This window comes from Microcoleus asticus IPMA8 (genome assembly GCF_013179805.1).
In the GTDB taxonomy this organism is placed as follows: Bacteria; Cyanobacteriota; Cyanobacteriia; order Cyanobacteriales; family Microcoleaceae; genus Microcoleus; species Microcoleus asticus.
In genome coordinates, this window is the sequence record NZ_SRRZ01000012.1 from 1 (window position 1) to 57,671 (window position 57,671).

Here is a 57,671-nt window from a genome sequence, read left to right on the forward strand (position 1 = left end):
AACTCGTAATAAGCGTCACTTTTATCAACGTGGTCTCAGAGCTGCAACCTTGCTCCGGCAAGGTTCCTAGCTATATTTGTCACCCCCCCAGATGGCAAGGCAAAGTTGATGAAGTTATAAATTTATTTAAAGACTTTAAAGCTCAAGCATTTAAAAGGTTTGTAAATTATTTAGAAACCCATCGCTGCCGAATAATAAATTACCAATACTACAAAGAAGAATCCATAAGTTCGATTGGTTCGGGAACTGTTGAATCAACAATAAAACGCATTGGATTAAGGGTGAAAATATCGGGAGCGCAATGGAATATTGAGAACGTTTCCTCTATGCTTGCTCTTCGCTGTGCTTATCTCAACGGTCAACTTTCAATTTGATGTATGTGCCAAAGTGAGATGCACCCGATAGCCAACAAACATGGCTAGGCACAACCTTAACAGTATGCCTAGCCAATTATCGGGAGACCACAAGTTAGCGATCGACAAAGTTTTGCTGCAAATAATTGATCGGAAGATATCAATATTAGCGGAGCACGATGTCCGATCGCAATCTCACTGCCAAATCTTGTTCCGGGCGAATCACGATCACGTCAACGCTGCGCCGCCCCAACAAGACTCCAGCTAAAGCGCCGATCCCAGCACCTCCCAATACTTCTTCAGTGGCGATCGCTTTGTCGCCGGTAATGCCTGCTAGTGCTGCTGCTGCGGCTGCACCCAATGCTGCACCTTGGGCTAATGAACCTGTGCCAGCACCTTTTTGGACTCTTTCGGTTCTGGTAATAACTCCTGAATTTCCGTCAATCCGATAGCGTTGGCGGCGGCTGATAATTAACTCTCTGGCAACAAATTGAGTACCAATTTGATTGCCCCTTCTGACAGGTTGCAATACCCCGACTATCTGGCTGCCGGCGGGGATTAATACTCTGCCTTGACCTGTGCGGATGTCTCGCGCTACTGTTAAAGTTAAAGGTGCAGTTTCTTCGCGCGTGACAATAATTTTGTCTTTTTCATAGCTAACTGGAATTACACTGCCCGAGGGAATTCGGATGCTATCAAATTGGGAAATTCGTTGTTGAGCTTCTGCGGGAGTAGCTACTACCAGCGGCGCGCTGGTTGCAACTGTAATGCCCAGTGCGAGGATTGCTGCTGTTGCTGAACGCAATTTTTGAGAAGTAATCATATAAATTGTCTCCTTGCTTCGGTTTTGGTTTACTTAGGAACGCATTACTGCTAAATTTGTTTCTGGTTTCGCCTTCATCTGATGTTTTAATTATGGCAGGCTGGAATTCTACAAGTTGGGAAGATAAGGTAGATAATCCAGAATTTGAAAATTTGGAAAAATCGAGAAAACCCGCAAGACAGGGGCGATCGGGAAGATAAGGAAGATAGTCAACAGTCAACAGTCAACAGTCAACAGTCAACAGTCAACAGTCAACAATTAATTGTTGAGAGCGTTTAAGGCTAACAATCCAGCACCGAAAGCTGGTTCGTATCGGGGCAAAATTACCTTAGCTGTCGGGGCGATCGCAGTTATTGCCGCTTCAAACCGACCTCGGCAATTGGCCTCGCCACCCCACACACCTCCTACGAGCACAATTTCAAATTCTTCTCTGGGGTTAAATAGCGCTGAAATGGCTATTTTTGTTGAAAAGGTTAATTCTGCCACGGCACTATTGATAATGCCGTCAGCGACGCGATCGCCCTCTGCTGCGACTCGATCGACAATCGGCGCTAAAGCTGCAATTTCTTTCACTCCCCAACCGCGCCGGTAAACGACTTCTACCAATTCTTCTAGGTGATTTAGGCCTAAATGGTTTTGAAAATTTTCTGCAAGTGCTGTAAAGTCTCCGCGTCCGTCATAGAACTTCAAAGCCGCTTGCAAACCTTGAACGGCGATGTCATATCCGCTGCCTTCATCGCCTAAAAGATATCCCCAACCGCCGACTCGTTTCGTTTTCCCTTGACTGTTTTGCCCGAAAACAATCGAACCGGTTCCTGAAATAACGGTGATACCCACTGGATAGCCCGTGCCGCCAACAAGTGCGATCACGCAGTCGCTGCAAATTACTATATTCCTAGGCAAGAACGATCGGGTTACTGGTAAAGTATTCGTCAACTGCAAGTTCTGCACTAGAAATTGCACTATTTCAATATCTTTTTGACGCCCCACGCCTGCTAGTCCCAGACAAATAGCTTCTATGTTGAAATTGCTATTCGCCTCGATTTTAGCGGACAGAACTGCTCGTTCGATCGCCAATTGAATCGATTGTTTGGCTCTCTCAATTCCCAGCGTTTGATAATTTGACTGCCCTGCTTCGCCGCGTCCCAAAACAAGGCTGTTTTCGTCCATTAAGATGCAGATAGTTTTTGTGCCGCCGCCGTCGATGCCCAATACATAACTCATGGATAATTTAGAGAATGAACCGCTGAGCAACCCCGCTCAACGCAGATATCTCTATTCTACGCTTTCTATAATTCGATTAAATCGACAGAGCAATGCTAATAAGAATTAAACCTAATAAAGCTAACCAAACGAGATGGCGCTGACACCAATTTTTGATTGATTGCGGCCAGCCGCCGCTGATGTAACGGCTCGTCTGCGGCACAAGCGGCTCAGCTCGATCGTGATAAAGCGTGCATTCTTTGGCAAAAGGACGTTGCGGGTAGTTGCAAGTGTCATCTTCGTGATAAATACAGGTAGTGCACAGAAATTCTTCGGCTTGCGATCGATAAAGGGGGATACCCGGATGACCGAAAGCCTTGAGAGGGGTTTTGCAGTGCGCGCAGGCGATCGCTCGGGCGTCTACAGGTTGGTGACAGCGGGGGCAATCAGGCATAGATAGGATGTGATTGGGTAATTTTGTCGATAGCTCATTAGGGGGTTTACCGAACGCTGCTCGACACGCTCAACTCGCCATCAGGCGGCTGGATGCTCCAAAATAGAAAGGTAGGTGTGCGCTGATGTAACTTTAAGTGTACAGATAGTTTCGCAGCGACAGCAGGCGACCTGAGCCGATCGAGTATGAAGGGGCAAACAGTAGGAAAAATATATGGATAACAATAGCAACTTACTCAAACAACTGGTAATGCTCGGCATTGGTACTACCTCCCTGGTGGCCGAGAAATTGCAGGAAGTCAGCGAGCAATGGGTCAAAGATGGCAAAATCAATTCCGACCAAGCCAAAACCTTTGTCGATGACATGACTGAGCATCTCAAGTCTGAACAGGGCAATTGGGATGCGCAGTTGCAGCGGCAACTACGGAATATGCTGCAGGATATGGGAGTCCCCCGACAATCCGAAATGGATGAGTTGCGGGGAAGGCTCGATCGTCTCGAACGTCAGATGCGGGATTTAGAAAACCGTAACTGGCGCTGAGTTCGATCGGGTCTGCCGGTTTGCTGCTATCTTGTGATAAGATTGTCACCCGAAGGCAGAAGGCTCAAAAAGGCACTTATGTAGAAGCCACTTATGTATAATTACAAACATTCTGACTTCATACTTTTGCCTTTAAAATTATCTGGAACCGGCCATCTTTTGGTGGAAAAGTTCAGATAAAATTTGCTAGTTATTGTTGTACTAGATGTCTTAGAGATCTGAGATATCGCGGTTAAAATTATCAGGAGGATTAATTTTGCGAGGAGTTCTAGTGAGTTTGGGGGTAATGCTGGTTTGCTTTGTGTTTTTGATAGTCGCTCAAATGGGCGGTTCAGGATCTCAAGCAGTTGCCGCCGAATTGAACAATCTTTTACCCGAGACTGCTATTGAGAAGTTGTCAGCGCCGTCTTTGGAAGAAGATAGCTTGCTAGTAGCTGATGCTACTTTACCGGAGGTACCAGCTACTATCGCTGGCAATAATATGACTGATAATAGTGAGAAAACTGTCACCACAGATTCAGGTCTGAAATATGTTGAATTGAAAGAGGGTAATGGGGCGACTCCAAAAACCGGGCAGACGGTTGTCGTGCACTACACTGGAACTTTGGAGGATGGCACGAAGTTTGACAGTTCGCGCGATCGCAATTCTCCTTTTCAGTTCAAAATTGGCGTGGGTCAAGTAATTAAGGGTTGGGATGAAGGTGTCGGTACGATGAAAGTTGGAGACCGCCGCAAGTTGATTATTCCTCCTGAACTCGGTTACGGCGCTCGCGGTGCGGGCGGGGTGATTCCTCCTAATGCTACGCTGATTTTTGATGTGGAATTGTTGAAAATCGCTGGCTAGGTAGCTCAATCTAATTCAACGTAAAACTTCTTTTACGTTGTTTAGAAACCCGGTTTTTTTTAAGAAACCGGGTTTCTGTGTAAGATCGCGTCTGGTAAATAACTACAATATTTGTAGTGGCAGGTTTCACCAACAATCTTTCATTCACATCGATACGAAAATATCTATAAACCCGCCCCCACTTAATCGACCAAACTTTATAACTGCCAATTCCACGGACATAATATCAGCCGTAGTTGATTTACGATCGCTTCGGAGATGCCAGATTGCGGAAGCAGGTAAATTGGGCGTCAAATAATAGTTTGATGATTCCTGTGGGGCCGTTTCTGTGTTTGGTAATAATTACTTCTGCAATTCCGCGATCGGGCGAATCAGGATTGTAATATTCATCGCGGTACAGCATAATTACTAAATCTGCGTCTTGCTCGATCGAGTTGTGAACTATGATGTCATTAGCGACAAAATTATGCAGTGCAGGCACTGTTAAATCGTAAACCTCAGCTTCGCCATCAACTTCTATTGAGGCGATTTCATCCCAGTAAATATCGCTTTTAGATAAGAGGGCAAGTTCATCAGATTTAACAATTGTAGCTAATCTGAATGCTCGTTCTCGACCAAGGTTGTGTTTGTAAAGGGTTGTACCACAATATAAGTTGCCAAGCTGTGCTTGCATCTGGCGTGTAGTTAAACCAAATTGCTGCATAGCAGGAACAGCATACATTTTCCACACCTCACGCGGTATGACATCTCTATTAGTATTGCTACAACGAATTTCAAGGTATTCTGCAATTTCTGTCAGAGCTTGCTGTTTGTAGTTACCTACTGCACCAATCAAATGAATAAACTTATCTAAATCAGGTCTTCCAGTAACCCAAACTTGATGTTGATCTCGCCCTTTCCCTGGCTGGGGGCTTAAAAATAAGCGGGCATTGATACCAAGTCTGAGTAAAAGCGACTGAACATCTCTTGCCAATTTTTCACTACTGGAAGCATAGTAAATACTAGGGTAATGACATTTACCCCTACCTGTTTTTATGCAACCATCAGTACACCAAAGATGGCGTAAAAATAAAGCTATTGCTTCTTTAGGCTGCTCAAATATTTGATTAGGGACAAACTTCTGGTGAGAACGCAGACCAAAAACACCTAAAGCATCTAGCCATTCAGTTACAGGATTCCTCACATTATGTGTGAGATGATAGGCGGCAGGAAGATAAACTTGATACCAATCACGTTCTTTACAAATACGAGGTATGATTCGCTCTCCAAAGACTTCTATTGCAAGATTTGCAACTGTATTGGCTAAATCTTCCTCTCTAGTAGTGTATTGAATAACGTGTCGAGGTAGAGTACATCCGTCTCCAATCATGTGTCCTAGCAAGGCTATTTCGGCATTGTCCATCGATTGGATGAAGGAACTTGATACGTATCTAGGTAGGGCAATGCGATCGCCTATTTTTAACTCGTCCAATCGCCGCCAGCCGTGAATGGTTAAGAACTTATGATTGCCAGTGGCTCTAATTGCTCGTCCCAAACGAGTTTGCAGTCGTAGTAAAGGCTTCACACCTGTAGCAAAGGCATTGCTAACAACGGCTTTTTCTAACTGCATGGTGGCTTCATTGAGCGCCCAAACTGTGAAGCCAGATTTTCCTACTAATTCACGAATTGGTACGCGCACACCACTATCTGCTAGCATTACCAAACTATCACCTGTTAAGCAGCCACTTTCTCTCAAATCAGACATCATCGGCCGCTTGTTTGTCCTCGCTTCCACACCCCGACTCAACTGAGATAAGGCAATAATCGGCACGTTGAGTTCGCGGGCTAAACCTTTAAGGCTTCTGGTAATTCGAGATAATTCTTGCACGCGGTTGTCGCTGCTTCCTTCCATTAATTGCAGGTAATCTAGCAAGATTAATCCTAGGGCTCCGCCTTGTTCTGCTTGGAGGCGGCGGGCTTTCGATCGTATTTCTGTGACGGTAATACTGGGAGTATCGTCAATAAACAGTGGCAGTTCTGATAAGTTGCCAATGGCTGTACTGATGGGTTCCCATTCGTTTTGACTGATTCTACCCGATCGCAATCGGTTACTTTCTATTTTGGCTTCGCTGGACAGGATACGCTGCACTAGCTGTTCTTTCGACATTTCTAAGCTGAAAACGGCAACCGGCAATTTCTGCTGTCCAGCGGCGATGTGGTGGGCGATGTTGGTACAGAAAGCGGTTTTGCCCATCGCCGGCCTGGCTGCAACGATGATTAAATCCGATCGCTGAAAGCCTCCTGTCATAGCATCTAAGTCATAGAAACCGCAGGGAATACCGGGAAGTGTGAGGCCTTCATTGCGATTTTCTAGGTCTTGAAATGTTTGGTTTAGCGTTTCGCCGATCGACACTAAATCCTGTTGCGGGCGTTCTTGAGTTATGCTGAAAATTTCTTGTTCGGCGCGGTCTAAGACTGTTTCTAGCGGTGTTGCTGTCTCGTAACCTAATTGTACTATGTTGTTGCCAGCTTCGATTAATTTGCGGCGCTGATATTTGTCTTCAATTAAAACGGCATATTGGTCGATGTTGACTGCGGAAACTGTGCGATCGACTAATTGTGCTAATTTAGTTAGTCCTCCTACTTGCTCTAACTGGTTGCGGTCGGTTAGAGAAGTCGTTACCGTCATTAGATCCGTAGGTTGACCCTGTAAAAATAACCCTAATGCCGATCGATAAATGACTTGATGAGCGGCGATCGCAAAAAACTCCGGCCGCAGAAGTTCGGCTATTCGGGAAATAGCTTCGGGGTCAATTAAAATCCCGCCCAAAATTGCTTCTTCTGCCTCTATATTTGTCGGCATCAAATCGCTCATTAGTCAATAGTCCTCAGTCAGTCGATTTTAGATTTTAGATTTTAGATTTTAGGTTTTAGATTTTAGGTTTTAGATTTTAGATTTTAGGTTTTAGATTTTAGATTTTAGATTTTAGGTTTTAGGTTTTAGATTTTATATTTTATATTTTATATTTACTTTAAAGATGAATCTGGGAGCTTGAACAAGAGCCTAAAATTTTAGCTTCGACCATCAGGATCGTCGGGGCTTGTGTCCGTTTTTCCGGCGGGGTCATTAGTTATTATTAGTGTAAGCTTTTGTAGGAGTGCGATCTGTCGCGATCTCGCGTTTATACCAGACTCACGCTCTCTCGATCTCGCACTCCTGAAAAAATGCTTCTTACTCTCTGCAGAGATGCTCCCGTTCTCAATCTGCAAGTTAGCGTTACTGGGTCATTACTTAGCAGTGCTTAGTTGTTAGCTAATTACTAATGACTAACAACTAATGACTGATGACTGATGACTGATAACTCTTAATTACATCGGAACAACTTGAATATCAACTTCGGCGGTAACTTCTGCGTGTAGTCTGATTTCAGCTTTGTATGTACCAGTTTGGCGAATTTCGGGTAGGGTGATGCCGCGCCGATCGACTTCTTGACTGGTAGAGTTGAAAATCAGTTCTGCTACTTCTTGGTTGGTGACAGTACCAAAAATCGCGTCTCCTTCGCCGACTTGCTTGGAGATAATGAAAGGCCCGGCCGATTCGAGGGCGGTTTTGCGGACTTCAGCTTGCTGCTTGAGCTCTAGCTGGCGCAGTCTTTCTTCTTCACGGCGGCGCTCTGCTTGCTTGAGAATGCCCGGAGTGGCTCTAAATCCCATTCCTTGGGGTACTAGGTAGTTGCGGGCGTAGCCTGGGGCTACTTCTACTACGTCGCCAGCTTTGCCGAGTTTGCTGACATCTTTATTTAAAACTAATTGGACGCGCTTGGCCATGATCGTTGCTTGTGGGGTTTTAACTGCAACTTTTTATAATAGCGAAGTTTGAGGGGCGATCGCAAGGGAGAGGGAAGAAGGAAGAAGGAAGAAGGAAGAAGGAAGAAGGAAGACAGGCATAATATCTTTTAAGTGGCAAATTCAGTTGGAAATTCGCCAAACGGGGAGGTGCTGGTCTTGAAGCTTATCTACCAAAGCGTCGAGAGCGATCGCTCTTGACGATCGCTCGCGTTACAGTAGCAACTAGCTCAGTCGGATCGATCGGCTTGGCTAAGTGTTTGTCAAATCCGGCTTGCAAAACTTGGCGCTCGTTCGCTTCTCCAGCATAGGCAGTTAAGGCGATCGCCAACAACTGCCGATACTCAGGTGCAAGTTGAGTGCGGATGCGATCGATCAACATATATCCGTCCATCTGGGGCATTCCGATGTCGCTGACGAGCAAATCCGGTGCAGTTTGTGCGATCGACTGTAGCGCCTCAGCACCAGATGACAGGGAAATCACCTCTGCACCCGCTTCCTCAAGCACGAAAGCGACAAAATCTCGCGAGTCAGGCTCATCATCTACCACCAAAATCCTCAATCCAGCTAGCGGCAAGGATGAGATATCGGGACTAGCAGCCCAATGACGTTCTTCCTCCTCCTGCCTTCTAGAATCATCATTTAATAGCGGTAATCTCACCGTAAACGTCGCTCCTTGGCCTTCTCCGCTGCTTTCTGCAAACACCGTTCCGCCGTGAAGTTCGACGAGTTGGCGGACGATCGCCAATCCCAATCCCAAGCCGCCAAATTTGCGAGTTGTAGCGCTGTCTTCTTGTCGGAAATGGTCGAAAACATAAGGCAAGAAATCGGCAATAATACCTTTACCCGTGTCCGTGACTTGAATTTGAGCTTTGCTTTCGATTTGCGCTAATCGAACTTCAACTTGACCGCCTTCGGGAGTGAATTTCACCGCGTTTGATAACAAATTCCACACAATTTGCTGCAAGCGACTTGTATCGCCGAGAACTTGCCCGATATCGCGATTTAAGATTGTTTGGATTTGAATTTTTTTGGCTTCGGCTGCTAATTGTACGGTTTCCACCGCAGACGGAATAATCGTTGCCAGATTCACCGGAGCAACATTCAATGTGAGTTTCCCTTGCAGAATCCGAGACACGTCAAGCAAGTCTTCGATTAATTGAGATTGCAGTCTGGCGTTGCGCTCGATCGTCTCAAAGGCTTGGGCAGTTTTAGGCGCGTTCAGCTTGCCGCCGAGGAGCAGTTGCGACCAGCCTAAAATCGGATTCAGGGGCGATCGCAACTCGTGAGAAAGCACCGCCAGAAACTCGTCTTTAATGCGGTTAGCTCGCTCGGCTTCCGCGCGAGCAGTTTGTTCTAATTGCAGAACCATATCGCGCTCGGTTTCCACTTGTTTGCGCTCTGTAATGTCGATGACAGAGCCGATATAACCCTCAAATTGTCCGCTTTCGGAAAATCTGGGAGCAGCCGCATCGATCGCCCAAGAATATCCGCCATCCTTGCGCCTGATGCGATATTCCACGCGGAAAGGTTCTTGGCGTTCGTTGGCGGTCAAAAATGCTTTCTTGGCGTATTCTCTGTCTTCTGGATGCAGCGCGTTTACCCAACCCAATCCCAAACCTATTTCCTCAGTTTGACCTGTGAAGTCATACCAGCTTTTGCTCAAGAAAGTGCAATAGCCTGTGGAGTTTGTTACCCATACCATAAAAGGAGTGTTGTTAGCCATATTGCGGAATCGTTCTTCGCTTTCTTGCATCGCTGCTTCAGCTTGTTTGCGTTCTGTGATATCCCGACAGACAATCACTCCGCCTTTGATTTCACTGCTAGCATCAACTACTGGATAACCGCTGATACTGATCCAGCGATCTTCGGAATCTTCGCGGCGGACAAATACCTCTACATCATTGACATATTCACCTTTGATTGCTCTGGCTAGAGGTAGTTCAGCGTCGGGGAAGAGAGTGTTTTTGTCTGTCGTAAAAAGTCCGTAGGTACTCGACCATTCCTCACAAGATTTTTCATTCGATAGCTGACCGAATATCCGCACGGCGGCTCGGTTAAACAGCACAAACTCCCCTTGTTGATTGGCCAAAATCAAACCGTCACCAATGCTGTCAATAATTACTTGCAGTAACTTAGTTTGTTCTTGCATGGCGACTTCTGCTCGTTTGCGATTTGTGATATCGCTGGAGATGCCAATCAGGCCGATGACTTCTCCCGCCTGATTGCGGTAGGGAGCTTTCATTGCCACAAATGTCCGAATGCCATCGGGAGATTCTTCGACGACTTCTGTTTGTCCGGATTCCATAATGCGCCGATCGTTTTCCGTGACTGTGGCTCCAAGTTCTGCTATTGGGTATAAATCGCGATCGCGCCGGCCAATTACTTCAGCAGCAGGTTTACCCAGCACCTTCAAGGTGGCTGGATTTGCATAAATAATCCGTCCTTCTCGATCTTTGACAAAAATTGGCGTGGGCGCTGACTCATTAATTAGATTCAAAATCGCATTTTTTTGCCGCAGTTCTTCTTCAGTGCGTTTGCGATCGCTAATATCGCTCCAATAAGCCGTAAGTCCTTCGGCCGCAGGATAGACGCTCACTTCTATATATCTCTGGAGCGACGGGGAAAACTCTTCAAATTTGACAGAAACTTGTTCGGAAACAACTCGATGCAATTCTTGATATGCCATTGAATTGGATTCTTTCTCGGCGGGGAATAGCTCCCAGATCGATCGACCTAACAAGTCGTTTCTCGATCGAGAAAGCAATTTTTCAGCAGTGGCATTAACGTAGGTATAGCGCCATTGCGAATCGAGCGCCATAAAAGCATCGGTAATACTTTCTAGAATATTGCTGACTTGCTGGGAGGCCGCTTGCAGCGCGAGTTCAGCGTTTTTGCGCTCGGTGATGATTTCGCAAAAAATCATGATGCCGCCAATCTCATTGGTGTTGGTTCGCCAAGGGTGAATTTCCCAGCGCACCCAGTCGATTAAGCCATCAGGGCGGGGAAACTGCTCTTCTTGGCAGGTTTCGACTGCTCCCGCCAGACAGCGCTGGTGGATTTGTTTCAAACGATCGGGCAAATTGGGAAAGATGTCGTAGTGCGATCGGCCTACAATGTTTTGAGTGCCGAGCCCGTAACTTGCCAGCCAGCGGTCGCTCACCAGCATATACCGCATCTGCCGGTCAAACATCGCCACCCCCGCAGGCGAATGTTTGACGAACAGCCGCAGTTGCTCGGACTGTTGCCGCAGCAGATTTTCCGACTGTTTGCGATCGCTGATTTCTTTGAAAAGTAAGGCGACTTTTCGGCTCTGCGGCTCAGGAGTGCGGAACGCCGAAACCTCAAACCAGCGGTTCATGACTTCCGAGCCGTGCTCAAAGCGCAAGGACTCCCCCGTCAGCGCGACTTTGCCGTAAATCTCAAACCAATAATCTTCGAGTTCAGGAAGCATCTGTCGCGCCGTTTTGCCCACAGCTTGTTCGAGTCCGGTTTGTTTCACAAAGGCAGGATTGACTTCCAAAAAGCGGTAATCGATCGGCTTGTCGTTTTCGTCAAACAGCATTTCTATGACGCAAAAGCCTTCGTCTAGGGACTCGAACAAAGTGCGATAGCGTTCCTCGGAACGGCGCAAAGCAGCAAGAGCTCGTTTGCGCTCGCTGATATCCACAAACGCCCCCACACAGCCGCGAACTGCACCTTGTTCGTCAAATAACGGCACCGCATTCACCAACCAATCAAAGGCCGCGCCGTCCTCGCGCGCCATTTGAATTTCCACATCTCGCACTGCGACGCCGGAAGCCGCGGCCAGTTGCATGGGGAGTTGTTCTCCCGGAATTTCCTGTCCGTTGCGGAGTTGTCTAAACGGAAGGACTGCGGCTTGCTCTCCGGTTCCAGAAACATTGGTATCGGGCGGTACTTTCAACATCGACTCGGCAAACCGGTTAGCGCGAATTACTTTACACTGTGGGTCGTCGGCGATCGTAATACCGACGGGTACAGCATCAAGTATCGATTGCAGTTCATTAACTCGCCGCTCTAGTTCTTGGTTGAGCCGTTGAATTTCTTTTTTGGTAGCTTTGCGTTCGGTAATTTCATGCACCGTCACATTCACTCCCAGGACGCGATCGTCCTCGGCCCTCAGCGGATAGAGACTCAACAGCCAATCCTGTTCTAGTTCTGGCTGTGCTGAGTTCGTCCTGCGAACTTCGAGCTGTTGGAGGGGAACTTTAGTTTCAATAGCTTGTCTGTAAAGCGGCTCTAAATCATCTGCCATTTCGGGCAAGATTTCGCGCCATGTTTTGCCGATGTGGGCGGCGGCTGGAACTCGGTTAATTTCTGCTAGGCGATCGTTGAGGCGGACAAACCGCAAGTCGGTATCGATAAAGCAAAGTCCGATCGGCGCACTAGCATAAATCGCCTCGATTTCTGCTAGTTGTTGCTGCACAGTTTGCGCTTGTTGAATAAAAATAGCCCGAGCCGCTTTCTCCTCGGTCACATCTTGAAAATAAACGGCAAGTCCCGATGCGATCGGATAGGCTCGTACCGCATACCAAGCATTGAGCGGCGGATAAAAAGATTCAAAACTAACCGTAACTTGGAAGGTCGCGGCGTGGCGATATTTCTTTTCAAACAAACTGCCCACAGATTCGGGAAACTCTTCCCAAATGCTGTTGCCAATCAACTCTTCCGGGAGTCGATTCAGCCACCGCGCCGCTTGCAAATTGAGGTAGGTAAATCGCCAGTCTCGATCCAAAGCAAAGAATCCATCCGAAATACTTTCGAGGGTGTCTGACAGTTGTTGGGCGGTCGCGTGACAGACTGCTTGTGGCTGAGGTTGAGCGATCTCGGTGAAGGTTGTTACTACCGCATAGGGAGTCGATCGATCTCCCTGAAATAAAGGTTGAGAATTGAGCGTCAACCAAATCAATTCTCCCTGTGACCGATAAAAGCCCATGATGATATTTGAGCACGATCGCCCGGTTTGCAGCGCCACCATCGCCGGATGCTTCTCGCCGGGAAAATCCGAGCCATCTTCACGCACTGTCTGCCACAGACTATTGATTGAAGTGCTGCCCTGCATCTGTTCGGCTGTCATCCCCAACAGCTCCTGGGCGTGAGAATTGCACCCCTGAATGCTACCATCTGCCAATTGCAGAACCATCCCTACATCTGTGGGAAAAGGCGCGGCTGGGTAGAACACTTTGTGAGAATCCGTTGAAACAGAGGGGTCGATTTTCGGTTGAGGTTCAGTGTTGCCTGGATTTTGCATCGGTTTCTAACAACGCTCATTTTACTTTTGGCCAAGCCAATCGCGCTCATCAATGAATAGGGAAATAATTCAGAGGAACTTTTGATTGCATCAGGGTGACAATTCACACCTCAGAGGGATGTCGATCGTCCTGCGGGAATATCTAGATCTAGACAATTTATTTTATCGTAGAGTCCCACGTCTTAACCAGTTGCGAGATTCAGCACAGGCGACGGGCAAATTTCTGGCTGTTTCAAATGCCAGGTCAGTAAGTCTCATCAGTTTTCGGCGTTGCTGCATATTACCGACGGCTGTTGCTCGTTTTGGGGCGCGAACAGATGAAACTTGCGCACAGGTAAATAAGTGGATGAAGCTTGAAAATACATAAGGTCTCTCTCGGAGCGAGTGAAACGAAGCAATCGCTCTTGTTACGCCCTTCTTACATTCTGTTATATTGTAAACTTTATTTCCGCCTACCTACTTAGAAACCCCGTTTCTTCGTGTAAACCCGCTCGTAAATTGAGGCAAGATTATGTTCGTCTCAACGGTAAACTAGCGATCGCATTTACTCCAATACAGGGCCGCCTGCTTGCTCCAGTCCCAGCGTTTGTATCGCGTTTGACCGCGCGCCTTTTACTGCCATTCATTTCACAAACTTAATCCTATGCACATATTCACAGCCGCCGATCGCACCTATATTCTGGGGTTAGCAGCACTTCTCAAGTCTGTAGATCTCAATGTTAGCGAATCTGGGAAGCAGGCGGTAAAAATTAGCATTGTATCTACCAGGATAGATCCACAGCAAAAGAAACAGTTACAGTATTGCTGCAAATACCAGATTGAATGGCAAGAATTGCAATCTAATTACGACCAACTGCTTTCGGTGTCAGGTTCTAAACTTCCTTACGTTAAATTGGAGCCGCGAAAATATACGAAAGAAACAGAAAGGCTGATTTGGCTCGACAGCGACACGATCGTTTTGGGGAGTTTAGAGCCGCTGTGGAACCTAGATTTTCAAACTATGCCGGTAGCAGCTGCAGCTAACGTCTGGGGAAATTGCAACAATTATCAAGATCGAAACCCTTATTTCAATAGTGGCGTTTTAGTTTACAACATGAAGCTTTGGGAGGAAGAAAAACTGTCCGAAAAGTTGCTCCAAAACGCTAGGGTTCACGTTTGGGGCGATCGCGATCAAGGTGCATTAAATTCTGTTTTAGTGGGAAGGTGGAAGCAATTAGGGCAAATATGGAACAACCACGATACTGATGATAAGTCAAGTAAAGTGATGCACTTTATGTCAAGACCGAAACCGTGGGAAAGCTCCGCCCCCAATCAATTATGGCTGGATATGTTGTCTAAGACACCGTTTAAGGACGAACTGGAAAAAATTCCAAATAAGTTTAAGGGGCTGTCGAGCTTTCAGGTAAAATATAGAAGATTAGATCGGTGGTTGAGCGAACCGATACTCAAGTTTAAGAGTTACCTGAAAAAACAAAAACGTTAAGGTCAATCGATTTTAGATTTTAGATTTTAGATTTTAGATTGAAGAGTTGACCCCCGGATAAATTCGGGGGGGCAAGTTTCATCGGATACAGGTTTTTTATTTCTGGACGGATGAATCCGGGGGCTTGTATCCTGGATGCTTGCGCTCAAAATCGATCTTTCATGCCGCGCAATCGAGCGAAGGTTTGCACTGGATCGCGGCTGTTTGTGGCTGATTGGAGGTTGGGACAATCCCAGCGCAAAAATGGGTTTGTGCTTTTTTCGATGCCGATCGATGATGGTATTGTAGGTTGCGATCGACTGCGCGCTTCTTTGACTTCGCCCAAGCGGTGCTGTAAATCTAGATTGTCGCCATCCACGCTCAAGGCAAATTGTAGGTTGTTCAGCGTGTATTCGTGGGCGCACCAGACTCTCGTACTGTCCGGCAAGTTTCGCAGTTGCCCGAGGGAGGCTAGCATTTGAGTTGGAGTGCCTTCAAATAGTCTGCCGCAGCCTCCAGCAAATAAAGTGTCGCCGCAGAACAATTCGCCGGTTTCCCCTGGGTTACTGGGGGGAAAATAGTAGGCGATGTGAGCTTTTGTGTGACCGGGTACGAAGAAGATTTCGGCGCTTCTGCCAGCAAATTCAACGCGATCGCCCGCTTGTAAAAACACTTGCTGTCCGGGAATTCTGCCTCGGTCTTCTGCGCCGCCGTAAACTTTAACTTGGGGAAAGCGATCGATCAGTTGCTGGTTGCCGCCTACGTGGTCGCTGTGGTGGTGCGTGTTGAAAATTGCGGTTAATTCGGCTCCGAGCGATCGCAGTTGCTGCAAGACCGGCTCTGCTTGGGCTGGATCGACGACGGCTGCTGTGCGGCGATCGGGGTCGTGCAGCAAGAAAATGTAATTGTCGGACAGTACCGGAAGCCTATAAACCTGCATAGAAAACTACCTCTCTAGGAAAAATATTATATAATTAAATTAGTCTGAACGGTATCCGAAGCCTAAATGCAGACTTATCAAGTCCGCACATCTATCTTTGGAACTAAAACTCGGATAGCTTATTTCTGCTGTTGAGCAAATTGAGTTACAGTCTGGTACGCACGATTTTTGGTTTTGGGTCAAAAACTGCAATCCCGTTTAACTATTGTGACATATAAGCGATCGAATAAATGCGAACATCTCACAACAAATCGAACTTAACAATTTCTCAAAAGGTCGATCGGATTGTAGCGTCTGGCAAGATTACTCGCCGGGAACATTTAGTTTTGACTTCTGCTATCCTGTCAGATGATAAAATTTCAGAAGAGGATCGACACCAAATTAATCGGATATTTGATTATCTCCAAATTGGTCGCCTCAAGTTTATCGATTGAACTGAAAAGTGGCGCAGTCAGCATCCCTCTGGAGTGTAAAAAGCGTTTTGTCGGAGTGCGATCGTGTCGCACAGGAAAGTCTATATATCTCGCTTGATTTCTCCGGCTCGCGTGGAGTTTGAAAGCGTCAGTTGTAGAAGTCTCAAATTAACAAGGCTCTTGGCAATCCCAGCTACAAAAACAGGCAGAATAAAATGAGTGCAGAAAAACAAACTATTTTGGTGACGGGTGGAGCCGGATATATTGGCTCTCACGCGGTATTAGCACTGAAAAACGCCGGTTACGGTGTGGTGATTTTGGATAATTTAGTTTACGGTCACCGAGATATAGTAGATCGGGCTTTGCAGGTGGAGTTGGTAGTTGGCGATACGAGCGATCGCACTCTTCTGGACAACCTGTTCGCTACGCACAATATTGCTGCGGTAATGCACTTTTCTGCATACGCCTACGTTGGCGAATCTGTTACCGATCCAGCTAAATATTACCGCAACAATGTCATCGGTACTATTACTCTTTTGGAAGCAATGCTCGCTGCTAACGTGAAGAAATTTGTGTTTTCTTCTACTTGCGCGACTTACGGCGTACCGCAGAAAATTCCGCTCACAGAAGACCACCCACAAAACCCGATCAATCCCTACGGCGCTACTAAGTTAATGGTAGAAAGGATTTTGTCGGATTTTGACGCTGCCTACGATTTTAAGTCTGTGTGTTTCCGCTATTTTAACGCGGCTGGGGCCGATCCGAACGGGTTGTTAGGAGAGGATCACAATCCAGAAACTCACCTTATACCGCTGGTGTTGTTCGCTGCTTTGGGAAAACGAGATTCGATCGCGATTTTTGGCACGGATTACGATACTCCTGACGGTACTTGCATTCGCGATTACATTCACGTTAACGATTTGGCATCTGCTCACATTTTAGGATTAGAATATTTGCTAAATGGTGGCAAATCTGATTTCTTTAATTTGGGCAACGGCGGCGGGTTTTCGGTGAAAGAGGTGATAGAAACGGCTCGCCAAGTGACGGGAAAAGAGATTAAGGCTGTTGAATGCGATCGGCGTCCGGGAGATCCGCCTGCTTTGGTTGGCAGCAGCGAGAAAGCCATCAAAACCTTGGGTTGGTCTCCAGAATATCCCGACATTAAGAACATTATCTCCCATGCTTGGCAGTGGCACCAAAAACGCCACAATTCTTAGTCTGTAGGGTGCTTAGGGCGCACCTTACCATTGTGTAGCGTGCGCCCTAAGCACCTGATATTAACAAAAAACAGTGAGTATGCTAATAATATCTGCTAAATCGGGACAACTCGGCAACCGACTGCTGCTTTTTGCTAATTTCATTGCTTGGGCTATCGAGCATAATTTGACTGTTCTCAATCCTGCTTTTGACGAATATGCAGAATTCTTTGTGGGAACCGCTGGGGATTTTTTGTGTTGTTATCCTCCTCCACTTTTTACCGCAGCAGGTAACAAGTTTGTCAGAAGTAAATATTATAATTTTATTAAGTATTTAAGCAACAAAACAATAATATTAAAAACGCAAAAAATAACCAGAAAAGAACCTTTTAGTTGGCTCAAATATCAGCAAATAGAAGAAATTAAGCACCGTTCAATTGTTGCTTTTCAAGGCTGGCTATTTCGAGATGGCTGGTTTGTAGAAGATGTCCCCAAGTTACACAAGTACGCCGACCCGATTAGAGCCTACTTTGAACCATTAGAGCGATATAGAATCAATGTAGATCGTTTGATATTGAATTTAAAAAATAACTCTGATATGCTCGTCGGAATTCACATCCGCCAAGGGGATTATGCTCAGCATCAAAACGGAAGGTACTTTTACACAACTGAGCAATATTTAGAAGTCATGAATTCTGTGGTAAGGCTATTTGAAGAAAAAAAAAATAAGTTTTTGATTTGTTCTAATATTCCGCAAAATCAGAGTTTATTTGATAATTTTAACTGTGGATTTGGCAGCGGTCATTTAATTGAAGATATGTATGCTTTGGCTGAGTGCGACTATGTTGTCGGGCCGCCTAGCAGTTATACTATGTGGGCTTCTTTTTATGGAGATAAACCTCTTTATATGATCCGCAATGTCAATAAAACAATTAACCTAAAAGATTTTGTACATTTTTATGAATGGCAAGGAGTTTTTCACGATCGAGATGAGTGGAGTGAGAGCTTTTGGGAGTGGACACACTGAGGGAAATAAGTAACTCAATAAGTAAATTAATGAATTCACATAATAAATTAGCAGTTAAGGGATTTATCACTATTTTAACTGGTCTTTACTCTTTCCAGGATTGCGTTCATTTTCTGGCGTCTGTCAGGAAGTTTCACCGCGAACCCATTATTGTTTTAATAGATAGAGTTCCTCAAATTTTATACCCTTTACTTCAGGTGTTTGGAAATGTCATATTGAAACCTGCACCATCTCATGAAAATCCTGTTTTAGCGTCGCGGCTAGCTAAGCTGGCTTTGTACGGGGAATCTCTGTTTGAGAAAACTATTTATATGGATTGTGATATTTGTTTGCTGTCGCCAATAGATGAGGTTTTTGATTTTCTTGACGGGGTGGATTTGTTGGTGACGGAAGATGTGCAGCCTGCGATTGCTAAAGCTGCAAATTTATTAAGAGTCAAGCAGGATATTCTGTCAACTTTGCAGTCTGTCGGGTTGCCGCTAAATGAAAATAGCATTCAATACAATGGCGGATTTATCGCTTTTACGAAAAGCAGTAAAACTCAGGAATTGTTCACAAATTTTAAGAAATATTTCGAGAGGGTAGTTGCGCATCAAAATGTGCTACTCTTAAAAGACCAGGGTGCTTTTGCGGCGGCTGTTGAATCTGTGAAACCGAAAATGACAACTTTGTCCCCTGTTTACAACTACTTGGATAAGTGGAAAGATGTTTATGCGATCGAGAAACCGATTAAAGTAATGCACTGCACTTATCCTTACCGCCCTCAGTACGCGAAGAACGTGACGCGATCGCTCTTTACTAGAATAGTCGATCGCATTGCTAAAATATTTTTACCAAATCAACTTAACAATCCCTGGCGTTTAAAATAATTAAAGTTTGTTGGCAAACTGCATCAAAAGCAACAAAATTCAGCCAACAATTCAAAAAAATTAGCCTCAACATATCCGAATATTTACCTAAAATAAGTATTGCTGGCTTGAATAAAAGTCCTAGATGCGTCACTGGGTTTTTTTTACCAAAATATTTCGTTGCTGCCCTTTTCCCTGGTTAAAAACCAGGTTTCTTTGGTCTGGGGCGCGGAAGTCCCGATTGCCTTGACAAAAGTTCGGTTAAGCAGGAAAATCAAACAAATGTTTTAAACAAAATACTCAGTGAAAGTTTCATTAGTAGTAAGCGATTTGTCAGGAGGAGGTGCAATTCGTGCTTTTCTTTTAGCTCAAGTCCTGATCGAACTTAAATGTGATGTAGAAGTTGTTGGATTTCAGTTGGGCAAGGAATTGTATGCTATTCCTCCCAGAGACATCCCGGTATGTGCGATACCGGGTAAAAATTATCCGGGGTTTTTGATGGATGCTCAAAAACTTTTGAAAAAAATAGATGGGGATATTATTTATGCAGTCAAACCTAAACCTACAAGCTTTGGTTTATCGCTGCTAAAAAAACTGGCAAATCGCCACTCTATAATTTTAGATATAGACGACTGGGAACTGAGCTGGTACAGTGGAGATGAATGGCAATACCGTCCCTCTTTCAAACAAATTTATCGAGATATTTTCAAACACAACGGTCAATTGAGAGAACCCGATCATCCCCTCTATCTCAAGTGGATGGAAAGTCTCATCCACCGTGCTGATGCAGTCACTGTTGATACTGAGTTTTTAAAACAGCGTTTTGGTGGTGTATATTTGCCTAATGGCAAGGATACTGCAATGTTCGACCCTGCTAAATACAATCCTGAATTGAGCAGACAGCGTTACGGCTTGTCCGGGTATAGAATTCTGATGTTTCCCGGAGCACCACGACCTCATAAAGGTGTTGAGGATGTTTTGATGGCTCTGGAACAGTTAAATGAGCCCGATTTAAAATTAGTTATCGTCGGCGGAAGTCCTTATGATGATTATGATGATAAACTTGTGAAACAATGGGGGCGTTGGATTGTGAAACTGCCACGGTTTCCAGTCGAGACGATGCCGTCCGTTGTAGCGGGGGCTCATGTTGTCGTTGTTCCTCAGCGAGACACTCTCACAGCCGTGGCTCAGTTTCCGCTCAAGCTGACAGATGGCATGGCAATGGCTAAGCCTGTTTTGTCTACGCGAGTGGGGGATATTCCAGCAATTTTAGGGGGAACGGGTTATTTAGTCGATCCGAGTTCTCCCGCTCAAATTTCACAAAAAATTAAATGGATATTTCAAAATTTTACAGTGGCTAATTTACAAGGAATGAAAGCTCGGGAAAGATGTGTAAAAGAATATAGTATTCAAGCAATGAAACCGATACTTTCAGATATAATTGCAGGTATGTAAAGGTTATTTTAAAACTACTCAATGGAGGAAGAAAAACTGGCTGTTATTAAAGAATATTTTGAGATGCCGTACTGTTTAGCTGGGAATGCTTCATGTCTGCCAATAAGCTACTCCTAAAATTTGCCAGACGATATCCCGGCAGGATTCTCTTAACCGTGATTCTGGGCTTTTCTGGCGCTTTATTCAACGGTATCAGCACTACTCTGATTGTACCAGTGCTTTTAAGTTTTTTAGAGGAAGCTATCGAGCTGCGCGGCGCTCCACCTCTAATTAAAACTTTGATGTATCCCTTTGAGGGAATGCCAGGAAATCAGCGTTTAATGGTGATGACCGGCGCGATTGTTCTGGCAATCTTTTTGAAAAATATTGCGAGTTATATCAATACTTTAGTAGCTACTTCTCTGACGCGCTCTCTGACTTTTGATTTGCGAGAAGCAGGTTTGCGGTTGTTGTTAGAAGTAGATTTAGATTTTTACTCTAAAACTAAAGTCGGGGATTTAATTAATAGATTGGGCGGAGAGATTGGTCGGACTGCTAGTGCAGTTGGCACGGCGATAGGAATGTTTACTACCTCAATCACTGTTTTGGTGTTTGTGGGTCTGCTGCTTTCTCTTTCGTGGAAACTGACGGTGACAGCTACAGTTTTGCTGTCGTTAGTTGCTTGGACAAATCAATATATTATTAACCGTTCCAAGCATTTTGGCTATCTGCTTTCTGAAATGTCGAAAGATTATTCGATTAGGGTGCTGGAAACCATTACTGGGATTCGGCTGGTCAAGTCAACAGGGAACGAGGAAAGGGAGTATCAGCGGATCAAGCATTTAATTCAAAGGCGAGAACAAGCGGATTTTCAGGCTCAGGTAAATTATGCGGCGATCGCCCCAATTAACGAAGTTGTTAATTTAATAGTTATAATTTTGATTGTATTTATAGGTCGCACAATATTTGCGAATGAGATAGAGTCTATTTCTACAATTTTATTAACCTATTTATTGGTAATGTTTAGGTTAATTCCTTTAATTTCTCAATTGAATAGCGGGCGCAGTCAATTTGCAAATACATCGGCTAGTGTAGAGGTGGTTAATGAATTTTTGAGGTGCGACGACAAGCCATTTATGGTGAACGGTTCTGTGTCCTACACTCATTTGCGATCGGGAATTCATTTTAATAAAATATCTTTTAGTTATCCGAATCACAAAAATGTAGTTCTTAAAGGAGTAGATTTATTTCTACCTCACGGCACTACGTTGGCTTTGGTAGGAACTTCGGGTTCTGGCAAGTCAACTTTGGCAGATTTACTGCCGAGATTTTACGATCCTACTGAAGGTCATATCTCGATCGATGGCAGGGATTTGCGCGAATTTGAGCTAAAAAGTCTCAGACAAGCGATGGGTATTGTTAGCCAAGATACGTTTTTGTTTAATGCTTCAGTGCGCGAAAATATTGCTTACGCTAGGCCCCAAGCGACTGAGGAAGAAATTGTGGAAGCGGCGAAGGGAGCGAATGCTTACGAGTTTATCCAACTGTTGCCGGAGGGGTTTGATACTCAAATTGGCGATCGGGGCGTGATCTTATCGGGAGGGCAGCGTCAGAGAATTTCAATTGCTAGAGCTTTGCTGCAAAACCCGGAAATCTTAATTTTAGATGAGGCAACGAGTTCGCTGGATACGGTTTCGGAAAGGTACGTGCAAGCGGCGATCGAGAAATTGAGCTGCGATCGCACAACCTTAGTCATCGCCCACCGCCTCTCCACAGTCCAAAAAGCCAACAAAATCGCCGTGATCGATCGCGGACAAGTCGTAGAAATGGGTTCCCACGAAGAATTGCTAGCAAAAGGAGGTTACTACACTCGCTTGTATTCAGTCCAATTTGCCGAAGAAACCGCTCGCGATGAAGCTCTAATTAGAGGTTCTTACGAAATTCGCACTCGCCTGACTCCTATGATAGCTTACCTCAAATTGCTAGTAGATGAAATGGTAGACTCTCCCGAAGAAAGAGACGAGTTAATCAGAGAATCATTTCACTCTGCTGCTAATATTTTCACGACTTTAGAATTTATAGAAAATACTATTAAGCGTCAGGCTGTTAAAAAGTAGTCAGTTGGCAGTTGACAGCAGTCAGTAGTCATTAGTCAACAGTCTGCACAGTCAACATTTACCAATTATCAATTACCAATTACCATGTCTAAATATTATGTATTTTTCACCAGAAATATCTTGCCGCAACCCAATGTAGCGAGCTTAGTTCAAGTTGCGCACTCTGCCAATGCCGCAGCAAATCTAGGTTATCCAGCAGTTTTGGTATACCTCCGAAAAGGATGGAATGCTTGGAATCCCGTTGATTTACTTCGTCCTTTTCCACCGAGGAAACCGGATGACCAACTTGCAAAAATTTATAATCTTCAGGAACAATTAAAAGTAGCAGATTTGCCCGTCCCGTGGCCGATCGACCTTTGGGACAGCAAGTGGACGAGTTCGAGTACGATCGTCTCAAAATACTATTTACCGATTCACCTGGTTAAATCCACTAAAATTGTCCACACCCGCGACTGGAACTTTGTCAAAGCTGCCATTAAAAACCGAATTCCCGCTATCTACGAACAGCACCACCACGAAGACAAAAATTTTCAACCAGAAGTCGTTCGCAATCCTCTATTTCAAATTGCTGTAACTGTTGCAGATACTGTCCGAGACAGCATGATTAAGAATGGGATGCCACCCGAAAAAGTAATTAAGCTGCACAACGGTTTTAACCATTTGTTTCTCGCCAGACAAACAGAAGCAGCCCAGAATTGGCGACACCAATTATTAGGAGATGGAAGACGGCATTTAGCAGTTTATGCGGGAGGACTTTACCCGTTTAAAGGTGTTGATATGTTGGTGGATGTGGCTAAGGAATTGCCGCAGGTTCAATTTGCGATCGCGGGCGGTGATTTATCCCAAGTAACAGCCTACCAACAGTTAGCCAAAGACAAGCAAGTTAACAACATTAAATTTCTCGGCTACCTGCCTCAAAATCAACTGGCTAGCTTGCTGCAAGCAGCCGATGTTTTGACTCACCCGCACAGTTTGACAGAGGCCGCGACGTTCACATCTCCTTTAAAATTCTTTGATTACATGGCATCGGGAACTCCGATTGTGGCGACGGAGATTGCATCTTTAATGGAATTTAAATCGGGAAATATAGCAGCAACTTGGTGCGAACCGGATAATCCGCACCTGTTCGCGCAAAGCATTCGAGATAGTTTAACCAAATATCCGAGGAAAATCGAAGGTTATGCAGAAACATTAAATTTTGTCAAGCAATTTTCGTGGGAAAATCGGATCGAGAGAATTTTGAGTTATGTGGGTAAGCAAGTGCGATCGCAAATCATTCATTAATCCTCATCCGATAATTTTAAAATTCGTAGGGGCGGGTTTTACCAACAATCATCGCCTAAAATTAATAAGTTCATAAACCCGCCCCGCCCACGCGAAAACCAGATTTATTATTAAAAATGAACCCAAAAATCATCGGCACAATCACCACCTATCCAGGCATGAACCAAAGCGACTGGCTGTGGCAACAAACCCCCCACAACTTCGGCAAATGGGGCAACATTCAAATGCTCGCCAACCACCCAGAACCAGACTTTTTACTCATGTATCAATTCGACTTTCCTCGATCGCCCAAAAAGCAGTCATGGCTCGACAAAATCCGCCGTCCAAGCCCCCAAAATCCAGAAAAGGACATTCGAGAAAAATTGCGCGGTGTCCCCAAGGAACGCATAATTTACCTGATCCGCGAGCCACCATTACCAGAAGTTATTGAAATTACCAAAGCCAACTACGAACAAGCCAAACTTTATTGCGGTTACGTTTCCGGGCCCGACGATTTCGCACCAAAACCAGATTATATGCCCGCGATTTGGTATCACTCTAACTCGTTTCGAGAACTCGATGAAATGCCTGCGCCGCCGAAAACTAAATCCTGTTCTTGGATTACTTCAGGTGTTAGCCGCACCGCCAATCACCGCCACAGATTAGACTTTATCAAATTGCTGCGATCGCAAGAATTGGATTTTGACCTTTACGGGCGAAACTTGCCAACTTGGGCGCGCGGTAACGGGACTGTCAACAATAAATGGCACGCCGTCGCGCCATACTATTACAACTTAGCTATTGAAAATTATGCGGAAAACGATTGGTATGTCAGCGAGAAGCTTTGGGATGCTTTGTTAGCTTGGTGTTTGCCAATTTATTACGGCAGTTCGGCGGCGGATAAGTTGTTGCCGGCGGGGAGTTTTCTGCGGCTGCCGAGTTTGGATAAGAAAGGAGTAGAATTTATTAAAGAGGTTGTGGCTAATGCGGATTATTGGCATGAAGCCAGGGATAAAATTGCCGAAGCCAGACAAATCATTCTCCATGAATTAAACTTGCTCAATTGGCTGTCTAACTTTGTATCTTAGGAAATAACGCAATGACAGAAAACCAAAATCAACCCAGAGAATACGATGCCGTCAAGGGCGGTGAATCTCAAGTGCCATTCGCGGCGGCTGTTTTAGGCGGGATTTCCGGCGTTAAGAGCCGTTTGGCTTCACCGATTGTCGAGGTGAAAATTGCTGCACTGTCTGAAGCACTGAAATATGGAGAAGCTGGATTAGATTTAATAATTGCGGCACTGCAAGATGAATCGATGCAAGTAAAATTAGCTGCCTATTCACTGCTGAAAGATAGAGATGACTTAAAGCTTAAACCCCTTTTCCCTCAAGACTATCTCCCTACATTTGACTTTGATGTCATCACCGTCGATGCTGAAGGAAAAGAAAACAGCCACCGTAAGTCCTTTGCTCGCTTTTTTCCTGAAGACTTAGGGAAAGGAGTTATGCTAGAAATGGTTTATATTCGCGGTGGCACATTTATGATGGGTTCGCCAGCAACAGAGGAAGGTAGAGACAGTTGTGAAAGTCCGCAGCATCAAGTAAAAGTATCCGCTTTTTTTGCAGGCAAATATCCCATCACCCAAGCACAGTGGCAAGCAGTGATGGGAAAGGGAAACAACCCATCGAGTTTCAAAGGCGAAAAACGTCCTGTAGAAAATGTATCGTGGAATCTGGCCGTCAAATTCTGTGGCAAACTCTCCCAAAAAACCGGGAAACCATATCGTCTTTTGAGTGAAGCAGAATGGGAATACGCTTGCCGTGCCAGTACAACAACCCCATTTCATTTTGGGGAAACCATTACCGCAAATTTAGTCAACTATCACGCAAACAGCCCCTACGCAAACGCCCCCAAAGGACTTTACCGCCGAGAAAGAACCGATGTAGGTAGTTTTCCCCCGAATGCCTTTGGACTGTACGAAATCCACGGCAATGTTTGGGAGTGGTGCAGCGATAGGTGGCACACGAACTATAATGGTTCACCAACTGACGGAAGTTCATGGGCTTCTGGCACAAGTTATCCCCGGGTGCAGCGTGGCGGTTCCTGGCTCAATAATGCGGTCGATTGCCGCAGTGCTCATCGTCACTGGGATTGTGCTGGTAGTGGCGACTCAAGCATCGGTTTTCGCGTGGCGATCGCGTCGGTTTCTCCATCGTCTTAGTCTCTTACGATCGCGCCGTTTTCTACCTTTAGATAATTCGGCGGTGGAAACCGCAACGACACAAACAAAGTCCGCCTTCGCGAGACTATAGATATGAATGGAATTTGCACGCTAGCCAACGATACAGTTTACGACCAACTAATTGCCTTGCTCAACAGTATTGAAGTTATCTTAGGCTCAAATACTCCTGTCTGTATTTATCCTTTCGACGACCAGATAGAGCAAATTAAAACTGAAATTGTTAACCGTCCCAAGGTCTTTATTTATGAAGATAGCGCCTCAATTCAGCAATGGGACGAATTCATGCAAGCAGCCGCACCAGAGCGTTTGAACCGCAAAAAGTTTCGGCTTTACGGCGCACACCGGCGCTTTTGCGCTTTCGACGGCCCGTTTGAAAAGTTTATCTATATGGATGCGGATACTTTGGTGATGAATTCCCTTGATGCGGTTTTTCAGAAGTTAGAGTCATCGGATTTTGTGGTTTATGATTTTCAGTTTTGCGACCCAACTAAAGTATACAAAATTCAGTCACCAAAACTCCTCGAAGTTTTTGAGCAAAATCGGATAGACTCGGAAATATTTTGTTCTGGATTTTACGCCAGCAAGCAAGGATTGTTTGAGCAAGATACTAGGGAATGGCTGTTAGCTCAACTGCAATCGGGCGAGGCGGAAATTCTCTATGAAGGTGCGGGAGAACAGCCGTTGCTCAATTATATGGTGATGAAAACGGGGATAAATAGCTATAATTTTGCTTATAGCCTCCCGGATGGCGAAAAAACTGGGTGTAGCGTCACTTCTAAACATTTTGAAGAGCAAGATCGGATTTTGTACGACAAGGGAAACCGACTTACTTACATTCATTATATTGGTGTGCCGCCGGATTTAATTCGGAGAGTTTGTGCGGGGGAAAATATTAAGTTTCCCTATCGCGATTTGTTCCTGCATTACCGCTATCTCCGCGAACCGTCCAAGCGTCCGATTTTTGCCCAAGCGCCAAAGTCTTATACTGAGGTTTCTGCGCCGAATTTGTTAAAAAGGGTATTGAGAAGGTTGAGGATAAATGTATGAGTCGCGGTATTTATATTGTTGCGAATGATAAGGTGATCGAAAGTGCGATCGCCCTTTTAAACACCATACGTCTGTACAATTGTCAAGTACCAATTTTTCTGATTCCCTTCGACGACAATTATCAGCAAGTCGCAGCCGCACTCAGCAGTCTCCACGGGGTGCGATTGTTCCCAAATGTGGAGTTTGTCGAACAGTTTACCAAAGAAATTGGCCAAATGTTCGATCGCAACTTTTTAGCACTGCCTAATAAAATGCGAAAACTCGCCGCCTGGTTTGGCCCGCTTGATGAATTTCTATACATCGATACCGATATCATCGTCTTTGAAGACATCGCAGCCAACCTTAACAAACTATCAGAAGTAGACTTTTTTTGCTGCGACTACCACCACCTCAGCGAAAAACTGCGAAATGTATTTTCACCACTTGTAAAAGAACAAAATATCTTTACAGACTCCCAGCTTCAAGATGTATTCAACAGCGGTTTTTGGGCTTCCAGAAAAGGAACTATTACAGAATCGCAAATGTATGAAATTTTGCGAGAATGTTCGCAGCATGGAGAATATTTTGACTTTACTCAAAATGTCACAGACCAACCTATACTAAATTATATCATTCTTAAACTGATTCCCAAGCGCTGTAATCTTGTTAAAGATTCAGCCATAGAACCGGGAAGCTGGGCTGGTTCCAAGCATTTTCAAGAAATAAATTATGTTCTTTATGACAAAGGCAAAAGGTTAAAATATCTTCACTGGGCTGGGATACCGATTAAATCCGGTAGCCCTTATTGGAAACTTTGGAAACATTATCGTTATCTCAATGAGGAAGAGGAAAAACAAAATTTAGTGCAAAAAATATTTCGATATTGGCATGGATAAATAATATTGTTTGTAGTCACACGGCGATTGAAATCTCTAGCAACGCAAGCACACAAACAAAGTCCACGCGGACTAATAAATTAACTGATTTCCAGACTGAGCCTAGTAACGAGTAGAATTCTTCAATCTAAAATCTAAAATCTAAAATCTAAAATCCGATGACTGATGGCATTTATCTTCTAGCAAACGATGTTGTTTTTGACCACTTAGTCGCTTTATTGAACAGTCTCGAAGTCAATGGGGCCAAAGATATTCCAGTTTGCATCATTCCCTATGATGATAACTTGAAAAAAGTGCGATCGCACATTTCCCGCCTACACAATGTAACCCTGTTTGAAAATACCGATTCAATCATTTTCTGGGAAGACTTTGCAACTCAAGTTTGGAAAACTCATGCAAAAGCTCAAAAAGTTTGGCAATCTCAAGGTTTGAAACCTGTTCAATGTTTGGAAATGCACCGCAAATTATGTTGTTTCGACGGTCCTTTTGATAAATTTATCTATTTTGACGCAGACACTCTGTTAATGGGTTCTCTAGATTACATTTATCAAAAGGTTGATGATTTTGATTGGGTAGCAAACGATTTTCAATACAAATCAGACCTCAATTATATATTTGATTTGTCCTCCCCAAAATTACCTCAAATTTTAAATTTTGACGAATTGAAATCTCATATTTTTTGTGCGGGTTGGTTTGCGTCGAAAGCCGGGGTTTTAAATCGAAATAATTGCTATCAACTTTTAGAAAAATTAACATCAGGAGAAGCGGAAATTATGTCTTTACGGGGCGCTGACCAATCTTTACTTAACTATTTAGTCGCCCGCAGCAAAATCTCTTTTTACAACTTTGCATATGCTCAACCCGAACAGGTAACGGGAAATCATTGGTCTTCTCAATTTGATGTGATAGATGATGTTTTATATGATAAAGGGCGGCGGCTGACTTACTTGCACTACATGAGTATTTCGGCTGCAAAGTTTACTCAATTGTGTGCTGGCGAAGATGTTGAGATTCCGTATCGGGAGGTATTTCTGCACTACCGCTATTTGAATTCACCGGAAAGACAGCCAAAACTCGCGCCTCCAAATTTGTTGGTTCGCTTGCAGAGAAATCTCAAAAGTTGGGGAATTCAAAAAGTTAACAATGTTCAATTTAAGTGGCGGAATTTTTGGGATAGATATAGCAATCCTAAATGAGTCGTAAATTTTTTACCCCACCCCAACCCTCCCCTTGGTAAGGGGAGGGAGTAAGAAATTCACAAATGATTGAGGATTGCTATAGCATCTAACTGTAATCTAACTGTACAAAGACTGAATCCACTCCCATTCGCGCCTTAAACCTTCTTCTAAAGCAACCTGCGGCTGATAGCCTAAGATTTTATTGGCTTTAGACACATCCGCGCTAGTGTGCCGCGCGTCTCCCCTAGCAGCTTCGGTAAAATCAATCCGAATTGGTCGATCGACAATTCTCTCTATTGTATCAATAACTTCTCTCAAAACTACCCGACTTCCCCCACCAATATTAAAAACTTCTCCCGCAGCTTCCGGAACCTCAGCCGCCGCTAAATTCGCAGCAACGCAATCGCTGATAAACGTAAAATCCCGCGTTTGCAATCCGTCACCGAAAATTGAAATCGCCTCATCAAACAAAATAGACTTAAAAAACTTGTGAAAAGCCATATCGGGGCGCTGTCTCGGCCCGTAAACAGTAAAATAGCGCAGCGAAGTAGTCGGAACGCCAAAATTTTTGTAATAAAGTCCGCACAAACGTTCACCGGCTAATTTCGTAATTCCGTAGGGAGAAACTGGCTGCGGACAAGCGTTTTCATTCGTGGGAAAAGATTCAGCATTGCCGTAAATTGAAGAAGAAGAAGCATACACAAACTTTTGCAATTTTGGCGCATCTTTTGCTGCTTCTAACAATACTTGAGTGCTGTTAATATTGCGTTCGGTATAGCTGCGAAAACCGTCGCCCCAGCTAGCACGAACTCCTGCTTGCGCCGCCTGATGAAATATTACCTTAACCTCTGATAAAAGACCTCGCCAATTTAGAGACAAAATATCGCCTTCCACCAATTCAAAACCAGGATACTTTTCAAATCGTGCAATATTCTTGCGCTTGAGGGTCGGATCGTAATAATCGTTGAACTCATCAACACCGATCACCGTTTCTCCTCGATTTAAAAGAGTTTCTACTAAGTTAGACCCAATAAATCCAGCCGCACCCGTAACAATTAAAATACTCATTCGATTTTAGATTTTAGATTTTAGATTTTAGATTTTAAATCTTGAAAATTTTACACAAATTACTGCATAAGTTGTCATTCTCTTCTTTCTCTTCATCTGATTGCTCGGCGGTTCCTAAAGCCTCTAATTAGGATAATCCTAGATAACTAGATAACTATCAACCCCCTTGCTTCTCACAAAAGAGGTTGATAGTTAACTCTTATCCTTCAAAAGAATCCAGATCCAGCGCTTGGGAACCTCCCCGTTCTAGCTCGATCAAAAGCTTGCCTAGCTGAGTCCAAACTAGCCAGGCAGTCAGTACCGTCAGTGGCAAAGCTAGCGCATAACAAAGTAGTTTTGGGAAGGCAAAAATCTCCATCCCCGAAGCTAAAAATACACAAATTCCGCCAGCCATTCCCAGAAAAGGTATCAGCAATTGCAGCCCTTGCAGGTCAGCCAAAGTGCGAGTAGAACGATTTTTAGACCACAGTTGTACGGCTTGTTTGAGAGTTGCTTCAAATGCTAGGCCGGAAGCCATACCTGCTAGTAATCCAGCCGACATTAAAAAATAGGGAGGTTCTGGAAAATAATACACGAATAATTCCTTAATTTGGGTAATTGGAAATTGGGAATTAGGAGTGGGGAATTGAGAATTTGGAATTTGGAATTGGCAAAAGTAGAATTATTTTTATTTCTTTTTCCCTCTTCCTTCTTCCCTCTTCCTTCTTCCTTCTAATTAAAATCGAGTTAGCGCCGCTGCTCCTGTTGTGGAAAAATCCGCCAAAGCGCCTAGAGCAACGTTAAACAGGCGACCTGGTTGCAAGTCTTCCTTGACTAAGTTCCACAGGCGGCGAACTTCTTCGGTGTGGAGTCGATCGTCCTCTATCAAAGCCAATATCAATTGGCGTCTCAAAAACGACCCTTCATCTGACAGCAAATATTGCAAGCCTAGTTGGGCGGTGGGGAGCAAGTCGAAACTGCGATCGGATCGGGCGATCGCGATCATGTCCTCTAACCGGTTCCACTGGAATTTGCCATCTTTGAATAATACCTCAATCAGACGCCGCCGCAGTGCCGGAGATTCTCCGTTCAACAAACGCCGCGCTACATAAGGATACGCCACCTCGACTATCTTGAAATCGGGATTCAGCGTCAGGGCCAAACCTTCTTCTGTCACCAGAGAGCGAATAATTAAGGCAAATTTCGCCGGCACTCGGAAAGGATAATCGTACATCAACTCCGAAAACTGGTCTGTAATCGTTTTGAAGTTAAAATCTGACACCTTTTCGCCGACGATATCACCGAGTACAGATTCCAACGCCGGGACGATCGGCATAATATCTGTATCTGGAGTCAAAAAGCCAAGTTTGACAAAATCCTTGGCTAACTCTAAATAATCTTTGTTGATCAAATGAACGACAGAATCAACCAAAGTTTCTTTAGTTGTTTCTTCCATCTGATCCATCATCCCAAAATCAATGTAAGCCATGCGGCCGTCCGCTAAGGCAAACAGATTTCCCGGATGGGGGTCAGCGTGAAAAAATCCGTGTTCCAGCAACTGCCGCAAACCGCTGCGGACTCCGACTTCAATTAAACTATCGGTATCCAAACCTGCGGCTTTAACACGTTCTATATCTGTCAGCTTGATACCCTCAATCCATTCGAGAGTCAGAACGCAATTTGATGTATAACGCCAGTAAATACTCGGAACTTTTACTGTCGGGTCGTCGGCAAAATTTGTAGCAAATTTCTCGGCGTTCCGTCCTTCATTGATATAATCAATTTCCTCGAACAATTTGATACCGAATTCATCGACTATTAAACAAAGGTCGTGACCGAGATTCAGCGGCAACAATGGGCCCAACCATCCAGCCGCCCAGCGCATTAAATAAAGATCGAGGCTCAAGACTGGTAGCAAATTCGGTCGCTGAACCTTGACTGCTACTGCTTCTCCGGTGAGGAGGCGAGCTCGGTAGACTTGACCGAGACTTGCCGCTGCGACAGGTTCGGGGGAGATTTCGCTATAGGTTTCGCTAATTTTGCGATCGAGTTGCGCTTCAATAATCTCGAAAGCGCGCACCGAGTCAAACGGCGGCAATTGATCCTGAAGTTTGATCAATTCTTCGAGAAAGTCTTTGCGGATCAAATCCGGTCTGGTAGAAAGGGCTTGGCCGACTTTTATGAAAGTTGGGCCCAAGCGAGTGAGTATTTGTCGCAGGTGGGCGGCCCGTTCCGGCTGGTGTGCTGCGACTTCGTGCTGCCAACTGTCCCACAGCATCCCCAGCACGAAGCCCGCAAAAGACCAAATAACGGTAATTGCGCGCCAAATTGCTTTCCAAGGACGGTTGCGGTAATAATGAGCGATCGCTTGTGGATCGTAGCGTCTAGCCTGAGTGAATTGATACTGAGGCACTCGTTTATTTTCCTCTTATCTTCTGAAAATTACAGGTTAAATTGAGAATTGGGCATCGGGCATCGGGCATCGGGCATCGGGTATCGGGCATCGGGGATGGGAAGTCGAAAGTTCAAACATTCTTTATTCTTCCTTCTTCCTTCTTCCTCTTCCTTCTTCCTTCTTCCTTCTTCCTTCTTCCTTCTTCATCATTGACCGATCGCATTGCAAGTTTTAGGCGAGCGGAAAATGCACCCGTTCGAGGCGGATTGCTAGCCTAAATTTGTTTCTTTTCATTAAATATAGTACATAAAAGTACAAGTGATCGGTCAAAATACTTAACGGCTCTCCCTGACCCACCCCAAAAACGGATACGCTGCCACGTACTTAAGTCGTGGAAAGATAAAAATTTTAGACCCTAGTTCAAGCTCCCAGATTTATCTGTGGAGTAATTCTAAAATCTAAAATCTAAAATCTAAAATCGACTGACCGCTGCACATTCTCACAGCACTGCAACCCTGCAATTCTTTTCTCCTCCTGCATTTCCCTCGCTTCTGCCATCGCGCCAAAGCTACCGGATGCGATCGCCCTTTGCCAAGCAATCTTTCAGCCCATAAATCGTCCGCTCTTGTTGATCCCTCGACAGTTCGGGAAACATCGGCAAAGACAAGACCTCGCGACAAACTTGCTCGGCCTGTGGCAACTGACCGGGGAGATAGCCCAAAGATTTGTAAACAGGTTGCAGGTGCAAAGGTAACGGATAGTAAACCATCGAACCGATGCCGGATTCCTGCAACTGAGCCCGCATCCAATCTCGAAAATTGCTAGAGGGATTTTGCGCGTCTTCTGGACTTGTCAGCCGGATCGTGTATTGATTCCAAACTCCTTTTGCTTCCGGCAATTCTTTGGGAACGGCAACTCCGGGCACGCGGGAGAGAAATTCGCTGTAAAGTGTCGCTTTCTCCTGCCGCTGAGCGTTCCAACTGTCGAGATACCGCAATTTAATGCTGAGAATCACCGCTTGCAGGGCATCTAAACGGCTGTTGTACCCGATTTCTTCGTAGAAATATCTAGAAGACTGTCCGTGTTCTTTGAGCACTCGCATCGAAGCTGCGAGGGCTGGATCATTTGTCGTCACCGCCCCACCGTCACCGCAAGCGCCTAAGTTCTTGGTCGGATAAAAACTGAAGCAGCCGACATGACCAATGCTGCCGACTTTTCGAGACTGCCACTCGGCCCCGACAGACTGCGCGCAATCTTCAATTACGGCTAAATTGTGCCGAGTCGCAATTTCCATCAGCCGAGTCATGTCTACCGGTTGGCCGAAGATGTGTACTGGCATAATTGCCTTAGTTTTGTCGGTAATTGCGGCTTCGAGGAGCTCGACATCCAGATTAAAAGTCCCGCTGTCAATATCGACAAATACGGGAGTTGCACCGACGGCGCTAATTACCTCAGCCGAAGCAAAAAAGGTAAAAGGAGTGGTAATCACTTCATCGCCGGGGCCAATTTTGAGGGCTCGCAAGGCCAAAATCAGGGCATCGGTGCCGGAGTTGCAGCCAACGCACTCGGAAACTCCCGTGTAGTCGGCGAACTCTCGTTCAAAACTCTTTACGACCGGGCCGCCTACGTAGCCGCCAGAGGCAAGCACTTTTTGCACTGCAGCGCTTATCTCATCGCCAATCTGCGCGTATTGGCGGGTTAAGTCGAGGGGGGGGACATTATTCACTCTTCACACCACAAATTTCAACCATTATCAAAGCAAATTCTTGCAGCAAAACTGTTTCTCAGAAACCTTTATTGCAATATCTTATATTTGGACAGGCAAACAATCACATTATCGAAAGGGTTCTCCGGTGTTAATTCTGCTAGATTTTACAGATTTGGGTTGGGCTTTGGGGATGGTGGCGATCGCGATCGGGCTTTCGGCGTGGCAAGGATTGGGATTGGAGGGGGCGATCGCGATCGCCGCGGGGCGCACCCTGATCCAGCTAATCTTAGTCGGGTACGTACTCGCAGTCGTATTTGACCCCGAGGGGAAAAATCCTTGGCTAGTTTTAGCAGTTTTAGCAATCATGCTGACAACAGCTAGCATGGTGGCCAGCAACCGCATCAGCAAAAAAATCAAGAACTTACTGCCCTTAGTTTGGGGTTCAATTTTTATCAGTACGGCCTTGACTCTCGCCTATACAAACTTGCTAATTTTGCAACCTGACCCTTGGTACGAACCGCAATACCTGATTCCTTTAGCGGGTATGATTTTGGGCAATGCCATGAACTCCGGGGCGATCGCGGGCGAAAGACTTGTGAGTACAGTTAATAGCAGCCAGTTAGAAATAGAAACCCATTTAAGTTTAGGTTCGACGCCGCAGCAAGCAGTAAAGCAGTACCGCAAAGATGCTATCAAAGCTGGATTAATCCCGACATTAAACACAATGACGGTGGTAGGAATCGTAACTTTACCCGGGATGATGACAGGTCAAATGCTGAGCGGTGTCAGTCCTCTCGATGCAGCATCTTACCAGATTTTGATTATGTTTGTGTTAGCGCTGGCAACTGTAATCGCAACTCTGCTGTTGACAGAGGGATTGTCCCGGAAGTTTTTCAATCAAGATGCACAATTGATAAAATGGTAATTGGTTATTGGGAATTTGGCATTGGTTATTGGGAATTTGGCATTAATAATTGGGCATTGATAATTGGTAATATAATGTATGTAGGAACTTGCATTTAGCCTTATTTTATTGAACAGGCTTTCCGGCCTGTTCCACACAGAGTGAGTTATCTTGTGGGGTGAGCAGAATAGCCCGCCCCAGTCATCACTAAGGAGAATAGCCATGATTCAAACTGCAACTAAACCGCTAACTTTTGAAGAATTTGCGGAATGGAAGCCCGAAAATGCACGTTATGAACTGCACAATGGAGAGATTGTTGAAATGTCACAGCCATTAGGAGAGCATGAAGAAGTTATCAGTTTTTTAGGTTCAGAGTTAAACGCTGAGTCCAGAAGGCGAAAACTTCCGTACATTTTCCCCAAACAAGCCTTAGTTAAAAAGATCGAAAACCTCTCTGCTTATTCTCCAGATATTTTGATATTAAACCGCCAAAATTTAGCATCAGAACCTCTGTGGCAAAAGTTCTCAACTGTGACTCAAGGCGAATCAATTCCGCTGGTTATTGAAGTAGTTAGCACTAACTGGCAAGATGACTACATCAGGAAAGTGGGCGAATATGAACTAATCGGGATTCCTGAATATTGGATTGTGGATTATCTCGGGTTGGGTGGCCGCAGGTTGATCGGAAATCCCAAGCAACCGACTATTTCGATTTATCGGTTGATTGATGATGAGTACGAAGTTAGTCAATTTCGGGGAGATGACAACATCGAATCCGCAGCTTTTCCAGAGTTGAATTTGACGGCGCAACAAGTTTTTCAAGCTGGATTGACTGCGGGTGAAATTGCTGGTGATGCGTGAGTGTAAATATTGCGATCGTTCTGACTGACAAATTTTTCGCCCTCACGCACCCTACAACTACAACTACTTCGGTTCGTGACTCGCAATGCGCTTGCCTTCGCCATCGTACACCTGCATCGGGATTTTGGCGTTTTCGGCGATCGCCTCCAAGGCTTTTTGCAATGTTTGAACGTGCTTCTCTACGGCTTGGCGAGTCTTGGTAGCGTTATTGTTTTCAGCTTGGATGAAAGTTTGTTGCAGTTTCTGCACGTAATTAGGAGTCATCTGCACGGCAATCAAACCTTTGCTAACAGTATAGTCGCAAATCTTGGGGTTGCCTTTACAAGTTCTATCTAAATCGGTGCGGGCTTTTTGCAGGTTTCTTTCTTCCTGCAACCTTACTTCTGCTTGCTGCAAGGAAGTTTTGTAGGAAGCGAGCAGCGGTTGGGCTTTCTCGGAAAATGAAGTTGCCGCCGGCACTTGCTCCGCGTAACTCAAAGCTCTCCGCCAGTATTCTGATGCTTTAAACCAGGCGTTTTTGCCCTCAAAAATTCGAGCTTCCGCTGCTAAAGTCACAGCTTGAGTATACGCATTTTCCGAAATTCCTTCGACATTTTTGCGCTCGCGAGCTTCTGAAAGTTTGGTTTCGTATTTGGGAACTAGCAGTTTAGCTTGTTGGTAAGATGTCGTGCTCGTGGGAATTTCTGATAGGATGTCGAGGGATTCTTCCCAACCTGATTGCACTTGAGCCCAAGTCTCGGCTGTCTGAGCTACGGCTTCGCGAGCTTCTGCTATTTGGGCTGTATTTTTGGCGGCGAGCAGCGTTTTTTCGGCTTGTTTCTCTGTGCTTAACTGCCGATTTCCAGTTGCTACATTCTTCCGGTATTCTTTTGACTTTCTCTGAGCAAACGGATAAACTGGGCTGTCTGTGGGGATTTCTCCGAGTTCGGCGATCGCACTTTGCCACAGAGCTTGCGCTTCCTGACCGTTCTCGGCCGAATAAGGCGGATTTTGGGTTTTCTGGGCTGCCGACTGTGCGAAGCGCGCTGCATCGATCGCAGAGTTTAAATTTTGATTTTGCTTCCGGTAGTTTTCCAGGGCGCTTTGAGCTTCACCGCGATGAATTGACCAGGAGGGAATCGGTTCTAAAAGGGCGATCGCCTGTTTTAACTGTCGCTGCGCTTCTTGGGGACTGTTGGCAACTTTTGACGTTTTCAGCGTCTTCGTCGAATTCTCGCTCAACTGCTTGGCATTAGCTAATGCAGTACATTCTCCGATGACGCAGGGGCGGCTCAGCATATAATAACCGCCTGCCAAAATTAGCGCCGCCATGCTGACCATTCCTGCAGCAGCCAGCATCGCAAACGGTGAATGCTTGGTTTTTTGGGCAACTGTTACCGCTTCCATATCCAGCGGATTGAAGGGATTTTCTGCAAAATCTGTCGGTATTGCAGCTACCTTAAAGGCGATCGGATCGGAATTGCTGGAACTCTCAGAAAAATTGGGGAAATATTCTTCATCCCACGCATCTTTCCCATCCGTTCCTAACGGTATCTCTTCCTCTACATCCGCCGTCTGTGCCGCATTTTCTGTTAAAACTATCCCGGTTTCTGCTGCGGGGATATTCTCTGTTTTTTTGAACAACTGCACTGTTTTGGCTCTAGACAAAACAGGCTGGTGCATGGTAAAAGAATGGAAAGCATAAGGCTGTTTTTGCCCGGTAATTTTTAGGCAAAGTCCAATCTGTTGAATAGATTCCGGTTCAATTTCGATAATTGCTGCTTCTAGCACCGCAAAAGTCGGTTTTGCTTTGAGAACTAAACTGCGCGGGTGTTCTCCCACAACCGTTAAAGAGTCATCTCGAAAATCGCAACTAATATAAAGCGGTAAATTTTTAAATCCGGCTGCTTGCAAGTGCTGCTGCAACTTTACTTCTAGAATTTGGGCGTTGGTTTGTCGCGCTGCTACTGTCATATTTTTCCTCTGTCTGAGATCACCATTTTCGATTTTTGATTGGGAATTTTAGATTTTAGATTGCAGAACTGTCGGGATTTTTGATTTGTTTGAACTTTGACACCAATTCATCCCAAATCTTAACTCTTAAAATTCAAGTTGCAACAAAATCTTAACTCTCAAATCTAAACTTGCAAAGTCTCTCCATAACTTTCACTGTAATAAACTTGAGTCACCTCAAAACGCCCGCCGTATTGTTTCAAAGGTTCTGCTGCATAACCAAGCGGCAGCAAACAGCAAACATCTACTTCTTCGGGAATTTGAAAGGCTTCTTTCACCTTAGCGCCGACAAAACCTTCCATCGGACAACTGTCTACCCCAAAGCTTTTAGCTGCAATCATTAAGTGAGCTACTGCGAGCATTGTATGCCTGTTTGTCCAAGTTTCTAGGGACTCGAAGCAGGGACGGTTCTCGAACAATTGCGGGATTGCTTGTCGCATATAACCTGCTAAATTGTCATTCATTGCGCCTGCAGCTTTGCCCAATTCGATGACAGCTTCGGTGTTTTCGGGTTCACCGGCGCGCCGATCGCCACAACAGATTAATACTACTGGGGCTTCTACCACTTGGCGCTGATCGAAAGCGCAAGCTTTTAATTTTTCTTTGCTGGCTGGGTCTTGAAGTACAATAAACCGCCAAGGCTGCAAGTTGTAACCGGAGGGCGATCGCACTCCCAACCGCAAAATCTCTGCCAATATTGCTGGGGGAATCGGATCGGGTTTGAAACTGCGCGCGGCCCGTCGGCTTTCGATCGCCGTTTTAACATTAATTGAAGGTTGGATTTCAATTGTCATGGATTGATTGGTAATTGGTAATTGGTAATTGGGCATTGGCCAAACAGGGCATTGGCCAAACAGGGCATTGGGATTGGGGCATTGGGCATTGGGATTGGTAACTTAAAAAAGTTGAATTGTTTTTCTTCCTTCTTCCTTCTTCCCTCTTCCTTCTTCCTTCTTCCTTCGTCATCCCAAGCCCAACTCGCGCTTGAGCAAATTAATGGACTTAGAGCCGATGTAATTTTCGGAGCATATCAGTTGCGGGGGACGAATAATATCTTCTCTAGCGGCATTGATGGCAGCTTTTACTGTAGCAAAACTCGGTTGGTCGCAAAAAATTGTTCTGGCCGATCGCACGATCGAGTTAATCTTGTACTCGTCTGACACCAAAGCCGTCATCACCAGTAAATCCTCTCCCCGGATGCTGTGGATGATGACTTCGGTCGATCGCAGCATTCCCGGACTCAGGCTGACGAGCCCTAAATAACTGTCTTTAGGCAAACCCCCCACTAACTGGATTTCCTGGCTGTAGTCGTAGATGTCTACGGGAATAACTCGCACCGAACGCGGTGCCGAAATCGATTCTGCTTCTCCGATAAAATATCGACTCGTGATCACAGTTCCCGAAGAGATTTGATCCAAAAAAGTACCTAGCTGTTCCATCGGCACTAACTGTATGGGAATGCGGAGAGCTTGTTCGAGTTCTTTCGCCATCAGCTCGCCCACGCCGATGTCTTCTGTGGGGGCTGTGACGACCACTCGGGCGCTGCACCTGAGCCGCCAGTCAATTTCGGCCAAAAATAATTCCCTCGCTTGGTTGAGCGTACAGCCCTGTTCCAGCAGTTGATCGATACTTCCTTGCACTATTTTGTTGGCAAGGGGATATTCTTCGAGGATCGGAGATTTGAGTTTGTTGCCTACAACTTCGTTGCCTTGAGCGCGGACGTAAATGCCCGATCCTGCTTGGGCTTCTACGAGTCCGGTATTTTCGAGCTGGCGGTATACTTTGCTGATGGTGTTGCGGTGCAAACCCGTCTGCATGGCTAGCTGTCTGGTGCTGGGCAAGCGGTGTCCGGGCGGAAATTGTCGCGAGGCGATCGCAAACCTGATTTGATTGAATAGTTGGGTGGATGCTGGAATATCGCTATCGGTTTGAATATGAAATTGAACCATTATTAAAGGCTCCGACGACTTCAACTTAGTATTTTTATAACGTCGAGTACCGCGCCTAGGATTGCTCGGATATCTCTGTCTATAGCATAATCTTATTTGGTGGATCTGCAGCAGCCGTTCTGCCACAGGAAGATCGCGCCGAAGAGGCGATTAATCGCAGCCTCCGGAGTTTCTCTCAACGATCGGGTACTTTCAACTCTGAGTTTTATTTACTCTCAAATTTTGAGATCGCTTGCTGTTTTTCGGCCCGTCAGCCAATAAGTCCGCATTTCCCCTTGACCTTTAATCTCGATCTCGCCGCGATCTTCAAATTCATATTTATCCTGCAGCAACTCATAAGTATAGTGGCTGACTTGAATGCGACCTGTTATGCCGTGAGATTCCATGCGGCTGGCTGTATTCACGGCATTTCCCCACAAATCGTAAATGAATTTTTTAGTGCCGATTACGCCCGCTACCACCGGGCCGCTATTAATCCCGATGCGGAGGTCAAATTTCGCGTCTAGCTTCACATTTAATTCCTTAATTGCCGCTAGCATATCCAGCGCCATTTCGGCGATCGCTTCTGCGTGGTCTGGGCGTTCAATGGGAATACCGCCTGCTACCATGTAAGCGTCCCCGATCGTCTTGATTTTTTCTAAGCCGTGCTTCTCGCTGAGTTGGTCAAAAGCTGAGAAAATTTCATTCAGTAAGTACACTAATTTAGTTGCGGACATGGTGGTAGAAATTTGGGTAAAATTCACCAAGTCAGCAAAAAGAATTGTTGCTTTTTCAAACTTATCTGCAATCAACCCCGGTTGGTACTTCAACCTGTCGGCGATCGGTTCTGGCAAAATATTTAGCAGTAAACTTTCAGTTTTTTTCTGTTCTTTCCTGAGTGCTGATTCCATCCGCTTGCGCTTGGTTATGTCGTGAAAAAACACTGAAATGCCGTCATGAGAAGGAAAAGCCCGGACTTCCACCCATACTTTTAAGGGACGATAATATTGTTCAAAAGCCACTCCAACTTGTTTTGCTACAGCTCCATGATACTCTTCATAAACATCCGAATTCACTAATTCTGGAAACTCTTCCCAAAAATTTTTACCATAAAGTTCTTCCGGCGATCGCTGTAGAAATTGCGCTGCTTTGTAATTGACGTAAGTAAATCGCCACTGGAGGTCGAAAGCAAAAAAAGCATCGCTCATCCCTTCCAAAAAATTGACAATTTGCTCGTCAGTTGAACGGAGTTTTGCTTCAACTTGTTTCTGCCGAACCTGTGCGCGCTTTAATTTAGTCAGATTAATTCGCAACTCCATTTGGGTAATAACTTGCCGCCCTAAAGTCCGCAGCGCTTCTAGCTGTTCTGGAGTGAGTTTGCGAGGAACTGTATCTATCGCGCACAAAGTGCCGATCGGGAAACCGTCAGCAGTTACTAGCGGGGTTCCAGCATAAAATCGAATATTGGGTTCGGAAGTTACTAGCGGATTGCCGGCAAAGCGATCGTCTTCTAGAGCATTCGGTACAACTAGCAATTCGTTGGGATTTAAAATAGCGTGGGCGCAAAAAGCTAACTCTCTCGGAGTTTCTGGCGCTTCCAGACCGACTTTTGATTTAAACCACTGTCGGTTAGAATCTATTAAGCTGACTAAAGCAATAGGAGTGCCGCAAATATAAGAGGCTAAAGCTGTTAGGTCATCAAAAGCTGCTTCGGCATCTGTATCGAGAATGTGGTAGCGGTAAAGTGCTTCTAGCCTCTCTTCTTCGTTGCTGGGCAAAGGTGCAGCTTGCATCGGCGGTGGCGAGGATACACGTTTCTGAAAAATGCGCGCAAGTCTCTGTGCTGCGAATTTTTGGACTTGCGCGGCAAGTTTTTCAACGAGCACCAAAAGACCTATTTGCCAAGCTTTATTCATCTTTATTTATCTTTTTTCATACCCGATCGAACTGAGGGCGATCGATCTAATTCAATCGATACTTATGCACTTACCGCAACTAACTCCTCAATCTCCAGAGCTTTTGTCGGCAATTTCCCTGTCAATACTTCTCTACCCTCTTCGCTGACAAGTATATCATCTTCTATGCGTATTCCCCGCACATCTGCAAATTTTTCCAACTCCTCCCACTTAACAAAATCTTTATATTTGACACGATTTTCAGAGTCATTCAAAATTGCCGGAACTTGATAAAATCCCGGTTCGATCGATACCAGCATTCCCGGACGCAAAACTCGATTCAGCCGCAAAAATCCCAACCCAAACCGACTGCTTCTAGTTCTTCCTTCTTCATAGCCAGCCAAATCTCCTAAATCTTCCATATCGTGAACATCCAAACCGATTAAATGTCCGATACCGTGGACAAAAAACAGCGCGTGAGCGTCCATTTCTACCAAATCTTCAACATTCCCCCGCAAAATGCCCAAATCAACCAATCCTTCCGCCATAATTCGAGCAGCTAACAGGTGAATGTCTTGATATTCCATGCCCGGACTAATTTTATCGATACAAGCATCGTGCGCTGCCAAAACTACATCATAAATCGCTCTTTGAGTCGGAGAAAACTTGCCAGAAACTGGCCAAGTGCGAGTCACATCAGCCGCCCATCCCGTTGATGTTTCCGCACCGACATCTGCTAACAGCAAATCTCCTGTTTGTAGGGGATTGTGATAATGTTCGCTGTGCAGGACTTCCCCATGCACAGTCACGATACTGGGATAAGCATAGGTCATATTTTTGGAGATGATGACACTTTCCATTGCAGCGCGCACCCCTGCTTCAATTTGAGCATTTCGAGTGACCGCCATTCCCGCTTTGTGAGCTTCTACGGTGACAGCCGCAGCTTGACGCAATTCGGCCAAACTGGCTGTATCGTGGCTCAGGCGCAGAGATACGATCGCCTGAGTTAATTCTAGGTCGATTCCGGTTGGGGATTTGGGCGGTGCCAGAGGGCGATCGAGAATTTGAGACTGTTGCAACTGAGTCAAAGAATCCTGAACGGCGATAGTTGCTGCATTTGTCGAACGCGCTTTCAATTCGGCCATTGGGAAAGCAGCATCAGCCCCAATTAGTTCGGCAATTTCTGCTCTTTTAGGCATCTCTCCGTGCCAAAGAGTGCTGCTAGCAGGTGCGTCATCTAAGAACAGTTCTAATTTGCCAGATTCTAAGCGAATGGCAGCATTTTCTAAGGGCAAACCAGCAAAATATAGGAAGTGACTGCTGGCGCGAAAGGGATAAGTAAGTGCCGGATAATTGCGAGGAATGCTGCAACCAGACCAGAGAATTGTAGGAAAATCAATTAAACTGGCTAGTTTTTGCCGCCGTTCGTGTAAACTATTTGCTAAAAACTTATCACTTTTTGTAATTCTCATGGGTAAAAACCAATTATTTTGAGTTTGGTTTGCAGTAAGCCGGGAGTTTTTTTGTTTTCTGCCTTAAAGCACTAAAGTCCTGACTGCCAAGTTTGCCGTCATTTTTGGAAAAAGTTTCGTCTTTATCTTCTTCCTTGCTATCATCTGTTTGGCGGTTTTTTCGATCGTATTTGTCGTGTTCGTCTGCATGATTTTGTTCATCAGTAATAACACTGTCAGACTGCTAGGACAAAAAAGCTGGAAGTGCGACTCCGCCGACAATTAGCATCGTCGGTGGCAATACCCGCAATCAGCCAAATTTGTTTGTCGGGTGTTTGTTGATTTTGTGACATGAGCGATCGCATCTATTGACTATTTTATATTTTAGACTTTAAAGTATAAGTAAAATGTACATAAAAAAACATGAAAACTGTTCACAAAGCTCCTCAAACTTCCTTGCAACTACGCGACTGGCCGATCGCACACTTACCGGGATTGAGCAAGGAAAACCAGTCTCAACTGGAAGAGTGCAGCATCACCACAACCGAACAACTAATTCGCATGACGAAAACGCAGGCTGCGAAAGTGTTGCTAGCGCATCAATTACAGATTAACATTCAATATGTTAATAAATGGGTAGCGATGGCAAATTTGGCTCGAATTCCGAGTGTAGGGTGTCAGTATTGCGGGCTGTTACTTCACGCCGGAGTTGCTTCTCCGGCTCAATTGGCTCAAATGCCCGTGGAGAGATTGCACCAACAAATTTTAAGGCTGCACGTAGCGACAATGCAGCGCAATGACTTAACTCCTTCAGTCGATCGCGTGCAAAAATGGGTTCAACAAGCTAGATTAGTCAGCAGTCAGTAGTCAGTTATTAGTTGTCAGTTGTCAGTTGGTATTAGCCAACAGTCAACAGTCAACAATCAACAGTCAACAATCATTATTATGTCAATTCAAGTTTACGGAATCCCGAACTGCGGAACCTGCAAAAAAGCTTTCCAGTGGCTCCAAGATAGCGCTGTTACTTACGAGTTCATTAACACAAAAGAACAGCCGCCGACTCGCGAAACAATTCAAAGCTGGGTAGCTGCTTTGGGTTTTAAACCTATGCGAAATACTTCCGGTCAATCTTATCGCGCTTTGGGCGATGACAAAAATAATTGGACTAGCGAACAGTGGGTAGAGGCTTTTGCAAAGGATGCGATGCTGCTGAAACGTCCTCTTTTCGTTAAAGATGGAACTGCTGTTTTAGTAGGTTTCAAAGAAGACGCCATTAGAGAAAAATTGGGGTTTTCAACAAGCTGAGTTTAGCCTATTGTTCGCCGCAAAAACTTAAGTTCGCCCACATCATCTGAGAAACCCCAACGCTGGTAAAACGGCATCATGTTCGGCAAACAATTAAGATAAAAATGCTCGACAGCTTGCAGTTCAGGATGACTTAAAACAGCATCCATCAACTTCGCACCCAGTCCCATCTTTCTGTGTGTCGGCTTGATAATGAGATCAAAAATCATGGCTCTGTATACGAAATCGGTAATGACGCGGCTAATGCCAATTAGTCGATCGCTATCATCGACAAAACCAATGATAACATCAGTCGCAGCCAGCATTTTCACAACATCCTGCCGCGTCCGCTTGTCGCTCCAAAACTCGTTTTTGTATAAATCCATCAAGTCGGAAACCTGGCTTTCGGTCAAAATTTCGACAATTCGGTACTTATCGATTTTATCGGTCATACTCTACTTTACCGTAATCTAGTTTAATTGCGCGATCGGCTAAATCAAAATAGCGGTCATCGTGACTAATCACAAACACCGTTTTCCCCCGCCGCTTCAACTCCGGTAGCAACTGCTTGTAAAAAATATCCCGGAAAAAAGGATCTTGATCCGAAGCCCATTCATCAAACAAATAAATCGGTCTATCCTCCAAATACGCCGTCAGCAAAGCCAGCCGCTTTCGCTGTCCCTGAGACAAAGCCGTAGTTGACAAAACTCCGTCTTTCACCTCAACTTTATTTTCCAAATGAAACTCTCGCAAATATTCAGCAGCCTGCTTGTCCAAATCGTGATTAGTCATCCCCAAAAGCCTTTCAAACAGATAGAAATCCGAATAAATCGCAGAAAAATGCTGCCTGTACCACTCTCGATTTTCCTCAGTAATCGGCTGGCCATCTAGTATAATTTTTCCAGATTCAGGAATATACAAACCAGTGATTAACTTAGCTAAAGTAGACTTACCGCTGCCATTCCCGCCAATTATAAACACCAATTGACCGGGATGAAACTTCAAATTAAGCTCGCCCAAACTAAAATTGCTGTCTTCTTTTTCTCCCGGATAGCTGTGAATTACTCGATTTAACTCCAGCGTCTCCCACTGAGCCGTGTCAGGCAGTTTAACCGTTGAAGTTATCTCAGCTTGACTCGCCAAAGCCAATCCCATTCTCTCTATCTTTTCCACAGAAGTATTAGCACGAAAAAGCGCCGGCAACCTTTGCAAAATATTGTTAAACGGAGACATCAAATAGGTACTTGTCAGAATGTAAGCTGACAAAACCGGAGTAGAAACCGGCACAAATTTGGGTAAGACAAATAACAACAAACCCATCAGCATAAAAAACAGCAACTGCCCAACTCCCATCGCAACTGCACCAGTATTCAAAGCAGTCACGTTATAATTGCGGGAAGCATCAGCACTCCCCTGCAATTCTTCCGTAAAAAACTCTTGGCGCCGCAAGGAATGCAGTTTTAGTTCCTTAATTCCATCAGTAATACTGCGAAAATGCTTAAACAATATATCTTGTTCTTCTCTAGCTAAATCGAAGAATTTCCGCATTTTATTGAGCAACAACTGCACCGTGCAAATCGTCAGCACCATAAAACAAAATACAACAACAAAAACTGTACCCGAAATCGTGCTTAAATAAGTTAAGCAGCCGATAACAACGGCGATATCAACACAGAGAAAAGGAATCAAAAATATAGTATTAGAAAGCGTTCCCACATCATCTGTGAGAGTTGCCAGCAAGCGGTTAGCGCCCAACTCTTCCAAATTCCGCAAAGGAGTAGACAAAATGCCACGGCTCAAACTCAGCCGCAGATTGTAAACAGCTTCTTGAGAAAGGTAGATTAACAAAAATTGCGAGATGACTCCGGCGACGAGAGCCAAAACTGCTAATCCGGCAAAATACCAGACTAAATTCTGATTTGAATTGTCGCTAATGGCGCGGTTGATTAGAGCAATTAACATAGCGCTGCAACCGCCGCTGATTAAGCCTGTGAGTATGGCGATAGAAACATTTAACCAAGAAGCTTTTAACAGTAACCAAATTACATTCATAGAAGTTTATTTAGGTTGATTTTTGACGGTAGTCAGAGCTCGATCGCACCCTTACCTATTTTGCCAAATTTTTCCCGATTTAGGGGCAACCACGGGGGGATTGCCCATACAAAAAACTATATATGGACACTCTGCGTCCATGACTGTCTATTTGACCAATTTTTTCCAAAAATGTCCTCATCTTCTCTAAACATAGCGCGACAGATTAGGAACGAAAACTTTAAATCTTAATCCCGGTAGCGTAAGTAAAATAGCTTTCTGTCACCTTAACTTCGGCTTTAAACCCGATTTTAGTTAATTTTTCTAAAAGCGAATCCGACTGGTAATAAACTTTATAAACTTGAAATTCTCGACCGTCATTTAACTTGCGATTTTGGGAAATACAGGTTTCATCCTTCAGAATATGATTTGTGGCTGAAGATGTTTCTTCAAATAAAGAGTCAACGATAAATACTTGTCCCCCAAAGCGAACCGATCGGTAAACTTTTCCCAAAAATTCATCCACTAAAGTTGGGGGTACGTGAGAAAGCCAAAAAGCAAAGAAAACTAGATCGTACTCGCGATCGGGTTCCCATGAAAATAAATCGATCTGTCGGTAAGTAACTTGAGAAGCATTTAGCTTTTGGCGGTTAATTTCGATAACTTCTGGCGCGGCATCAAAAGCATCGAGTTCCTCGCCCACCTGCAAAAGTTCAGCAGTCCAAATACCCGTACCGCAAGCCAACTCTAAAACACTTGCAAATTTGCCAAGTTTATGGAAAGCACTTTTAACAACGGCAACCTGATTAAACCAACGCTGGTTAATTTCCGCTCCGCGATCGTAACGACCTATTCTGTAAAACCATTCATCATATTCGCTAGCTCTGGCACGGTAGTAATCAACTTGTTCTTGGAGGTTTTCTCCAATTGTCATGTTCCTTTCCTCATAGCTATATTTTGGTTTGCCAGTCATAAAGTTAAGCTTCGCATCCCCCACTAGGATGAATTTCATTCCTGTACTTCCGTTTCCTGGGTTTCAAATACAACCAGCTCATAAATATCGAGCATGGACATTTGCACTTCCATTGAAGCGAAGGAAACTATTGCTGATTCTCCCTCATATTCCCGAAACAACCATTCATTTGATTCTGTTTTAATATATTGTGCGACTAAAAACTCAGATTGATAGACTAACACATATTCACGGAATTCAGGGATCGATCTATAAAACCGAAACTTATCCTCCCGATCGAAATTATTGGTAGGCTTAGAAAGCACTTCCACAATCAGCACAGGATTGAGTATTTCATCTTTCCGTCCCTCTGTGCAAACTAATTCTCCTCCAACTACCATCACATCTGGATAAGTCCCGCGTCGATACCGAGGAATCCACAACCGCAAATCGCTCATAAATGGTCTGGCATTCTTTCCCCGCAAAGCAGATTTTAAGAACGCATAAATATTACCGATTATCTGGCTGTGATTAATACTACCACCACTCATTTGTACAATTTCTCCATCGCGGTATTCATTTCTAAACTCAGCACTTTCCTCTAACTCCCGGTACTCATCTGGAGTATAAAACTTTTCTTTAGTTTGTACTAACATGGTTGCCTCTGCACTAAATTTTATCTGCGTTAATCTGCCTAAATCTGCGGTTAAAAATCATACTTGACAGTATATCACAACAAAAAAGAAACGCCCAACTTCACAAAGTTAGGCGCTTTTCAATATTGCAAAACCAGGTAAACTTAATCCCGGTGAGACAACAAATTAGATTCAACTTTCGCAGCAGAAATCGGTATAACGTGACTCAATGCTGACTGCAACAGGGGAGTTTTGATAACAGAATCGTTTGCTAAATTAAACAAAGGATTAGACAAAATGCCTGCCAAACTTGTCGCAACTAATGTGAGTACAACGCTGACCTGCAAAGGCCGCATTCCCTGAAGGTTCCAGCGAACTTCGGGATAATTTTTTACCGCATCTGACATCTCTTGAGGTTCCTTCACTACCATCATCTTGACAACGCGGATGTAGTAGTAAATCGAAACCACGGTGGTAATTAATCCCAGGATAACTAAGCCGTAAAGTCCAGCTTGCCAGCCGGCCCAGAACAGATAAATTTTGCCGAAAAATCCAGCCAGGGGCGGAATTCCGCCGAGAGAAAGCAGGCAAATACTCAACGTTAAAGTTAGCAGCGGGTCTTTTTGATACAAACCCGAGTATTCGCTAATTTGGTCGGTTCCAGTCCGCAGGGAGAACAGAATGATGCAGGCGAAAGCGCCCAAGTTCATGAACAGGTAAACCAACAGATAAAATATCATGCTGGAGTAACCGGCTTCTGTTCCTGCAACCAAACCAATCATTACAAAACCGGCTTGCCCGATCGACGAATAAGCCAAAAGCCGCTTCATGCTAGTCTGGGCGAGGGCAACCACATTGCCCAACACCATGCTGAGAATGGCTAAGGCCGTGAATACGAAGTGCCACTGTGCGGTAAGTGCGGGGAAAGCAGTTGTTAACAAGCGGATTGCTAGGGCAAAACCGGCGGCTTTGGAACCGACAGAAAGGAAGGCAACAACGGGTGTAGGAGAACCTTCGTAAACGTCAGGAGTCCATTGGTGGAAGGGAACCGCAGAGATTTTGAAGGCGATTCCGGCGATCGCAAAAACCAAAGCAATCACCAAACCGAGAGATTGACCTTCATTCACAGTAGAAAGGTTAGCTGCGATCGCACTCAGCTTAGTTTCGCCGCCAGACAACCCGTACAACAGCGAAATACCGTAGAGAAACACCGCCGAAGAAGATGCACCAATTAACAGATATTTCAAAGCAGCTTCATTGGAACGCGGGTCGCGTTTTGTGTAACCAGTCAGCAAATAAGACGAGATACTCAGAGTTTCCAACGAAATAAAAATCATCACCAATTCATCAGCGCCGCTGAGGAACATTCCCCCCAAAGTAGCGCTGAGCAAAATGCCGATAAATTCCGCTAAAGCAGTACCCGTTTGCAGTACATAGCGGACGGATATCAAAATAGTGACAGCCGCAGTCAAAGCGATAATTCCGCGAAACAGTAAACTCAAGGCATCGCTGTTAAAACCGCCCAGAAACGAGATGGTATCCGTGTTATCCCACTGCAAACATAAAGCAGCGACGGCGGCCAGCAAACCCGCAACGGCAACGTAGGGAGTCCAACCCGAGGAACTGCGGCCTACGATTAAATCGCCGACGAGAACAACCAAGAGGGTGATGATGACAATTCCCTCCGGTAAGATAGTTCCAGCATTTAGCTGGGCGGCAAGAGTAGCAAAATCCATATTTTCACGCAGGTTGGGTAGTACAAGCCGCAAAGGCTGTAATGGGCAGCGAACTCGTAAAAATTCTTTACCAAACACAGATTGTAGCGGATTAGAGCTTCGCGAGCCGAGTTGAGCGGGTGTTTGTTGCGGGGGAGTGGATACTCGGTAGCGGTTTTGCATACATTTGCGGGCATTGTAGAGATTGCTGACCGAAAGCATCCAGGATACAAGCCCCCGGATTCATCCGTCCAGAAATAAAAAACCTGTATCCGATAAAGGAGCCCCCGAATTTATCCGTGGGGTCAATCCTTCAATTCTTTAATCTAAAATCTAAAATCTAAAATCTAAAATCGATTGACTGATGTCACCGGCGGCTATCGTCGCGATCGACCATAACTGCCACAATGTAGAAAGTTAAACCAGTAATTCGGCATGACTGACTCGCTAAGTGCCTACAAACAGCAGATTCTCAATGACTTCAACAACCGTCGCGACTACGAGAATGAATTTCACAAACAGGCTGCAACTCGGTTAGTAAAATTGATAAAAGTGCGATCGAGCCAGCAAGTTCTAGATATCGCCACCGGAACAGGTTTAGCGGCGATTGCGCAGGATGCACTTAGGTCGATCGGGCTTAAGAAAATATGAGTCGCCTTTTCTACACCAGGAATGCTCTATATAGTATGTCTAAACCACTCAATTACATCTGTATTTTTATTATTACTTGCTGGCTGCTGTTTGCTTGTCATTTTCGGGAGCCTCTAAAAGTAAAACGTCCTCCCCTAAAAGTATCTTGTGTTCCTTTTGTTGGCTATACACCTCTCATCATTGCTCAAGAGAAAGGATTCTTCAAAGCGCAAGGAATAGACGTGGAACTGAGCTATGTAGACTACTCACAATTGCAAGACGCGGATTTCAGTGCAGGGAAGTATGATGGGATCGGATTGACCTTGGGAGATTTTATGATCTTGAGTGCCACAAATCCTGATATCCAAGCTGTGATGGTTGTGGATGAATCGACAGGTGCAGATGTGGTAGTCGCGCAATCGGAGATTAAAACAATCCCTAACTTGAAAGGAAAAAAACTTGGTACACATCTAGGCAGTTTTAGCGAAGTCTTCGTTACTGAGATGTTGAAAACCTCTAAGCTGACGAGCGATGATGTTAGGCTGGTTAAAGTCGAGGCTTTAGAAGTTCCCGAGCGCTTACAAAACAATACTATCCAAGCAGGACACACTTGGGAACCGCATCTTTCTGAAGCATTAAAATTAGGGGCGCATATCCTGTTTACCAGCAAACAAACCCCTGGCTTAATTTTAGATTTGCTCGCGTTTCGGGGTGAGACCATACGCGATCGCCCCGAAGATATTCGCGCCTTTGTGCGAGGCTGGCTTCAAGGCTTGTCATATTGGGAAGCAAATATTCCCGAAGGAAACGAGATCGTGAGCAAAGCGTTGAATATTCCCAGCAAGACAGTCTCTTTCGAGGGAATAGACCTCACTGACTTTGCAGAAAATCAAAAGTTCTTTCAATCAGACAGTCCTAATTATATCTACAAAACCGCCAAGAAATATGCGGACTTTTTTATTCGCGCTGGCAATGTGACGCGCCTTCCCAATCTAGAAACCTTGTTCAATTCTTCTTTCTTAACCCCCCCTCCTAGTCTGAAACCATGAAGCGCTTCTTTTTCAACAGCATCTTTATTATTATTACCTGCTGGCTGCTGTTTTCTTGTCATTCTCCGGAATCTCTAAAAGTAAAACGTCCTCCCCTGAAAGTAAGTTTTATCTCTTTTGTTGGCCATATGCCTGGCATCATTGCTCAAGAGAAAGGATTCTTCAAAGCGCAAGGGATAGACGTGGAACTGAGCTATGTAGACTACTTACAATTGCAACAAGCAGATTTCAGTGCAGGGAAGTATGATGGGATTGGATTAACCTTGGGAGATTTCATGATCTTGAGTGCCACAAATCCTGATATCCAAGCTGTGATGGTTGTGGATGAATCGACAGGTGCAGATGTGGTAGTCGCGCAATCGGAGATTAAAACAATTCTTAACTTGAAAGGAAAAAAGCTTGGTGCAAATCTAGGCGGCTTTAGCGAAGTCTTCGTTACTGAGATGTTGAAAATCTCTAAGCTGACGAGCGATGATGTTAGCCTGGTTAAAGTTGATGGTTTACAAGTTCCCCAGCGCTTACAAAACAATGCTATCCAAGCAGGGCACACTTGGGAACCGCATATTTCTGAATCATTAAAATTAGGAGCAAAAATTTTGTTTACAAGCAAACAAACCCCAGGCTTAATTTTGGATTTGCTCGCGTTTCGGGGTGAGGCCATACGCGATCGCCCCGAAGATGTTCGCGCCTTTGTGCGAGGCTGGCTTCAAGGCTTGTCATATTGGGAAGCCAATATTCCCGAAGGAAACGAGATCGTGAGCAAAGCGTTGAATATTCCCAGCAAGACAATCTCTTTCGAGGGAATAGACCTCACTAACTTTGCAGAAAATCAAAAGTTCTTTCAATCAGACAGTCCTAATTATATCTACAAAACCGCCAAGAAATATGCGGACTTTTTTATTCGCGCTGGCAATGTGACGCGCCTTCCCAATCTAGAAACCTTGTTCAATTCTTCTTTCTTAACCCCCCTTCCTAGTCTGAAACCATGAAGCGCTCCTTTTTCAACAGCATTCGTACAAAGTTAATCGTGTCGTTTCTCGTCGTTGCTCTGATTCCATTGCTGCTGTTAGCATTTATAGACAAACATACAACTGAAAATGCCTTGACCGACAACGCACGACAAGCCCTATCTGCTGAGGCTAACGAAACCGCTAACAGAATAGATGGGTTTATCGATGCGAATCTCAATGCCGTGCGCGTAGAAGCGATTTTACCAGGTTTGGCTGCCTATCTGGGCCTACCTCCAGAACGGCGAAATGGTAGTCCCCAAGAGATGTTAGCGACTGAAACCTTAACCAGGCTCAGTCGCAAAGATATGCTTAATATTATCTCCTATGCCTTGCTCAACTTAAAGGGACGGAATGTACTCGATACGAATACACCGGATGTTGGACGAGATGAATCCGGTCAAGATTACTTCCAAGAACCGCTCAAAATTCAACGACCTTTTGTTTCTAGTATTAGGCAATCGCCGACAATTCCCAACCTAGTTACGCTTTTTTTTAGCAGTCCTGTTCGCGATGCGAAGGGAAATACATTGGGTGTATTGCGGGTGACATACAATGCCACATCTGTCCAGCAGTTGGTGACTAGGGAAACTGAACACGCACGTGCGAAATCGTTAGCAGTTCTTTTAGATGAGCACTATATTCATCTGGCACATAGCACTAAACCCGAACTCCTTTTCAAATCGATTGTGCCTTTGTCACCCAATGTTGTAGCTAAACTGCAACGCGAAGGGCGTTTGCCTAAGAATCTAACGAAAGAACTTGCAATCAATTTGCCCGACCTCAAGCAAGCATTAGAAACTAAACAGCCTTATCTAACCACACGATTGGCAGCTACGGGTAATAATGAGTTGAGCCTTTTAGCGATCGCCCACCTGAAACATCAACGTTGGTCAGTCGTTTTCGCACAGCCGATTGCCGTTGCCCTAGCACCTGTAGAAAAACAAATACGCGATGCACTTGTTTTATTAGCAATCATCGCCGGAATTGTAACTATCATCGCTTTTGCGATCGCACAACTATTAACAAAGCCTCTGATTGACCTCACCCAAGCGGTTGCCCAGTTTACGGCGGGTTACTTAGACATCCGTGTGAAGATGCGATCGCAAGACGAAATCGGTCTGCTGGCACGATCCTTCAACAGCATGGCGAGGCAACTCCAAGAATCCTTTGAAACCCTGGAAGACAAAGTTAAAGAACGAACAGCAGAACTCGCTAATGCTAATGAGGAAATCATTGCCCTCAACGACAAACTCAAAGTAGACAACCTCCGCTTAGGTGCAGAATTGAATGTGGCGCGTCAGATCCAGCAAATGATTTTGCCCAACCCTGAGGAACTGGAAATTGACGGACTAGATATCGCCGGATACATGGAACCCGCCGATGAAGTAGGAGGTGACTACTACGACGTGCTACAGATCGATGGTATTGTCACACTGGCTATCGGTGATGTCACCGGACACGGCCTGGAAAGCGGCATTCTGATGCTGATGGCGCAAACCTCAGTTCGCACTCTGCAAGAGATTCGTGAACTCGACCCCGTTCGATTCCTGGATGTACTCAACCGTACCCTCTACAAAAACGTGCAGCGCATGAATTCTGAAAAAAGTCTGACGCTGGCGATTTTGAGCTACTCCGAAGGACTGATCAGCATCAGCGGCCAGCATGAAGAAACGCTAGTGGTGCGAAAAAATGGAGAGGTTGAGCGCATCGACACGATGGATTTAGGCTTGCCGATCGCTTTAGATGATGATATCGCACGCTTCATCAGTCACATCCTGATTGAGCTAGAACCTGGAGATGGCGTGGTGCTATATACGGATGGCATTCCAGAAGCCTATAACATCGGTAAAAAGCAGTATGGACTTAAGCAACTCTGTGAAGTGATCGGTCAAAATTGGCACAAGTCTGCTGCAGAAGTTAAGGATGCGGTGATTGTAGATGTACGGCAACATATCGGTAAGCAGAAAGTGTTTGATGATATTACGTTGCTAGTCTTTAAGCGGCAGGCGGACGTTACTGAAAAGGGAAATTTAGTTAATAATATCAGTTCTCCAAAACTATGCTACAATCAAGCTGAAAGTTTGAGGAATACTTTATGAAAGTAAACTACCAAGAAAGAATTGATTTAACAGCAGACGAGTTAAAAAAAATTCTGTCGCAGGAGCGAACTCTAGCTAATCGACAAAAAATTCAGGCACTTTATTGGTTAAAAGCTGGAGCGAGTCAAAGCCTTACAGATGTAGCTGAACGTTTAGGTGTACATAGAATTACTGTACATAGATGGTTAAAACAATATATGGCGGGCGGTCTGTCAGAACTGTTAAAAATACGCCAACCAACTGGTAGACCCAGAGTAATTCCCTCAGCGGTAATAGCCGGACTTTCACAAAAATTAAGTGAAGAATCCTGTGATTTTAAGACTTATAAAGAAATCGGTCAATGGGTAGAAGATAACTATCACGTATCAGTTAAATATCAAACATTACACAAGCAATTACACTATCGCATGAAAGCCAAATTAAAGCTATCGAAGCCTGTGAATAACGAAAAAGCTCAGGATGCCGACATCGAGCTGAAAATAAAAAAAGCTCAAGAAAATTCCTCAAAGTAGCTTGATGGTTAGAGTCGACTACCGCAAATCCCGCAAAAAAATAAACTCAAATGTTGGTTGCAAGATGAAACTAGAATAAATTTGCTTAAAAATAATTGAAAAAAACAAGATTACAGCTTTTGGAGTCAAACCAATAGGTAAAGTGAAATGGAATTTTCTCATGTTATTATTTATATGGACAGTTACCCCACAAACCTGATAAATACTATACATCAATAAATATCTAAGCCAAGACCTCAAACTTGCTGATTTAGCTGCATTGCTAGGCATGAGTAAATTTTAATTTAGTCATCTGTTCAAAGAAGCGATCGGCAGGGTTCCTGATAAATATCTGCTGCAACAGCGGATATTGATAGGCCAAAGCAGTTGTTAAAACAAAAAGAGCGATCGATTATGGAAATTGCCTGATTGGTGAGACTTCAATAGCCACAGCCATTTGAGCAAACAGTTTCGGCGCCATCTGGGTATGACTTCTGCAGCTTATAGAACTCTTTTTTAGCTGGCGGGTTCAAACTACCAACTAATAATAAGCGGCAATCCAGGTCGAAAATCTACCTTTTGTCCCTGCACTTCTCCATCAAAACCAAGCTCCACAAAATACTCGGTTCCTATCCGTAACTTTATTTGATTTGTCTCAAGCACTGCTTGAAGTTCAGGTGACGGATTATTGGCAGCAGGACTGACTAATTCTACACGAGTAATTTCGCGGAAACCCACACCATGATCCAAAGGCTGTGACTTATGAGCAGAGTATCGATCTGGACGTTTACCAAAGGAAATTTGGAAAAGCATCGGCTCAGTCAAAACATCACTATTTGTTCCCACTGCGATACTCATCGTTTCAGATAAATAAGGTGGACGATATGCCCAACTTGAAAATGCAACTGTGTCCTCAGAACCTTGGGCTGGACGCAAACAGATGCCAAATGGACACGCACCATTATTCCGATTTGTCGAGCGTTCCCAAAGACGAGTCTGATGAATTGGCTCAGACTGCGCCTCTTCTGGATCGTGAATCCATAACAATTCCAACATTGCGTTATGGAAAAAGAAACAGCGATTGGCTGTACCTTGTCCGCGATGAATGCGAGATGAACCCTCAACTAAACCGAAGGATGATAAATGATTAGCTTCCGAAGCACCAATATCAGTAAGGATGAAAAGATGGTCAAATTCAAATGTCATAGCATTGTTCAGAGAATCGATCGCTAGCTCAAGTAATTTTAATCCCCTGTGATTGCTTTTTTTGCGATCGCCACGCTTATACTGCACAGCGTACTGTACCAAAGTCCCAAACCTCTACTGAGTCAATCTTTCCCAATCTAAAATCTAAAATCTAAAATCTAAAATCGCGCAATCGATAGTCCCAAACCTCTACTGAGTCAATCTTTCCCAATCTAAAATCTAAAATCTAAAATCTAAAATCGCGCAATCGATCGCCCAAAATTCCCAAGCTTCAAGTTACAACCAGATTGAGGAACCATCCGCCCGCATCCAGCAGTCTCAACATCCAGTTACCGGCAATTCTGCTAGAGTCAGGTCATCATCCGGTGCATCTTGTAGAGACGCGATTCGCAGCCTCTGCCCCGAAAGCAGTAAAATCTCATCACATTGTTACCTGCCACCCGATCGGCAGTAACTTAAAAATTAAGGTAGTTTGAAAATAATCGCCCAAAGTTGAAAGAAGCCTTGACATCTGACCTACACTCTCTAACTTAGACCCTCTAGCTGCGCTGCCATCCATATTTAAAAGATGCCATGTCAACCTTAGTCATCGTCGAATCTCCCACAAAAGCCCGTACCATCCGCAACTTCCTGCCCTCCACCTACCGTGTAGAGGCATCGATGGGCCATGTCCGCGACCTACCATCCTCCGCCGAAGAAATACCAGAAGCCGTTAAAGGAGAAAAATGGGCGCAACTCGGCGTAAACGTGGAGGCAGACTTTGAACCCCTCTACGTCATCCCGAAAGATAAAAAGAAAATTGTTAAAGAACTCAAAGACGCCCTCAAAGACGCCACAGAACTGATTCTAGCCACTGACGAAGACCGGGAAGGCGAAAGCATTTCCTGGCATTTGCTGCAAATCCTCAAACCCAAAGTTCCGATCAAGCGGATGGTGTTTCACGAAATCACCCGCGAAGCTATCCGCGACGCCTTAACTCACTGCCGGGATATCGACAATCGAGTTGTACAAGCCCAAGAAACTCGCCGAATT

49 protein-coding genes and 1 pseudogene (1 of these 50 running past the window's edge) are annotated in these 57,671 nt (G+C 44.8%); 27 read left to right on the forward strand and 23 right to left on the reverse strand.

What is annotated here, in order from left to right; translation table 11 throughout:
* Window positions 1-374, forward strand: a pseudogene (locus tag E5S67_RS04715) (hypothetical protein); the annotation flags it as partial.
* Between the two features lie 145 nt (window positions 375-519).
* On the opposite strand, the gene E5S67_RS04720 reads toward E5S67_RS04715, so the two are convergent.
* Window positions 520-1,176, reverse strand: a complete 657-nt coding sequence (locus tag E5S67_RS04720; protein WP_172185912.1) for a hypothetical protein — start codon at window positions 1,174-1,176, stop codon at window positions 520-522.
* 144 nt (window positions 1,177-1,320) lie between these two features.
* Between E5S67_RS04720 and E5S67_RS33955 the strand changes: the two genes are divergently transcribed.
* Window positions 1,321-1,455 carry a hypothetical protein gene (locus tag E5S67_RS33955; protein WP_281363520.1) on the forward strand — a complete coding sequence of 45 codons (135 nt, stop codon included), beginning with the start codon at window positions 1,321-1,323 and terminating at the stop codon, window positions 1,453-1,455.
* On the opposite strand, the gene E5S67_RS04725 is transcribed toward E5S67_RS33955, so the two are convergent.
* Entirely contained in the window at window positions 1,435-2,400 is a 966-nt protein-coding gene (locus E5S67_RS04725) for an N-acetylglucosamine kinase (RefSeq protein WP_172185913.1), read from the reverse strand. The two genes, E5S67_RS33955 and E5S67_RS04725, sit on opposite strands and share 21 nt — an antisense overlap.
* Window positions 2,401-2,476: 76 nt before the next feature.
* Window positions 2,477-2,833 (reverse strand): zinc ribbon domain-containing protein, encoded by a 357-nt coding sequence (locus tag E5S67_RS04730; protein ID WP_172185914.1) that lies wholly within the window; start codon window positions 2,831-2,833, stop codon window positions 2,477-2,479.
* A 213-nt stretch (window positions 2,834-3,046) separates the two neighbouring features.
* On the opposite strand from E5S67_RS04730, the gene E5S67_RS04735 reads away from it, so the two are divergent.
* Window positions 3,047-3,373: a phasin family protein gene (locus tag E5S67_RS04735; RefSeq protein WP_172185915.1), complete on the forward strand. Its 327-nt coding sequence runs from the start codon at window positions 3,047-3,049 to the stop codon at window positions 3,371-3,373.
* Between the two features lie 256 nt (window positions 3,374-3,629).
* Window positions 3,630-4,217: an FKBP-type peptidyl-prolyl cis-trans isomerase gene (locus E5S67_RS04740; RefSeq protein WP_172185916.1), complete on the forward strand. Its 588-nt coding sequence runs from the start codon at window positions 3,630-3,632 to the stop codon at window positions 4,215-4,217.
* Between the two features lie 241 nt (window positions 4,218-4,458).
* Here the strand turns inward: E5S67_RS04740 and E5S67_RS04745 are convergent, their stop codons facing one another.
* The 3 genes from E5S67_RS04745 to E5S67_RS04755 all read right to left on the reverse strand — a co-directional run bounded on the left by E5S67_RS04745 (window position 4,459) and on the right by E5S67_RS04755 (window position 13,314).
* Window positions 4,459-7,071: a replicative DNA helicase gene (locus tag E5S67_RS04745; protein WP_172185917.1), complete on the reverse strand. Its 2,613-nt coding sequence runs from the start codon at window positions 7,069-7,071 to the stop codon at window positions 4,459-4,461.
* A gap of 494 nt (window positions 7,072-7,565) precedes the next feature.
* Window positions 7,566-8,024, reverse strand: a complete 459-nt coding sequence (gene rplI / locus E5S67_RS04750; protein WP_172185918.1) for a 50S ribosomal protein L9 — start codon at window positions 8,022-8,024, stop codon at window positions 7,566-7,568.
* 184 nt (window positions 8,025-8,208) lie between these two features.
* The gene (locus E5S67_RS04755) at window positions 8,209-13,314 is read right to left on the reverse strand and encodes a PAS domain-containing protein (RefSeq protein WP_172185919.1); all 5,106 of its coding nucleotides are present in this window, start codon (window positions 13,312-13,314) and stop codon (window positions 8,209-8,211) included.
* Window positions 13,315-13,957: 643 nt separating this feature from the next.
* Between E5S67_RS04755 and E5S67_RS04760 the strand changes: the two genes are divergently transcribed.
* Window positions 13,958-14,797, forward strand: a complete 840-nt coding sequence (locus tag E5S67_RS04760) for a glycosyltransferase family 8 protein (protein WP_172185920.1) — start codon at window positions 13,958-13,960, stop codon at window positions 14,795-14,797.
* Window positions 14,798-14,942: 145 nt separating this feature from the next.
* Here the strand turns inward: E5S67_RS04760 and gloB are convergent, their stop codons facing one another.
* The gene (gene gloB, locus E5S67_RS04765) at window positions 14,943-15,716 is read right to left on the reverse strand and encodes a hydroxyacylglutathione hydrolase (protein WP_172185921.1); all 774 of its coding nucleotides are present in this window, start codon (window positions 15,714-15,716) and stop codon (window positions 14,943-14,945) included.
* 230 nt (window positions 15,717-15,946) lie between these two features.
* On the opposite strand from gloB, the gene E5S67_RS04770 reads away from it, so the two are divergent.
* The 12 genes from E5S67_RS04770 to E5S67_RS04825 all read left to right on the forward strand — a co-directional run bounded on the left by E5S67_RS04770 (window position 15,947) and on the right by E5S67_RS04825 (window position 29,374).
* Window positions 15,947-16,150: a hypothetical protein gene (locus E5S67_RS04770; RefSeq protein ID WP_172185922.1), complete on the forward strand. Its 204-nt coding sequence runs from the start codon at window positions 15,947-15,949 to the stop codon at window positions 16,148-16,150.
* A gap of 194 nt (window positions 16,151-16,344) precedes the next feature.
* Window positions 16,345-17,346 carry a UDP-glucose 4-epimerase GalE gene (galE, locus tag E5S67_RS04775; RefSeq protein ID WP_172185923.1) on the forward strand — a complete coding sequence of 334 codons (1,002 nt, stop codon included), beginning with the start codon at window positions 16,345-16,347 and terminating at the stop codon, window positions 17,344-17,346.
* A 79-nt stretch (window positions 17,347-17,425) separates the two neighbouring features.
* Window positions 17,426-18,352 (forward strand): alpha-1,2-fucosyltransferase, encoded by a 927-nt coding sequence (locus E5S67_RS04780; RefSeq protein WP_172185924.1) that lies wholly within the window; start codon window positions 17,426-17,428, stop codon window positions 18,350-18,352.
* A 29-nt stretch (window positions 18,353-18,381) separates the two neighbouring features.
* Complete coding sequence (locus tag E5S67_RS04785) at window positions 18,382-19,221, forward strand: glycosyltransferase family protein (protein WP_172185925.1); 840 nt, start codon at window positions 18,382-18,384, stop codon at window positions 19,219-19,221.
* Between the two features lie 282 nt (window positions 19,222-19,503).
* On the forward strand, window positions 19,504-20,655 hold the full coding sequence (locus E5S67_RS04790) for a glycosyltransferase (protein ID WP_172185926.1): 1,152 nt from the start codon (window positions 19,504-19,506) through the stop codon (window positions 20,653-20,655).
* 92 nt (window positions 20,656-20,747) lie between these two features.
* A complete protein-coding gene (locus tag E5S67_RS04795; protein WP_172185927.1) occupies window positions 20,748-22,751 on the forward strand; it encodes an ABC transporter ATP-binding protein in 2,004 nt (667 codons plus the stop codon).
* Between the two features lie 84 nt (window positions 22,752-22,835).
* Window positions 22,836-24,035, forward strand: coding sequence for a glycosyltransferase family 4 protein (locus tag E5S67_RS04800; protein ID WP_172185928.1), 1,200 nt, complete (start codon window positions 22,836-22,838; stop codon window positions 24,033-24,035).
* A gap of 116 nt (window positions 24,036-24,151) precedes the next feature.
* Window positions 24,152-25,102 (forward strand): glycosyltransferase family 10 domain-containing protein, encoded by a 951-nt coding sequence (locus E5S67_RS04805; protein ID WP_172185929.1) that lies wholly within the window; start codon window positions 24,152-24,154, stop codon window positions 25,100-25,102.
* An 11-nt stretch (window positions 25,103-25,113) separates the two neighbouring features.
* Window positions 25,114-26,235, forward strand: a complete 1,122-nt coding sequence (locus E5S67_RS04810; RefSeq protein ID WP_172185930.1) for a formylglycine-generating enzyme family protein — start codon at window positions 25,114-25,116, stop codon at window positions 26,233-26,235.
* Between the two features lie 93 nt (window positions 26,236-26,328).
* Window positions 26,329-27,303 (forward strand): Npun_R2821/Npun_R2822 family protein, encoded by a 975-nt coding sequence (locus E5S67_RS04815; protein ID WP_172185931.1) that lies wholly within the window; start codon window positions 26,329-26,331, stop codon window positions 27,301-27,303.
* Window positions 27,300-28,178: an Npun_R2821/Npun_R2822 family protein gene (locus E5S67_RS04820; protein ID WP_172185932.1), complete on the forward strand. Its 879-nt coding sequence runs from the start codon at window positions 27,300-27,302 to the stop codon at window positions 28,176-28,178. Before E5S67_RS04815 ends, E5S67_RS04820 begins: the two co-directional genes overlap by 4 nt.
* Window positions 28,179-28,336: 158 nt before the next feature.
* On the forward strand, window positions 28,337-29,374 hold the full coding sequence (locus tag E5S67_RS04825; protein WP_172185933.1) for an Npun_R2821/Npun_R2822 family protein: 1,038 nt from the start codon (window positions 28,337-28,339) through the stop codon (window positions 29,372-29,374).
* A 99-nt stretch (window positions 29,375-29,473) separates the two neighbouring features.
* Here E5S67_RS04825 and E5S67_RS04830 read toward each other — a convergent pair whose 3' ends face one another.
* The 4 genes from E5S67_RS04830 to E5S67_RS04845 all read right to left on the reverse strand — a co-directional run bounded on the left by E5S67_RS04830 (window position 29,474) and on the right by E5S67_RS04845 (window position 34,524).
* Window positions 29,474-30,424, reverse strand: coding sequence for an NAD-dependent epimerase/dehydratase family protein (locus tag E5S67_RS04830; protein WP_172185934.1), 951 nt, complete (start codon window positions 30,422-30,424; stop codon window positions 29,474-29,476).
* A 199-nt stretch (window positions 30,425-30,623) separates the two neighbouring features.
* Window positions 30,624-30,998 (reverse strand): hypothetical protein, encoded by a 375-nt coding sequence (locus E5S67_RS04835; protein WP_172185935.1) that lies wholly within the window; start codon window positions 30,996-30,998, stop codon window positions 30,624-30,626.
* 141 nt (window positions 30,999-31,139) lie between these two features.
* A complete protein-coding gene (locus tag E5S67_RS04840; RefSeq protein ID WP_172185936.1) occupies window positions 31,140-32,816 on the reverse strand; it encodes an AarF/UbiB family protein in 1,677 nt (558 codons plus the stop codon).
* A gap of 550 nt (window positions 32,817-33,366) precedes the next feature.
* Complete coding sequence (locus tag E5S67_RS04845) at window positions 33,367-34,524, reverse strand: aminotransferase class I/II-fold pyridoxal phosphate-dependent enzyme (RefSeq protein WP_172185937.1); 1,158 nt, start codon at window positions 34,522-34,524, stop codon at window positions 33,367-33,369.
* A 127-nt stretch (window positions 34,525-34,651) separates the two neighbouring features.
* Here E5S67_RS04845 and E5S67_RS04850 point away from each other — a divergent pair, with 127 nt between their 5' ends.
* Both E5S67_RS04850 and E5S67_RS04855 read left to right on the forward strand, forming a co-directional pair.
* On the forward strand, window positions 34,652-35,431 hold the full coding sequence (locus tag E5S67_RS04850) for an ABC transporter permease (protein ID WP_172185938.1): 780 nt from the start codon (window positions 34,652-34,654) through the stop codon (window positions 35,429-35,431).
* 201 nt (window positions 35,432-35,632) lie between these two features.
* Window positions 35,633-36,271 (forward strand): Uma2 family endonuclease, encoded by a 639-nt coding sequence (locus tag E5S67_RS04855; protein WP_172185939.1) that lies wholly within the window; start codon window positions 35,633-35,635, stop codon window positions 36,269-36,271.
* A gap of 63 nt (window positions 36,272-36,334) precedes the next feature.
* On the opposite strand, the gene E5S67_RS04860 is transcribed toward E5S67_RS04855, so the two are convergent.
* From E5S67_RS04860 to E5S67_RS04880, 6 genes are all read right to left on the reverse strand, one after another.
* Entirely contained in the window at window positions 36,335-38,224 is a 1,890-nt protein-coding gene (locus E5S67_RS04860; RefSeq protein WP_172185940.1) for a hypothetical protein, read from the reverse strand.
* 164 nt (window positions 38,225-38,388) lie between these two features.
* Window positions 38,389-39,057: a nitroreductase family protein gene (locus E5S67_RS04865; RefSeq protein ID WP_172185974.1), complete on the reverse strand. Its 669-nt coding sequence runs from the start codon at window positions 39,055-39,057 to the stop codon at window positions 38,389-38,391.
* Window positions 39,047-39,229: a hypothetical protein gene (locus E5S67_RS32245; RefSeq protein WP_216670194.1), complete on the reverse strand. Its 183-nt coding sequence runs from the start codon at window positions 39,227-39,229 to the stop codon at window positions 39,047-39,049. Before E5S67_RS32245 ends, E5S67_RS04865 begins: the two co-directional genes overlap by 11 nt.
* Window positions 39,226-40,212 (reverse strand): GntR family transcriptional regulator, encoded by a 987-nt coding sequence (locus E5S67_RS04870; protein ID WP_172185941.1) that lies wholly within the window; start codon window positions 40,210-40,212, stop codon window positions 39,226-39,228. Before E5S67_RS04870 ends, E5S67_RS32245 begins: the two co-directional genes overlap by 4 nt.
* A gap of 215 nt (window positions 40,213-40,427) precedes the next feature.
* Complete coding sequence (locus E5S67_RS04875) at window positions 40,428-41,984, reverse strand: adenylate/guanylate cyclase domain-containing protein (protein ID WP_422614714.1); 1,557 nt, start codon at window positions 41,982-41,984, stop codon at window positions 40,428-40,430.
* A gap of 185 nt (window positions 41,985-42,169) precedes the next feature.
* Window positions 42,170-43,558, reverse strand: coding sequence for an aminopeptidase P family protein (locus E5S67_RS04880; protein WP_172185943.1), 1,389 nt, complete (start codon window positions 43,556-43,558; stop codon window positions 42,170-42,172).
* Window positions 43,559-43,960: 402 nt separating this feature from the next.
* Here E5S67_RS04880 and E5S67_RS04885 point away from each other — a divergent pair, with 402 nt between their 5' ends.
* Together E5S67_RS04885 and E5S67_RS04890 are read left to right on the forward strand one after the other, a co-directional pair.
* Entirely contained in the window at window positions 43,961-44,404 is a 444-nt protein-coding gene (locus tag E5S67_RS04885; protein ID WP_172185944.1) for a DUF4332 domain-containing protein, read from the forward strand.
* Window positions 44,405-44,482: 78 nt separating this feature from the next.
* The gene (locus E5S67_RS04890) at window positions 44,483-44,842 is read left to right on the forward strand and encodes a Spx/MgsR family RNA polymerase-binding regulatory protein (protein WP_172185945.1); all 360 of its coding nucleotides are present in this window, start codon (window positions 44,483-44,485) and stop codon (window positions 44,840-44,842) included.
* A 2-nt stretch (window positions 44,843-44,844) separates the two neighbouring features.
* Here the strand turns inward: E5S67_RS04890 and E5S67_RS04895 are convergent, their stop codons facing one another.
* From E5S67_RS04895 to E5S67_RS04915, 5 genes are all read right to left on the reverse strand, one after another.
* The gene (locus E5S67_RS04895; protein ID WP_172185946.1) at window positions 44,845-45,273 is read right to left on the reverse strand and encodes a GNAT family N-acetyltransferase; all 429 of its coding nucleotides are present in this window, start codon (window positions 45,271-45,273) and stop codon (window positions 44,845-44,847) included.
* Complete coding sequence (locus E5S67_RS04900; RefSeq protein WP_172185947.1) at window positions 45,263-46,873, reverse strand: cyclic peptide export ABC transporter; 1,611 nt, start codon at window positions 46,871-46,873, stop codon at window positions 45,263-45,265. The genes E5S67_RS04895 and E5S67_RS04900 overlap by 11 nt, the downstream gene beginning before the upstream one ends.
* A 220-nt stretch (window positions 46,874-47,093) precedes the next feature.
* Window positions 47,094-47,864, reverse strand: a complete 771-nt coding sequence (locus E5S67_RS04905; protein ID WP_216670196.1) for a class I SAM-dependent methyltransferase — start codon at window positions 47,862-47,864, stop codon at window positions 47,094-47,096.
* A complete protein-coding gene (locus E5S67_RS04910; RefSeq protein ID WP_172185948.1) occupies window positions 47,861-48,460 on the reverse strand; it encodes a Uma2 family endonuclease in 600 nt (199 codons plus the stop codon). The genes E5S67_RS04905 and E5S67_RS04910 overlap by 4 nt, the downstream gene beginning before the upstream one ends.
* 143 nt (window positions 48,461-48,603) lie before the next feature.
* Window positions 48,604-50,175 (reverse strand): NAD(P)H-quinone oxidoreductase subunit N, encoded by a 1,572-nt coding sequence (locus tag E5S67_RS04915; RefSeq protein ID WP_172185976.1) that lies wholly within the window; start codon window positions 50,173-50,175, stop codon window positions 48,604-48,606.
* 414 nt (window positions 50,176-50,589) lie between these two features.
* Between E5S67_RS04915 and E5S67_RS04920 the strand changes: the two genes are divergently transcribed.
* Genes E5S67_RS04920 through E5S67_RS04940 form a run of 5 tightly spaced genes read left to right on the forward strand, consistent with a single transcriptional unit; the run spans window position 50,590 to window position 55,454 of the window.
* Window positions 50,590-50,805, forward strand: coding sequence for a class I SAM-dependent methyltransferase (locus tag E5S67_RS04920; protein WP_172185949.1), 216 nt, complete (start codon window positions 50,590-50,592; stop codon window positions 50,803-50,805).
* Between the two features lie 35 nt (window positions 50,806-50,840).
* Entirely contained in the window at window positions 50,841-51,833 is a 993-nt protein-coding gene (locus E5S67_RS04925; protein WP_172185950.1) for an ABC transporter substrate-binding protein, read from the forward strand.
* Window positions 51,830-52,822: an ABC transporter substrate-binding protein gene (locus E5S67_RS04930; protein ID WP_172185951.1), complete on the forward strand. Its 993-nt coding sequence runs from the start codon at window positions 51,830-51,832 to the stop codon at window positions 52,820-52,822. The genes E5S67_RS04925 and E5S67_RS04930 overlap by 4 nt, the downstream gene beginning before the upstream one ends.
* Complete coding sequence (locus E5S67_RS04935; protein WP_172185952.1) at window positions 52,819-54,942, forward strand: SpoIIE family protein phosphatase; 2,124 nt, start codon at window positions 52,819-52,821, stop codon at window positions 54,940-54,942. Before E5S67_RS04930 ends, E5S67_RS04935 begins: the two co-directional genes overlap by 4 nt.
* Window positions 54,939-55,454, forward strand: coding sequence for a helix-turn-helix domain-containing protein (locus E5S67_RS04940; RefSeq protein ID WP_172185953.1), 516 nt, complete (start codon window positions 54,939-54,941; stop codon window positions 55,452-55,454). Before E5S67_RS04935 ends, E5S67_RS04940 begins: the two co-directional genes overlap by 4 nt.
* 513 nt (window positions 55,455-55,967) lie before the next feature.
* On the opposite strand, the gene E5S67_RS04945 is transcribed toward E5S67_RS04940, so the two are convergent.
* Window positions 55,968-56,741: a VOC family protein gene (locus E5S67_RS04945; protein ID WP_246276628.1), complete on the reverse strand. Its 774-nt coding sequence runs from the start codon at window positions 56,739-56,741 to the stop codon at window positions 55,968-55,970.
* Between the two features lie 471 nt (window positions 56,742-57,212).
* Here E5S67_RS04945 and topA point away from each other — a divergent pair, with 471 nt between their 5' ends.
* Window positions 57,213-57,671, forward strand: partial view of a type I DNA topoisomerase gene (topA, locus tag E5S67_RS04950; protein ID WP_172185954.1) — the beginning only. Its footprint extends 2,268 nt past the window's final position; only the first 459 of its 2,727 coding nucleotides appear in the window; it begins with the start codon at window positions 57,213-57,215; its stop codon lies off the right edge, out of view.

What these genes read in the sequence shown, in the direction of transcription:
- E5S67_RS04720 (WP_172185912.1), bottom strand. Translation starts at nt 1,176, where the DNA reads ATGATTACTTCTCAAAAATTGCGTTCAGCAACAGCAGCAATCCTCGCA.
- E5S67_RS04725 (WP_172185913.1), bottom strand. Translation starts at nt 2,400, where the DNA reads ATGAGTTATGTATTGGGCATCGACGGCGGCGGCACAAAAACTATCTGC.
- E5S67_RS04730 (WP_172185914.1), bottom strand. Translation starts at nt 2,833, where the DNA reads ATGCCTGATTGCCCCCGCTGTCACCAACCTGTAGACGCCCGAGCGATC.
- E5S67_RS04735 (WP_172185915.1), top strand. Translation starts at nt 3,047, where the DNA reads ATGGATAACAATAGCAACTTACTCAAACAACTGGTAATGCTCGGCATT.
- E5S67_RS04745 (WP_172185917.1), bottom strand. Translation starts at nt 7,071, where the DNA reads ATGAGCGATTTGATGCCGACAAATATAGAGGCAGAAGAAGCAATTTTG.
- rplI (WP_172185918.1), bottom strand. Translation starts at nt 8,024, where the DNA reads ATGGCCAAGCGCGTCCAATTAGTTTTAAATAAAGATGTCAGCAAACTC.
- E5S67_RS04755 (WP_172185919.1), bottom strand. Translation starts at nt 13,314, where the DNA reads ATGCAAAATCCAGGCAACACTGAACCTCAACCGAAAATCGACCCCTCT.
- E5S67_RS04760 (WP_172185920.1), top strand. Translation starts at nt 13,958, where the DNA reads ATGCACATATTCACAGCCGCCGATCGCACCTATATTCTGGGGTTAGCA.
- gloB (WP_172185921.1), bottom strand. Translation starts at nt 15,716, where the DNA reads ATGCAGGTTTATAGGCTTCCGGTACTGTCCGACAATTACATTTTCTTG.
- E5S67_RS04770 (WP_172185922.1), top strand. Translation starts at nt 15,947, where the DNA reads ATGCGAACATCTCACAACAAATCGAACTTAACAATTTCTCAAAAGGTC.
- galE (WP_172185923.1), top strand. Translation starts at nt 16,345, where the DNA reads ATGAGTGCAGAAAAACAAACTATTTTGGTGACGGGTGGAGCCGGATAT.
- E5S67_RS04780 (WP_172185924.1), top strand. Translation starts at nt 17,426, where the DNA reads ATGCTAATAATATCTGCTAAATCGGGACAACTCGGCAACCGACTGCTG.
- E5S67_RS04785 (WP_172185925.1), top strand. Translation starts at nt 18,382, where the DNA reads ATGAATTCACATAATAAATTAGCAGTTAAGGGATTTATCACTATTTTA.
- E5S67_RS04795 (WP_172185927.1), top strand. Translation starts at nt 20,748, where the DNA reads ATGTCTGCCAATAAGCTACTCCTAAAATTTGCCAGACGATATCCCGGC.
- E5S67_RS04800 (WP_172185928.1), top strand. Translation starts at nt 22,836, where the DNA reads ATGTCTAAATATTATGTATTTTTCACCAGAAATATCTTGCCGCAACCC.
- E5S67_RS04805 (WP_172185929.1), top strand. Translation starts at nt 24,152, where the DNA reads ATGAACCCAAAAATCATCGGCACAATCACCACCTATCCAGGCATGAAC.
- E5S67_RS04810 (WP_172185930.1), top strand. Translation starts at nt 25,114, where the DNA reads ATGACAGAAAACCAAAATCAACCCAGAGAATACGATGCCGTCAAGGGC.
- E5S67_RS04815 (WP_172185931.1), top strand. Translation starts at nt 26,329, where the DNA reads ATGAATGGAATTTGCACGCTAGCCAACGATACAGTTTACGACCAACTA.
- E5S67_RS04820 (WP_172185932.1), top strand. Translation starts at nt 27,300, where the DNA reads ATGAGTCGCGGTATTTATATTGTTGCGAATGATAAGGTGATCGAAAGT.
- E5S67_RS04825 (WP_172185933.1), top strand. Translation starts at nt 28,337, where the DNA reads ATGACTGATGGCATTTATCTTCTAGCAAACGATGTTGTTTTTGACCAC.
- E5S67_RS04830 (WP_172185934.1), bottom strand. Translation starts at nt 30,424, where the DNA reads ATGAGTATTTTAATTGTTACGGGTGCGGCTGGATTTATTGGGTCTAAC.
- E5S67_RS04855 (WP_172185939.1), top strand. Translation starts at nt 35,633, where the DNA reads ATGATTCAAACTGCAACTAAACCGCTAACTTTTGAAGAATTTGCGGAA.
- E5S67_RS04860 (WP_172185940.1), bottom strand. Translation starts at nt 38,224, where the DNA reads ATGACAGTAGCAGCGCGACAAACCAACGCCCAAATTCTAGAAGTAAAG.
- E5S67_RS04865 (WP_172185974.1), bottom strand. Translation starts at nt 39,057, where the DNA reads ATGACAATTGAAATCCAACCTTCAATTAATGTTAAAACGGCGATCGAA.
- E5S67_RS32245 (WP_216670194.1), bottom strand. Translation starts at nt 39,229, where the DNA reads ATGACGAAGGAAGAAGGAAGAAGGAAGAGGGAAGAAGGAAGAAGGAAG.
- E5S67_RS04870 (WP_172185941.1), bottom strand. Translation starts at nt 40,212, where the DNA reads ATGGTTCAATTTCATATTCAAACCGATAGCGATATTCCAGCATCCACC.
- E5S67_RS04875 (WP_422614714.1), bottom strand. Translation starts at nt 41,984, where the DNA reads ATGCAAGCTGCACCTTTGCCCAGCAACGAAGAAGAGAGGCTAGAAGCA.
- E5S67_RS04880 (WP_172185943.1), bottom strand. Translation starts at nt 43,558, where the DNA reads ATGAGAATTACAAAAAGTGATAAGTTTTTAGCAAATAGTTTACACGAA.
- E5S67_RS04885 (WP_172185944.1), top strand. Translation starts at nt 43,961, where the DNA reads ATGAAAACTGTTCACAAAGCTCCTCAAACTTCCTTGCAACTACGCGAC.
- E5S67_RS04890 (WP_172185945.1), top strand. Translation starts at nt 44,483, where the DNA reads ATGTCAATTCAAGTTTACGGAATCCCGAACTGCGGAACCTGCAAAAAA.
- E5S67_RS04895 (WP_172185946.1), bottom strand. Translation starts at nt 45,273, where the DNA reads ATGACCGATAAAATCGATAAGTACCGAATTGTCGAAATTTTGACCGAA.
- E5S67_RS04900 (WP_172185947.1), bottom strand. Translation starts at nt 46,873, where the DNA reads ATGAATGTAATTTGGTTACTGTTAAAAGCTTCTTGGTTAAATGTTTCT.
- E5S67_RS04905 (WP_216670196.1), bottom strand. Translation starts at nt 47,864, where the DNA reads ATGAAATTCATCCTAGTGGGGGATGCGAAGCTTAACTTTATGACTGGC.
- E5S67_RS04910 (WP_172185948.1), bottom strand. Translation starts at nt 48,460, where the DNA reads ATGTTAGTACAAACTAAAGAAAAGTTTTATACTCCAGATGAGTACCGG.
- E5S67_RS04915 (WP_172185976.1), bottom strand. Translation starts at nt 50,175, where the DNA reads ATGGATTTTGCTACTCTTGCCGCCCAGCTAAATGCTGGAACTATCTTA.
- E5S67_RS04920 (WP_172185949.1), top strand. Translation starts at nt 50,590, where the DNA reads ATGACTGACTCGCTAAGTGCCTACAAACAGCAGATTCTCAATGACTTC.
- E5S67_RS04925 (WP_172185950.1), top strand. Translation starts at nt 50,841, where the DNA reads ATGTCTAAACCACTCAATTACATCTGTATTTTTATTATTACTTGCTGG.
- E5S67_RS04930 (WP_172185951.1), top strand. Translation starts at nt 51,830, where the DNA reads ATGAAGCGCTTCTTTTTCAACAGCATCTTTATTATTATTACCTGCTGG.
- E5S67_RS04935 (WP_172185952.1), top strand. Translation starts at nt 52,819, where the DNA reads ATGAAGCGCTCCTTTTTCAACAGCATTCGTACAAAGTTAATCGTGTCG.
- E5S67_RS04940 (WP_172185953.1), top strand. Translation starts at nt 54,939, where the DNA reads ATGAAAGTAAACTACCAAGAAAGAATTGATTTAACAGCAGACGAGTTA.